The 47,400-nt window shown below is 65.7% G+C and carries 43 protein-coding genes, 2 pseudogenes and 1 riboswitch; of the genes and pseudogenes, 22 read left to right on the top strand and 23 right to left on the bottom strand.

Annotated features, from left to right (window positions below):
- Positions 1-77, bottom strand: a riboswitch (SAM riboswitch). This riboswitch is flagged as partial in the annotation.
- 451 nt (positions 78-528) lie between these two features.
- A complete protein-coding gene (locus A5777_RS10490) occupies positions 529-1,629 on the top strand; it encodes an isochorismate synthase (RefSeq protein WP_064862621.1) in 1,101 nt (366 codons plus the stop codon).
- 316 nt (positions 1,630-1,945) lie between these two features.
- Here the strand turns inward: A5777_RS10490 and A5777_RS10485 are convergent, their stop codons facing one another.
- On the bottom strand, positions 1,946-3,241 hold the full coding sequence (locus A5777_RS10485; protein ID WP_064862620.1) for an aspartate aminotransferase family protein: 1,296 nt from the start codon (positions 3,239-3,241) through the stop codon (positions 1,946-1,948).
- Between the two features lie 85 nt (positions 3,242-3,326).
- On the opposite strand from A5777_RS10485, the gene A5777_RS10480 reads away from it, so the two are divergent.
- Positions 3,327-4,265: a GntR family transcriptional regulator gene (locus tag A5777_RS10480; RefSeq protein ID WP_064862619.1), complete on the top strand. Its 939-nt coding sequence runs from the start codon at positions 3,327-3,329 to the stop codon at positions 4,263-4,265.
- Here the strand turns inward: A5777_RS10480 and A5777_RS10475 are convergent.
- The 3 genes from A5777_RS10475 to A5777_RS10465 form a co-directional block, all read right to left on the bottom strand.
- Positions 4,250-5,449 (bottom strand): O-succinylhomoserine sulfhydrylase, encoded by a 1,200-nt coding sequence (locus A5777_RS10475; RefSeq protein WP_064862625.1) that lies wholly within the window; start codon positions 5,447-5,449, stop codon positions 4,250-4,252. The two genes, A5777_RS10480 and A5777_RS10475, sit on opposite strands and share 16 nt — an antisense overlap.
- Positions 5,446-5,859 (bottom strand): rhodanese-like domain-containing protein, encoded by a 414-nt coding sequence (locus A5777_RS10470; RefSeq protein WP_064862618.1) that lies wholly within the window; start codon positions 5,857-5,859, stop codon positions 5,446-5,448. Before A5777_RS10470 ends, A5777_RS10475 begins: the two co-directional genes overlap by 4 nt.
- Before the next feature lie 133 nt (positions 5,860-5,992).
- Positions 5,993-6,859, bottom strand: coding sequence for a LysR family transcriptional regulator (locus A5777_RS10465; RefSeq protein WP_064862617.1), 867 nt, complete (start codon positions 6,857-6,859; stop codon positions 5,993-5,995).
- Between the two features lie 141 nt (positions 6,860-7,000).
- Between A5777_RS10465 and A5777_RS10460 the strand changes: the two genes are divergently transcribed.
- Entirely contained in the window at positions 7,001-7,915 is a 915-nt protein-coding gene (locus A5777_RS10460; RefSeq protein WP_064862616.1) for a hypothetical protein, read from the top strand.
- A gap of 63 nt (positions 7,916-7,978) precedes the next feature.
- Positions 7,979-8,845, top strand: coding sequence for a 3-hydroxyacyl-CoA dehydrogenase family protein (locus A5777_RS10455; protein ID WP_064862615.1), 867 nt, complete (start codon positions 7,979-7,981; stop codon positions 8,843-8,845).
- 23 nt (positions 8,846-8,868) lie between these two features.
- On the opposite strand, the gene A5777_RS10450 is transcribed toward A5777_RS10455, so the two are convergent.
- Positions 8,869-9,369: an Rv0361 family membrane protein gene (locus tag A5777_RS10450; RefSeq protein WP_064862614.1), complete on the bottom strand. Its 501-nt coding sequence runs from the start codon at positions 9,367-9,369 to the stop codon at positions 8,869-8,871.
- Positions 9,370-9,483: 114 nt separating this feature from the next.
- Here A5777_RS10450 and A5777_RS10445 point away from each other — a divergent pair, with 114 nt between their 5' ends.
- Together A5777_RS10445 and A5777_RS10440 are read left to right on the top strand one after the other, a co-directional pair.
- Entirely contained in the window at positions 9,484-10,524 is a 1,041-nt protein-coding gene (locus A5777_RS10445; protein WP_064862613.1) for an ABC transporter substrate-binding protein, read from the top strand.
- Between the two features lie 148 nt (positions 10,525-10,672).
- Positions 10,673-12,064 carry an FAD-dependent oxidoreductase gene (locus A5777_RS10440; RefSeq protein ID WP_064862612.1) on the top strand — a complete coding sequence of 464 codons (1,392 nt, stop codon included), beginning with the start codon at positions 10,673-10,675 and terminating at the stop codon, positions 12,062-12,064.
- A 180-nt stretch (positions 12,065-12,244) separates the two neighbouring features.
- Here the strand turns inward: A5777_RS10440 and A5777_RS10435 are convergent, their stop codons facing one another.
- On the bottom strand, positions 12,245-12,796 hold the full coding sequence (locus A5777_RS10435; RefSeq protein WP_064862611.1) for a hypothetical protein: 552 nt from the start codon (positions 12,794-12,796) through the stop codon (positions 12,245-12,247).
- 263 nt (positions 12,797-13,059) lie between these two features.
- Here A5777_RS10435 and A5777_RS10430 point away from each other — a divergent pair, with 263 nt between their 5' ends.
- The 3 genes from A5777_RS10430 to A5777_RS10420 are packed head-to-tail and all read left to right on the top strand — an operon-like array spanning position 13,060 to position 16,021.
- On the top strand, positions 13,060-14,094 hold the full coding sequence (locus A5777_RS10430; RefSeq protein WP_064862610.1) for a FecCD family ABC transporter permease: 1,035 nt from the start codon (positions 13,060-13,062) through the stop codon (positions 14,092-14,094).
- Positions 14,091-15,197 carry a FecCD family ABC transporter permease gene (locus A5777_RS10425; RefSeq protein ID WP_064862609.1) on the top strand — a complete coding sequence of 369 codons (1,107 nt, stop codon included), beginning with the start codon at positions 14,091-14,093 and terminating at the stop codon, positions 15,195-15,197. The genes A5777_RS10430 and A5777_RS10425 overlap by 4 nt, the downstream gene beginning before the upstream one ends.
- Positions 15,194-16,021, top strand: a complete 828-nt coding sequence (locus tag A5777_RS10420; RefSeq protein WP_064862608.1) for an ABC transporter ATP-binding protein — start codon at positions 15,194-15,196, stop codon at positions 16,019-16,021. Before A5777_RS10425 ends, A5777_RS10420 begins: the two co-directional genes overlap by 4 nt.
- A gap of 35 nt (positions 16,022-16,056) precedes the next feature.
- On the opposite strand, the gene purT is transcribed toward A5777_RS10420, so the two are convergent.
- Positions 16,057-17,745, bottom strand: a complete 1,689-nt coding sequence (gene purT / locus A5777_RS10415; protein WP_231895017.1) for a formate-dependent phosphoribosylglycinamide formyltransferase — start codon at positions 17,743-17,745, stop codon at positions 16,057-16,059.
- A gap of 112 nt (positions 17,746-17,857) precedes the next feature.
- Complete coding sequence (locus A5777_RS10410) at positions 17,858-18,202, bottom strand: UBP-type zinc finger domain-containing protein (protein ID WP_064862606.1); 345 nt, start codon at positions 18,200-18,202, stop codon at positions 17,858-17,860.
- Between the two features lie 88 nt (positions 18,203-18,290).
- Between A5777_RS10410 and A5777_RS10405 the strand changes: the two are divergent.
- Positions 18,291-19,882 (top strand): annotated as a pseudogene (locus tag A5777_RS10405) (Na+/H+ antiporter).
- A gap of 58 nt (positions 19,883-19,940) precedes the next feature.
- On the opposite strand, the gene A5777_RS10400 reads toward A5777_RS10405, so the two are convergent.
- Both A5777_RS10400 and A5777_RS10395 read right to left on the bottom strand, forming a co-directional pair.
- Positions 19,941-21,521, bottom strand: a complete 1,581-nt coding sequence (locus tag A5777_RS10400; protein WP_064862624.1) for an adenylate/guanylate cyclase domain-containing protein — start codon at positions 21,519-21,521, stop codon at positions 19,941-19,943.
- Positions 21,522-21,780: 259 nt separating this feature from the next.
- Positions 21,781-22,227, bottom strand: coding sequence for an Hsp20/alpha crystallin family protein (locus tag A5777_RS10395; protein WP_064862605.1), 447 nt, complete (start codon positions 22,225-22,227; stop codon positions 21,781-21,783).
- A gap of 180 nt (positions 22,228-22,407) precedes the next feature.
- Here A5777_RS10395 and A5777_RS24650 point away from each other — a divergent pair, with 180 nt between their 5' ends.
- Positions 22,408-22,605, top strand: coding sequence for a hypothetical protein (locus A5777_RS24650; protein ID WP_156529344.1), 198 nt, complete (start codon positions 22,408-22,410; stop codon positions 22,603-22,605).
- On the opposite strand, the gene A5777_RS10390 is transcribed toward A5777_RS24650, so the two are convergent.
- Positions 22,598-23,941 carry an NAD-dependent succinate-semialdehyde dehydrogenase gene (locus A5777_RS10390; protein WP_064862623.1) on the bottom strand — a complete coding sequence of 448 codons (1,344 nt, stop codon included), beginning with the start codon at positions 23,939-23,941 and terminating at the stop codon, positions 22,598-22,600. The genes A5777_RS24650 and A5777_RS10390 overlap by 8 nt on opposite strands.
- Positions 23,942-24,323: 382 nt before the next feature.
- The gene (locus A5777_RS10385) at positions 24,324-25,610 is read right to left on the bottom strand and encodes an adenylosuccinate synthase (RefSeq protein ID WP_064862604.1); all 1,287 of its coding nucleotides are present in this window, start codon (positions 25,608-25,610) and stop codon (positions 24,324-24,326) included.
- A 170-nt stretch (positions 25,611-25,780) separates the two neighbouring features.
- Between A5777_RS10385 and A5777_RS10380 the strand changes: the two genes are divergently transcribed.
- A complete protein-coding gene (locus A5777_RS10380) occupies positions 25,781-26,404 on the top strand; it encodes a hypothetical protein (RefSeq protein WP_064862603.1) in 624 nt (207 codons plus the stop codon).
- Positions 26,405-26,414: 10 nt separating this feature from the next.
- Complete coding sequence (locus A5777_RS10375) at positions 26,415-27,278, top strand: site-2 protease family protein (RefSeq protein WP_064862602.1); 864 nt, start codon at positions 26,415-26,417, stop codon at positions 27,276-27,278.
- A 34-nt stretch (positions 27,279-27,312) separates the two neighbouring features.
- Here A5777_RS10375 and A5777_RS10370 read toward each other — a convergent pair whose 3' ends face one another.
- Together A5777_RS10370 and A5777_RS10365 are read right to left on the bottom strand one after the other, a co-directional pair.
- Positions 27,313-28,113, bottom strand: a complete 801-nt coding sequence (locus A5777_RS10370; RefSeq protein WP_064862601.1) for a polysaccharide deacetylase family protein — start codon at positions 28,111-28,113, stop codon at positions 27,313-27,315.
- 75 nt (positions 28,114-28,188) lie between these two features.
- A complete protein-coding gene (locus A5777_RS10365; RefSeq protein WP_064862600.1) occupies positions 28,189-29,106 on the bottom strand; it encodes a cation diffusion facilitator family transporter in 918 nt (305 codons plus the stop codon).
- 99 nt (positions 29,107-29,205) lie between these two features.
- Here A5777_RS10365 and A5777_RS10360 point away from each other — a divergent pair, with 99 nt between their 5' ends.
- Positions 29,206-29,412 carry a hypothetical protein gene (locus A5777_RS10360; RefSeq protein WP_197502348.1) on the top strand — a complete coding sequence of 69 codons (207 nt, stop codon included), beginning with the start codon at positions 29,206-29,208 and terminating at the stop codon, positions 29,410-29,412.
- A 3-nt stretch (positions 29,413-29,415) separates the two neighbouring features.
- On the opposite strand, the gene A5777_RS10355 is transcribed toward A5777_RS10360, so the two are convergent.
- Together A5777_RS10355 and A5777_RS10350 are read right to left on the bottom strand one after the other, a co-directional pair.
- Positions 29,416-30,531: an FUSC family protein gene (locus A5777_RS10355; RefSeq protein WP_064862599.1), complete on the bottom strand. Its 1,116-nt coding sequence runs from the start codon at positions 30,529-30,531 to the stop codon at positions 29,416-29,418.
- Positions 30,528-30,995, bottom strand: a complete 468-nt coding sequence (locus tag A5777_RS10350) for a DUF3151 domain-containing protein (protein WP_064862598.1) — start codon at positions 30,993-30,995, stop codon at positions 30,528-30,530. Before A5777_RS10350 ends, A5777_RS10355 begins: the two co-directional genes overlap by 4 nt.
- Before the next feature lie 253 nt (positions 30,996-31,248).
- Here A5777_RS10350 and A5777_RS10345 point away from each other — a divergent pair, with 253 nt between their 5' ends.
- The gene (locus A5777_RS10345; protein WP_064862597.1) at positions 31,249-33,615 is read left to right on the top strand and encodes an Rv0361 family membrane protein; all 2,367 of its coding nucleotides are present in this window, start codon (positions 31,249-31,251) and stop codon (positions 33,613-33,615) included.
- Positions 33,612-33,989: a hypothetical protein gene (locus A5777_RS10340; RefSeq protein ID WP_064862596.1), complete on the top strand. Its 378-nt coding sequence runs from the start codon at positions 33,612-33,614 to the stop codon at positions 33,987-33,989. Before A5777_RS10345 ends, A5777_RS10340 begins: the two co-directional genes overlap by 4 nt.
- A 139-nt stretch (positions 33,990-34,128) precedes the next feature.
- Here A5777_RS10340 and fbaA read toward each other — a convergent pair whose 3' ends face one another.
- On the bottom strand, positions 34,129-35,163 hold the full coding sequence (gene fbaA, locus A5777_RS10335) for a class II fructose-bisphosphate aldolase (RefSeq protein WP_064862595.1): 1,035 nt from the start codon (positions 35,161-35,163) through the stop codon (positions 34,129-34,131).
- 175 nt (positions 35,164-35,338) lie between these two features.
- Between fbaA and A5777_RS10330 the strand changes: the two genes are divergently transcribed.
- Positions 35,339-36,055 carry a VTT domain-containing protein gene (locus A5777_RS10330; protein WP_039856338.1) on the top strand — a complete coding sequence of 239 codons (717 nt, stop codon included), beginning with the start codon at positions 35,339-35,341 and terminating at the stop codon, positions 36,053-36,055.
- Between the two features lie 137 nt (positions 36,056-36,192).
- On the top strand, positions 36,193-36,930 hold the full coding sequence (locus A5777_RS10325; RefSeq protein WP_005207606.1) for a DedA family protein: 738 nt from the start codon (positions 36,193-36,195) through the stop codon (positions 36,928-36,930).
- 9 nt (positions 36,931-36,939) lie between these two features.
- Here A5777_RS10325 and A5777_RS10320 read toward each other — a convergent pair whose 3' ends face one another.
- The 5 genes from A5777_RS10320 to A5777_RS10300 all read right to left on the bottom strand — a co-directional run bounded on the left by A5777_RS10320 (position 36,940) and on the right by A5777_RS10300 (position 40,906).
- On the bottom strand, positions 36,940-37,647 hold the full coding sequence (locus A5777_RS10320; protein WP_005207607.1) for a TrmH family RNA methyltransferase: 708 nt from the start codon (positions 37,645-37,647) through the stop codon (positions 36,940-36,942).
- A 4-nt stretch (positions 37,648-37,651) separates the two neighbouring features.
- On the bottom strand, positions 37,652-38,230 hold the full coding sequence (gene pyrE, locus A5777_RS10315) for an orotate phosphoribosyltransferase (protein ID WP_005207608.1): 579 nt from the start codon (positions 38,228-38,230) through the stop codon (positions 37,652-37,654).
- A gap of 80 nt (positions 38,231-38,310) precedes the next feature.
- Positions 38,311-39,258: a hypothetical protein gene (locus tag A5777_RS10310; RefSeq protein WP_005207609.1), complete on the bottom strand. Its 948-nt coding sequence runs from the start codon at positions 39,256-39,258 to the stop codon at positions 38,311-38,313.
- A gap of 206 nt (positions 39,259-39,464) precedes the next feature.
- Positions 39,465-39,776 carry a hypothetical protein gene (locus tag A5777_RS10305; RefSeq protein ID WP_064862594.1) on the bottom strand — a complete coding sequence of 104 codons (312 nt, stop codon included), beginning with the start codon at positions 39,774-39,776 and terminating at the stop codon, positions 39,465-39,467.
- A 107-nt stretch (positions 39,777-39,883) separates the two neighbouring features.
- Positions 39,884-40,906, bottom strand: a complete 1,023-nt coding sequence (locus A5777_RS10300) for a D-2-hydroxyacid dehydrogenase (protein WP_039855751.1) — start codon at positions 40,904-40,906, stop codon at positions 39,884-39,886.
- A gap of 80 nt (positions 40,907-40,986) precedes the next feature.
- Here A5777_RS10300 and A5777_RS10295 point away from each other — a divergent pair, with 80 nt between their 5' ends.
- The 4 genes from A5777_RS10295 (at position 40,987) to A5777_RS24130 (ending at position 47,042) form a co-directional block, all read left to right on the top strand.
- Positions 40,987-42,291, top strand: coding sequence for an aspartate aminotransferase family protein (locus tag A5777_RS10295; protein WP_005206305.1), 1,305 nt, complete (start codon positions 40,987-40,989; stop codon positions 42,289-42,291).
- A gap of 9 nt (positions 42,292-42,300) precedes the next feature.
- A complete protein-coding gene (locus A5777_RS10290) occupies positions 42,301-45,297 on the top strand; it encodes an FAD-binding and (Fe-S)-binding domain-containing protein (RefSeq protein ID WP_064862593.1) in 2,997 nt (998 codons plus the stop codon).
- Positions 45,294-46,742 carry an NAD-dependent succinate-semialdehyde dehydrogenase gene (locus tag A5777_RS10285; RefSeq protein ID WP_064862592.1) on the top strand — a complete coding sequence of 483 codons (1,449 nt, stop codon included), beginning with the start codon at positions 45,294-45,296 and terminating at the stop codon, positions 46,740-46,742. The genes A5777_RS10290 and A5777_RS10285 overlap by 4 nt, the downstream gene beginning before the upstream one ends.
- A gap of 69 nt (positions 46,743-46,811) precedes the next feature.
- Positions 46,812-47,042 (top strand): aminopeptidase P family N-terminal domain-containing protein, encoded by a 231-nt coding sequence (locus tag A5777_RS24130; RefSeq protein WP_442903033.1) that lies wholly within the window; start codon positions 46,812-46,814, stop codon positions 47,040-47,042.
- Here the strand turns inward: A5777_RS24130 and A5777_RS10280 are convergent.
- Positions 46,969-47,400, bottom strand: a pseudogene (locus tag A5777_RS10280) (aminopeptidase P family N-terminal domain-containing protein); the annotation flags it as partial. The gene A5777_RS24130 and the pseudogene A5777_RS10280 overlap by 74 nt on opposite strands.

The following is a 47,400-nucleotide window of genomic DNA, read 5'->3' as shown; positions in this document are numbered from 1 at the left end:
GTCGTCACCCGGAGCACCCCACCGCGGAGGAGGGTTGCCGACCAGCTAGCCGGGGCTTGTCGCTGGCACTCATGACCTGTTCCCAGGATCACCGACACGACGCGCAGCTGTCAACTTTCGCTCAGCGTGCACGAAAAGGACATGTCCGAGCACAGTGAGAGGGGCCGATACGCTCCGGCTAGGGAACCCAACATGCCCCACGACGAGAGGTTGTATCTGACGCGGTCGACCTATGTGTCGAGGCCGCGGGTCCGGAGGTGGCTGATTGTGTTGTTCGTCGGATTGTCCATCGCGATCGTTGTACTGCTCTTCTTTCCGCTCGGCAGCCACCCCGACGCGCACTGCGCTCCGGCGCTTTTCGGCCAGGACACCCATCTTTGGGGAGCAAGCACGTCGGGCATCGACCAGACGTGCGAGCATCGGCGCATTCAGAGCCTGGCATGGGCCGTGTTGCTGACACCATTTCTGTGCATCAGCCTTGTCGGTCTGTGCACAGTTGCGCTTCCACGCAACCGGTAACGTGAATCCATGCCAGCTTCGGAGGTCTTCGTCCTGTCCAGGCCGCACGGAACTGTTCGAGCCACCGGCGCATCCGCGGGATTCACCGACGCCACCGAGGCCGCCGAGGCGTTGCGTTCCGGGCGCATCGGGGCCGTCACCGGGGCGATCGGGTTCACCTCGGCCGACGACGCCGCGCTACTGGTTCCCGAGACCATCACGCACAGCGGTTCTACGATCGTGGGGCAAGCACCCGAACCCGCTCACGCTGAGCATGTCACGCTGATTCCCGACGCCGCGACGCATCGGGACCGGGTCGCACGTGCCATCGACGAGATCGACTCGGGGGCGTTGTCGAAGGTTGTGCTCGCCCGCGCCGTCGAGTTCGACGTCGAACCGCCCGTCGACCCGGATCGACTTCTCGAAGCACTGGCGTACGGAAACGCCGAGCACTCTGCGTTTCTGGTCGACCTCAGCGTCGACGAGCACACCGATCCGCGCGCGCGATGGCTCGTCGGCGCCAGCCCAGAAGTGTTGCTGCGCAAGCAAGGTCTGGAGGTGACGTGTCGGCCGTATGCCGGATCGGCGGCGCGGTCAGCAGACCCCGACGTCGATCACGCCGCTGGGCGCGCACTGCTGGCTTCGACGAAGGACCGGGCCGAGCACGCATTCGTCGTCGACCATCTTCGCGATGCGCTCGAGCCGATCTGTCGCGAACTCGACGTGTCCGATCAGCCGTCGCTGGTCTCGACCGGCGAGATGTGGCATCTGGCGACACCGATACGCGGTGTGCTGACCGATCCGACGATCACCGCCCTCGACCTGGCGCTGCTACTGAGTCCGACCCCAGCGGTGTGCGGAACACCGGGAGACGTTGCAGCACAATTCATCTCGGCCCATGAAGAGCGTCGTGGATTCTACGCGGGCGCCGTCGGATGGTCGGGCGCCGCCGGCGACGGCGAGTGGATGGTGACGATCCGTTCACTCGAACTGTCCGACGACCGCCGTCACGTCCGCACCTGGGCCGGCGGCGGCATCGTCGCCGGGTCAGAGCCGCAGGCAGAGCTCGACGAGACGTCGGCGAAGCTCGCGACCGTCCTGCGCGCGCTGGGCGTCGACGGGCTCGGTTGACGCCGGGGCCGCGGGCTTCGCCCGGCCGCCCGCGCAGAAAGTAGGGGAAGGATCGTTTCCCCTGGTTCCTGAGCCCTCCCCCGGTTACAACGCGGGGAAAGGCACGCAAGCCGAGGAAGAATCCCTTCCCCTACATCCTGCAAGGCCCCGGCGCCGAAACTAGCGGAAAGATCGTTTCCCCCAGTTCCTGAGCCCTCCCCCGGTTACAACGCGGGGAAAGGCACACAAGCCGAGGAAGAATCCTTTCCCCTAGATTCTGCGCGGCGGGGCCCAACGGGTCAGTCCGACAGCCCGGCGGCCCGGCGGCCGCGCTCCCTCAGATCGACGCCGCGAGCGAGTCGGTCAGGATGTCGAGCCCCTGGTGCAGTTCGTCGCCGCTGATCGTCAGCGGCGGGGCGATGCGGAAGATGCCGCCCATGCCGGGGAGCTGGACGATGTTCATGTGCAGTCCGCGCTCGAGGCAGGCGGCAGTCACCCTGGCGCCCAGCGCATCCGCGGGTGTGCGCGACGCCTTGTCGGTCACGAGTTCGACGCCCTGCAGCAGCCCGCGGCCGCGAACGTCGCCGACCACCTCGACGTCGTCGCGCAGCCCGATCAGTCTCTCGCGCAACTGATCTCCGAGTTTGGCGGCACGCTCGACGAGTCCCTCTCGTTCGATGACGTCGAGCACCGTGAGGGCGACGGTCGCGGCGAGCGGGTCGGATGCATGCGTGGTGTAGAAGAGGAATCCCCGCTCGGCACAACGGTCTTCGATCTCCGCGCTCGTCACGACGGCGGCGACGGGTAGGCCTGCGCCGAGAGTCTTCGACAGCGTGAGAATGTCGGGGGCCACTCCGTCACGCTCGAATGCGTACATCGTGCCGGTGCGGCCGAGTCCGGTCTGTGCCTCGTCGAGGATCAACAACATGCCTCGGTCGTCACACATCTGCCGCAACCGCGGGAGGTAGCCTTCGGGCAGTTCGATGATGCCACCCGACGACAGAATCGGCTCGACGATGCACGCGGCGAGCGAACCGTTCGACTGCGTGTCGACGGCCGCGAACCCGTACTCGAGTTCGGCTTCCCAGTCGTAGGACCCGTCGGCGTTGCGGAACGGCGAGCGGTACGCGTTCGGAGTCGGAAGCGTGGAGTTGCCCGGCAGCGTGGGGCCGTAGCCGCGTCGGCCCGCCGAGAAGGTGGCAGCCGCTGCGCCAGAGGTCATTCCGTGCCACGACCGGTCGAACGAGACGATCTCGTACCGGCCGGTGGCGAGCTTGGCCATCTTGATCGCCGCCTCGTTGGACTCGGCTCCCGTGGTCAACAGCACTGTGCGCGTAAGGTTCTCGGGCAGCGTCATCGAAAGCCGTGAAGCAAAGTCGACGACGGGCCTGCTGAGCATGCCACTGAACAAATGGTCAAGCGTGGCAACCGAATTCGACACCGCCTCGACGATCGCGGGATGCGAATGACCTAGCACGGCACTCATCTGACCCGACGTGAAGTCGAGGATGCCGTTGCCGTCGGAGTCGTAGACGTACGACCCCGAGGCGCGTTCGATGATGCGCGGCGTGAACGCGGGAATGTAGCGGGTCAGGTGTCGTTGGGCGGCATCCCAGAAGGCGTCGTCTGTCATGGTCGTCCTCAAGATCGGTCGTACGGATCATCCAACTATGGCATAGTCAGTTAGGACATTCATCTTTTCAGGAGCACACAACCCGATGGGACCTCAGCCGCCGATCAGCGTCAGCGAACACTCTGACATGCCCATTTACCGGCAGATCGTCACGCAGTTGACCTTCATGATCGAGATGGGGCAGCTCGGCGTCGGCGACCGCCTACCCGGTTCCCGCATGCTCGCCGACAACCTCGGCATCAACCGGAACACTGTCGCCAGGGCCTACGGCGACCTGCGCGCGGCCGGACTGGTCGAATCGCGGGGACGCGGCGGGATGGTCGTGCTCGCCGCGACGTCGACGCGGTCTCGGTCCGAAGCACGCGACACAGCTCGCGAGACACTGCAACGCGCGGTCGATGAGTGCCTCCAGCTCGGACTCTCCCCAACCGAAATTGGCGACCTCGCACTGAATCTCGCAGTCACGCAAGCCGATTCACCTCGCGTGTACTTCGTCGAGTGCAACGACGACCGCGCCGACTACTTCGCTGACGAACTCACCGAGAAGCTCGGCGTTCGGGTCATCCCGCTCGTACTCGATCGCTTCGACCCCGATGCCGTCCCAGCAGACCTGGTACTCACCACGTTCTTCCACCTCGCGCAGGTCCGCGGGTTGATGGGTGATGGTGCCGAGGTGGTGGCGATCGTCGTCGCACCACACATCCGCACGCTCATGCAGATCGCCGACGTTCCGCCCGAACAGAAGGTCGGACTCTGGTACAACACCGCCGAACAGGCTGCGAGCGTGAGGGATTCACTGTCAGCCGCGGGCATCACAGACGTCACGATGCTCGACGGAACGTCCGACGACGAACTCGACGGACTCGACGTCGTCGTGATCCCCAGCGAGACAGCAGAACTCACCGACAGATTGGCTCAGCGGGTACGCGTCATCGAGTTCGGCAACGTCCTCGACGACGCGTCGGTGCGCATGGTTCGAGAGGTGTTGCGCGACCTACGGTCGGCTAGTCAGCCGAGCGCCTGATCCAGATCGCCGAGCAGGTCGTCGACGCCCTCGAGCCCCACCGAGAGCCGCACCACCGCATCGCTGAGTCCGATCGCCGCCCGACCGTCCGGGCCCATCGCGCGATGCGTCGTCGTTGCGGGGTGGGTGATGAGCGACTTGGAGTCGCCGAGATTGTTCGAGATGTCGATGACCTGCAACGCGTTGAGCACCTCGAACGCACGTTTCTTGCCGTCGACGCCGTCGCGGTCGTTGAGTTCGAACGTCACGACGGTGCCGCCGCCCGACATCTGCTTGGTCGCGAGATCGTATTGCGGATGCGACGTGATGAACGGGTACTTGGTCCACCGCACACGAGGGTCGGCCTCGAGGAACTCGGCGATGCGCAACGCCGACGCCACCGACGCGTCGACGCGCAGGCGCATGGTCTCGAGTCCCTTGAGTAGTGTCCACGCGTTGAACGGACTCAACGCGGGACCGGTGTGACGCATCAGAGTTTGTACCGGACCATCGATGAATTCCTTGGTGCCCAACACCGCACCACCCATCACGCGGCCCTGGCCGTCGATGTGCTTGGTACCCGAGTAGACGATCACGTCGGCGCCGAGGTCGAACCCGCGTTGCAGCAGCGGTGTGGCGAAGACGTTGTCCAACACCACTTTTGCGCCCGCAGCGTGAGCAAGCTCAGATACCTTGGCGACGTCGACGAGCGTCTGCATCGGATTCGACGGCGTCTCGAAGAACACCGCGTCCGCGGGTGTCGACAGCGCCTGCTCCCACTGGTCGAGGTCCTCGCCGTCGACGAAAACCGTTTCGACGCCCCAGCGCGGCAGGATCTCGTTGCACACCACGAAGCACGAACCGAACAGGCTGCGCGCCGCGACGAGCCGATCGCCCGCCTTCAGCAGCGCGCCGAGCGCCACGAACACTGCGGCCATACCGCTCGCCGTCGCGAAGCATGCCTCGGCACCGTCGAGCAGGCGTAGGCGCTCCTCGAACATGGCTGTGGTCGGATTTCCGTAGCGGGAGTAGACAAATCGCTCGTCCTCACCGGTGAATGCGCGCTCAGCCGCTTCCGCGGAGTCGTAGACGTAGCCACTGGTCAGGTAGAGCGCCTCGGAGGTCTCGAAGAAGCCAGAGCGAGCCAAGCCACCGCGCACGGCCAAGGTGTCGAAGGAGACGCCTTCTGGCAGATCGTGACTCACGACTGCCTCCACGGAAGATTCGACGCACGCCACCCGACGGCTCCGCGGTGGTCGTTCTCGTCGAGCCCACCTTCGAATCCGTCGAGGATGTTGTACGCCTTGGCGATTCCCGCTGCGGTCGCGGCCTCGGCGGCTCCGATCGAGCGATGACCCGAGCGGCACAGGAAGATCACTTCGTTGTCGTCACGAATACCCGCATCGCGCAGTTCCGCGATGAATGCCTGGTTGGGCGACCCGTCGGGGAAGGTGTTCCACTCGACGAAGACGGTCTTCTTCTCGATGACCTCGAGGTCGGGGACACCGACGAAGGCCCACTCCGCTGTAGTGCGGCAGTCGACCAGAACCGTGTTGGGGTCGGTCTCCAGCCTCTCCCAGGCCTGCTGGGGAGTCAGATCGCCTGCATAGGTCATGCCCTGCACACCTTCCGCTGTCCTTTGTCGCCTGTCCCGAACGCACTGCTTGCCGGGAGTTTCGTCGCCTAGCAATGTACTCGCGCGCCGGTCGTGGCGTGATTTCGACCCGAACCCGCCACGACCCCGCCACTCAAGCGTCCACCGCGAGCGCCGCAACGACGGCGTCGAGATCATGGCCGTCGGCACGCCTGATTGCCCAAGTGTTCATGGGCATCGCGAGATCGGAGATGGGAAGAAGCGTGAACTCGGTGCGATCGATCGCGCGCATCGACTCCGTTTCCTCTGGAACCAAGGTGAATCGGTCACCGCCGCGGAGCATCAACGCCATGCCGGTGATGGTCGAGTAGCGGTGCGCCGCGTCGACGAGCACACCGAGATCGCGCAGCAGCCGCGAGTACGGCCCGTACCGCAAATCCCAGTGTCTCGGCCCGGACACCAGCGTCATCCCCCGCAGGTCAGCCGTCGTGATCGCGTCGGCCCCCGTGAATCTCGACGCGTCGACGACGGCCACCACTCTCGACGTCGCGAGCAGCGTGCCCACGAGGTCGGGATGGTGTTCGGGAAGATGCGAGATCGCGAGATCGATCTCGCCGCCGAGAAGTTGCTCCGGCATCTCCAGCGACGGCATCTGGGAGATGATCACCCGATGGGTCTCCTCCACCTGATCGGCGACCGCCGAGATACGTCGACGCTGTTCGTGTGTGAGCTCATCCGGCACGGCAAGCCGCAGGTCCGTGTGGTGGGTCGCGCGCACGGCGGACGGTAGCGAGTCGAGATCTGCGACGACCCGCTCGGCAAGCGGAATCAGCGCCCTTCCTGCATCGGTGAGCGCGGTGTGATGCGTCGACCTGTCGAAGAGGCGGACGCCGAGCTCGGACTCCAGCGCCCTGATCCGTTTGCTCAGCGGGGGCGCGGACATGTGGAGTGACTCCGCAGCCCTGGTGAAGTTGAGCTCGCGTGCCACGGCGAGGAAGTAACGGAGGTGCATGACATCCATGGAAATATCCAACACTCCAGATCGCGCTTGGTATTTCCATTCAGGCAACACCGGAGCGTCTGAACTGGTCGTTCCCTTCCGCCCACAACGCTCCTAGCGTGGAGATAACGAGCTCTGTTCGCCGGCGAATCGGGAGGCATCATGTTCGAGCATCTGTACGTTCTCAATGGCCGCAAGCACTCCATCCTGCGGGTCGACGCGGCCGACGGCACCGTCGAGTCCGTGACCGATCAGACGGGCTACCTGCCGGACGGGATCGTGACCACGCCCGACCGCATCTACTGGACGACGATGGGCAAGCCCACCCGCGCCGCGGTGACGGTCGGGACCTCCCCTGACGATGAATGGGATTTCAGCGCTCCGAACGGATCGGTGCGCACCTGCGCCCTCGACGGTACCGGACAGACCCAGCTGGTTCCCGACGGCACCATCACCACCGGCAAGCAGCTCACCGCCGACTTCGACGCCGCCCTTCTCTACTTCTGCGACCGCGAGGGTACGACGGTCTATCGCGTTGCCACCGACGGCACCGGCCTCACCCCGCTGGTCCACAACACCCGAGACGACACCTGGACACAGGAATGCGTCGGAGTCGCGGCGGACCCGGTCGGCGGGTTCCTCTACTGGACGCAGAAGGGCCCGAGCAAGGGTGGGCGCGGGAAGATCTTGCGCGCGGGCCTCGACCTCCCGGAGGGCGAAACCGCCTCCACCCGAACGGATATCGAAGTGCTGTGGCACGACCTGCCGGAACCGATCGACCTCCATCTCGACCTCGACACCAACACCGTCTTCTGGACCGATCGCGGAGCAGCGCCCGATGGCAACACGCTCAATCGGGCGGCGATACCCGACAAGGGTCACGCGGGTGCCACCCCGGAGATTCTCGCCTACGGCTTCGACGAGGCGATCGGCCTGGCCGTCGACACCGACGCCGGGTTGGTCTACGTCAGCGATCTCGGTGGCTCGATCCGGTCTGTCGAGATCGGTCGCGACCACGCCGTACGCGAGATCGTCCATCTGCCCGACTCGTCGTTCACTGGCATCGCCGGGCTCTGAAGTACGGGCTCAGCAGGAGCCTGATATCCACTCCCACAACATCTCTCGAAAGAAGAACACGCGATGAGCAACTACGCGAAATCACTCGACGACGTCGACGCACGGCCGGTGGCCGTCGTCGGAGCCGGCACACTCGGGCGTCGAATCGCCCTCATGTTCTCCACTCGAGGCGGCGAGGTGCGGATCTTCGACCAGAGCGCCGACCAACGTGAGGCGGCCACTCAGTACGTCGATGACACCATCGACGAAACGCTGAAGATCATCGGCAAAGGCGTTGCGGGAAAGGTGATCCCGGCATCAACCCTCGCCGATGCGGTTGCAGGCGCATGGCTGGTCGTTGAGGCCGTGCCCGAGCGCCTCGACATCAAGATCCCGCTGTGGGGCGAGATCGACGCAGCCGCAGCTGACGACGCGATTTTCGCGACCAACTCGTCGTCGTACGCATCGTCGACGATGATCGAGAACGTGCGGAACCCAGAACGCATGTGCAACATGCACTTCTACATGCCGCCGATGTCGAACGCGGTCGACCTCATGTCCGACGGCGAGACCGCCCGCGACGTCCTCGACTCTCTCCTCACCCTGCTACCCGAATTCGGCATCCACCCGTTCGAAGCACACAGGGAGAGCACGGGATTCATCTTCAATCGCATCTGGGCGGCCATCAAGCGCGAGTCACTGGAAGTCGTCGCCGAGGGCGTGTCGACGCCCCACGACATCGACGAGATGTTCAAGATCAACTGGCACATGCCAACCGGCCCGTTCGCCATGATGGACAGCGTGGGACTCGACGTCGTGCTCGACATCGAAAACCATTACGCCGCAGAGAATCCGAACCTGCCGACCGGTCCGCGCGAACTGCTCGAGCGCTACGTCGACGACGGCAAGCTCGGCCGCAAGACCGGCGAGGGGTTCTACACCTACAAGTGACTTCTTTATCTACAAGTGAATTGTCAGCTCTTGCAGAGCTTCCACGTGCCGTCGTCCTTCACCACGACAACGCTAGTGGTCTGCTTCTCGTCGGGCGTCTTGTCGAAGTGCCAGTGCACGCGGGCCGTCGCGCGGTCGCCGTTGACCGTCACGTCGGTGATCTCCGGAATCACGATGCGGCCCTTCGACTCGACCGAGGTCCGGTTCTGACTCACGAACTCCTGCTCGGAGATGAATGAGCTCGACGACGTGTCGGCGGCACACGTCGACTGCTTGAACTTGCCGTAGTCGACGTTGTTGCGTGCGGTGTAGTTGTCGTTGATCGCGAACTGAACCTGACCGGAATCGCTTGCGCGTTCCTCCGCCGGGCGCAGCATGTTGGACAACACGACGGCGAGAATCGCCACCACCACGATGACCAGCGCGATCCAGAAGGGCCACGCGTCTTTCCAGGTGCGTGGGCGCTGGTCGTCGGCATCGAGGTCGCTATCAGGGTTTTTGCTGTCGGATGCACCGCTGGCCATGTCGGGCAGTGTAGTTGTCGTCGAATCAGGCCCGCGCTACCCCCGATCCGGACATCTGCGGCATCCCATCTCGTAAGGTGACCCTAAGAGCGCCACCTAGGAGAGGACCACCCCGTGCCCCATTCACGACACGTCCGCCCACTGCTCGCCGTGTTCGCGACCATCGCGGCGTCGACCCTGGTTTTCGTCGGCTGCTCGGCCCCCGACGAGAACGACGACGCTGCCGGGTCGTCGGCACCGGCAGCCGAACCCGGCGCGCTGCCGGTCACCATCGAGCACAAATACGGTTCGACGACCATCTCCACCCAGCCCACTCGCGTCGCCGCGATGGGGGTCGGCGATGGGGACACGCTGCTGGCCCTCGGGATCACGCCGACGACGATCGCGCCCTTCGCCGATCCCACACAGCGCAGCGCCCCGTGGAATGCCGAACTCCTCGGCGACGCCAGGCCGGAGGTCCTGCCCAACGTGTCGGCGGAGTTCGGTGCGCAGATCGCCAAAGCACTTTCGACCAACCCGCAGTTGGTGACAGCGGTCGGTGCGGCACCCACCCGCGAGCAGTACGACACCCTGAGCAAAGCCGTGCCGACCATCGTGCGGCCCGCGCAATACCAGGACTGGCAGGTGCCGTGGGACGTCCAGACCACCGAGATCGGCAAGTCCGTCGGACTTCCCGACGCGGCGTCGAAGAAGATCGCCGAGTCGAAGAAGCACGTCGCCGACCTGGTTGCCCAACATCCAGAACTCAAGGGCAAGACGGGAGTCGTGGTCACCGGGTCGACCGACGGTGGTGTCTCCATTTACGGGCCGGGCGACGGGCGTGCGCAGATGCTCGCCGACTACGGACTCAGCTTCCCCGAGGCACTCACACCGACCATCACCAGCGGCTTCTACGGTTCGATCTCGGCTGAGCGGCTCGACATGCTCGACGCAGCAGACGTGGTGGTCACCGTGGACTGGTCGGGCGCGACCGCCAAGCTCAAGGCCGATCCGACGTGGAACCGCCAGGCGTTCGTGACGCAGGGCCGAACCGTCTATCTCGATCAGCAGGTCGGAAGCGCGATGTCGGTGCCGACGGTTCTGACGGTCCCGTGGGTCGCCAACAAGGCGGTTGCGCCCATCGCCGAAGCGGCAAGTAAGCGCCCGACGAGTTAGCGAGACTACTGAGGTAACCCTCACAGATGATTTTGGTTAGCGGTGCCCAGCGCCTACCGTAGAGGGGATAAGCGTCGACGCTCCACCGCACTCCAGCGACATACCTGGCGCGTCGACAAACCCCTGAGCACGAGGTAGACGACACTCTATGACTGATCAGAGCCGCCCGCTGCGGGTCGCCATCGTCGGAGCTGGCCCGGCCGGCATCTACGCCGCCGATGCCTTGATGAAGTCCGACACCGCCAAAGATCGCGGTGTCAGCATCGATCTCTACGAGCGGATGCCCGCTCCGTTCGGCTTGATCCGGTACGGCGTCGCCCCCGACCACCCGCGTATCAAGGGCATCATCACCGCACTGCACAAGGTCCTCGACAAGCCGCAGGTCCGCCTGCTCGGCAACATCGACTACGGCACCGACATCACGCTCGACGAGCTCAAGTCGCACTACGACGCCGTGGTCTTCTCGACTGGCGCCACCGACGACCGCGCACTCGACATCCCCGGCATCGACCTCGACCGCAGCTACGGCGCGGCACAGTTCGTCGCCTGGTACGACGGACACCCCGACTTCCCGCGCGAGTGGCCGCTCGAGCAGGAGAAGGTCGCCGTCATCGGCGTCGGCAACGTCGCACTCGACGTCGCGCGCGTGCTGGCAAAGACCGGCGACGAACTGCTCCCCACCGAGATCCCGGCCAACGTCTACGAGGGCCTCAAGTCCAACAAGGCCGTCGAGGTCCATGTGTTCGGACGCCGCGGTCCGGCACAGGCGAAGTTCACGCCGCTCGAGCTCAAGGAGCTCGACCACTCGCCCAACATCGAGGTCGTCGTCAGCCCCGAGGACATCGAGTACGACGAGGGCTCGGCCGTCGCCCGTCGCGGTTCCAAGATCACCGACCAGGTCGCGACGATCATCGAGAACTACGCGATGCGTGAGCCCAAGGAAGGCGCGATCCACAAGCTCTTCCTGCACTTCTTCGAGAGCCCGATCGAGATCCTCGGCGAGAACGGCGAGGTCGTCGGCCTGCGCACCGAGCGCACCCAGCTCGACGGCACCGGCAACGTCAAGCCGACCGGCAAGCACACCGACTGGGACGTCACCGCGGTCTACCGCGCCGTCGGCTACCTGTCGGACAACCTGCCCCACATCCCGTTCGACTCGCAGGCCGGCGTCATCCCCAATGAGGCAGGACGCATCTACGACGACGGCTCCCACCTCACCGGTCTGTACGCAACCGGGTGGATCAAGCGTGGCCCGGTCGGCCTCATCGGTCACACCAAGGGCGACGCCAACGAGACCGTCGAGTGCATCATCGAAGACATGGGTAACGGCGCACTGCTCGACCCCGCCAACCCGTCGGAAGACGCGATCATCGAGCTGCTCGAGTCCAAGAACATCCCGTTCACCACGTGGGACGGCTGGTACCGCCTCGACGAGCACGAGCGCGCCCTCGGCGCCGCTGAGGGCCGCGAGCGCGTGAAGGTCGTCGAGCGCGAGGACATGATCGCCGCATCGGAACCGCACAAGGTTCAAAAGGCCTGACTCCGTCAGGGGTTCAGAAGGCCTGACTCCGTCAGGGGGTCCAGAAGGCCTGACTCCGTCAGGGGGGTTCAGAAGGCCTGACGCAGAGCGCACCTGACACACAGCACAAAGAACGCCGACCGGATTCCGGTCGGCGTTCTTTGTGTGAGAGGGAACCGATCGCGAGGCGATCGGGGTGTATCAGTTCTGTGCGGCCTTGACTGCGGCGGCAGGAGGAGCCTGGTTGCCGACGTTGGTGTTCGACGGCGCGACCTTCTGCGTGTTCGGGACCTGCTTCTGGTCGCCCTCGAACTGCTTGAGGTTCCACCAGAACCCGGCGTTGTTGAAGATGTTCTCCACCTGAGCGCTGATGGTGTAGCCGGAGATCGACGACGGGAAGCATCCACGCCAGGTGGTCTCGGACGCCATGTAGAACTCGCCCGCCCTGAGGACGCCGGGACGCTTCTTGTCGACGGTGGCCAGCTTCGTCGGTCCGCCGAACTCGGTGACGTTCACATTGGTCATGGTCGATCCGCCGATGTTCTTCACGCCCATCCAGCGGTGCATGCGCCAGCCGGGAAGGTTGTCCCAGGTGGGTCCCCAACCCTTGAAGTAGCAGTTGACTCCACCGAAGAGCGCGAGATCGCCGGGACCGGCAGCAGCGTGGGCGGGCGTCGCAGCAGCGACAGAGCCGGCGGCGATACCGCTGGCGGCGGCAAGCGCGGCGATGGTGCGCTTCACAGACTTCTTCATGTCTTATGACCTTCCTGATTCACGTGTTTCGTCGTGCGTGTACCGACCTGCGAGCTGTCGGCGCACCGGGATGCGACTGTGGACGTTCACCCCGACGGTTCGTCCCGTCTGAACATCCTTATCGGAAACTCACAGGAACTTGTTACCGGCGCTGAACATCTTGCCCGTTCGGTAATCACTCCGTGACATCGCCCCCAAACTCACTGTGCGACTCCGACCTGGACCCGAAACCGGACATCACCACTCAGGTAAGGTTGCCCTTCGTGCGTCGAATATCCGGCTTGTTGGTGATCGTTGCGGTCCTGACCGCGGCGGTCATCGCGTCGGTGATCATCGGCACGCGCAACGTCCCACCTGCGCAAACCTGGGATGCATTCACCTCAGGTGTCAGTCAGATCTGGAACTCGATCATCCACCTGCGCGCGCCATCGGTCAGCAAGCCCGACGACGTCGCGGGCATCGTCTGGGATCTGCGGATCCCGCGAACCGTGCTCGGGCTGCTCTGCGGACTGGCGATCGGCGCAGCAGGCGCGATCACCCAGGGACACACCCGTAACCCCATCGCCGATCCCGGCATGCTCGGCGTCAACGCGGGCGCCGCGTGCGCGGTGGTGTGTGGGGTCTACGTGCTCGGGATCTCCTCGCCGATGGCGTTCATGGGGTTCGGCCTGCTCGGCGCGATCGTCGCGTCGTGCGCGGTCTTCGGCGTCTCGGCACTCACCGGTACCGGCCCGGTCACGCTGATCCTCGCGGGCACCGGACTCTCGGCGATGCTCACGGCGATCACGTCGGCCGTGGTCCTCTCCGATACGGCGTCGCTCGACGCCTGGCGGTTCTGGAGTGTCGGCTCGACGTCCGGGCGCGGCATCGACATCTTCTGGGCGGCACTGCCCTTCGTCATCGCCGGGTTGGTCCTCGCCCTGGCGAGCGGATTCTTCCTCAACATCCTGAGCCTCGGCGACGAGATGACGACGGCGCTCGGCTCACGCGTCCTCGTGATCCGAGCGGTCGGTATCGCAGCGATCACACTGTTAGTCGGGGCAGCGACCGCCGCCTGTGGGCCCATCGTCTTCCTCGGGCTCGTCGTACCGCACATCGCCCGCGCGTTCACGGGGCCCGACTACCGCTGGATCATTCCCTACTCGGCGCTCATCGGAGCGACACTCATGCTGGTCTGCGACGTCATCGGACGAGTCATCGCCCGCCCAGGCGAAGTCCAGGTCGGCGTCGTCCTCGCGATGGTCGGGGCACCGTTCCTTATTGCCATGGTCCGCCGACAGAAGCTGACGAACGTATGACGACCAAGACCACACCCCAGACCACGGCCACACCGACGCTCGAACGCCGACGTCTCGTCGTCCACATCGGTCCGTCGTCGTGGGTGGTTCGTCCACGCATGGTCGCGGTGACACTTACCGGACTCGCACTGATGCTGCTGCTGTTCCTGTTGAGTGTCGGCGTCAGTGACTATCCACTGACGCCGCTCGACGTCGCGCGCATCCTGCTCGGTGGCGGCACGCGCATCGAGAACGTCGTCGTGCTCTCGGATTCCCTTCCCCGCGCTCTGGTCTCGGTCTTGGTCGGTTTCGCGCTGGGCACAGCAGGGGCCCTGAGCCAGTTGATTGCGCGCAATCCCCTTGCCACGCCTGACATTCTCGGCATCACGGCCGGGTCGAGCGCTGCCGCTGTGGCCGCCATCGCCTTCGCAAACGGTTGGGGCGCATGGCTTGCCGACATCGGAGTCCCCGCTGCCGCCCTCATCGGCGGTGTCGTGACAGCGATCGTCATGTACATCCTCGCGTGGCCGGGACGCAAGGCCAACCACGGGATCAACCCGCTCCGACTCGTGCTGATCGGCGTCGGCGTGACCTGGCTGCTGCAGGCCCTGACGTCCTTCCTCCTCACCCGCGCCGACATCAAAGACGTTGCCCGCGCACAGGTCTGGCTCGTCGGGTCGGTGTCGCAATCCACCTGGTCAAGCGTGTGGCCCGTCGCGATCGCCGTCGTTGTCGGCATCGTCGTGATCGCGATGATGTCCCGCCAGATCGACGCGCTGTCGCTCGGTGCGGACATGGCGCGCGGGCTCGGGGTTCGCACCACCGCGGTGTCGACCACGGTACTGCTCGTCGCCGTCGGACTGACCGCGATAGCGGTATCGGCAGCGGGCCCCATCGCATTCATCGCCCTACTCGCACCTCAAATCGGGATGCGTCTGGCCAGGACACCGGTTCCCACACCCCTGCTGGCCGGCGTGATCGGAGCGATCCTGGTGCTCGCTGGTGATCTGTTGTGCCGCACAGTACTTCCCAGCGGACTTCCGGTCGGCATCGTCACCGCGGCGGTGGGCGGACCGTTCCTCATCTATCTCATGGTCTCGATGTCACGGAAGGCGACCGTATGAGCAGACTCGTCGGCCAAGGACTCAGCGTCGGCTACGACGATCGCGTCGTCATCGAGGGGCTCGACGTCGAGATCCCCGATGCCGCGGTCACGACGATCATCGGCCCCAACGGATGCGGCAAGTCGACGCTGTTGCGTGCCATGTCTCGCCTGCTGCAGCCGCGCGAGGGCGTCGTGTTTCTCGACGGTGCCGACATCAACCACACCAAGCCCAAAGAGGTCGCACGCAAGCTCGGGATACTCCCGCAGAATCCCGTGGCGCCCGAGGGACTCACCGTTGCAGATCTGGTCGGCCGCGGACGGTTCCCCCACCAGAAGTGGTACCAGCAGGCATCTCCCGACGACGAGGCCGCGGTGGCGTCGGCGTTGGAGATGACCGGGACGACGGACCTGGCCGATCGACACATCGACGCGTTGTCCGGCGGTCAGCGCCAGCGCGTCTGGATCGCGATGACGCTCGCGCAGGGTACCGATCTTCTCCTACTCGACGAACCGACGACCTACCTCGACCTCGCGCACTCCGTCGAGGTACTCGACCTCGTGTACTCGCTGCGCACCGAACACGACAAAACCGTGGTGATGGTACTGCACGATCTGAATCTCGCTGCCCGCTACAGTGATTCGCTGTTCGTGATGACGGCCGGAACGATCGTTGCGCAGGGCACCCCCAACGAGGTCATCACCGAAGAACTACTCGACGACGCATTCGGGCTGAACGCGCGGGTCATCACCGACCCCGTGTACGGCGACCCACTGATCATTCCGATCGGAACCCGCAGTGCGCGAACCGAAGTCGGCTCGTCGGCCGGGGAACTCTCGAGCTGAACTGTCGAGCTGAGAGTTCGAACTGAACGTTCGAGCTAGTTCGACGACCGACCGGGCGTCACCGGGCGACCGTTCGGCGCGGCGGAGTGCGGCGCGGGTTGGCGCACCGGACGAGGCGCGGGCTGCTGCGGTCGCTGTCCGGCCACGGGCGGACGCTGCGCCGCCGCCGCGGACCGCTGTTCCGGCGCGGGCGGACGTTGGTCTGCCGCGGGACGTTGCTGCGCTGCCGCGGGACGTTGCTGCGCTGCCGCGGGACGTTGCTGCGCTGCCGGAGGGCGTGGCCCTGCTGCCTGCGGGCGCTGCTGTGCCGACGGCGGACGCTGCGCGGCGGGCTGAGGACGGTGCCCCACAGGCGGTTTCGGCGGCGCGGGCGGGCCCGGAGCACGAAGCGGAACGACGACGCCGCGTCGAGCAGGCCTGCCGGGAACGGGCGTGACGATCGACGCGGCCCTAACGGCACGTTCACGGGCAGTGGCGACGTCGTCGGCGGTTGCGGTGACCACACCCATCCTGCGTCGGCGGAAACTCTCGGGTTTGCCGAACAGTCGAATGTCGGTCTCGGGCAACGCAAGAGCCTGCGCGACGTACTCGAACCCGATGCCCTTCTCGTCGAGCTGGCCGTAGATGACGGCCGATGCACCCGGCGACGCGAGCGTCACGTCGACCGGCAGGCCCAAGATCGCCCTGGCATGCATCTCGAACTCCGAGAGTCGCTGCGTCGCCATGGTGACGAGTCCGGTGTCGTGCGGGCGCGGAGAGACCTCGGAGAAGTACACGTCGTCGCCCTTGACGAACAGTTCAACGCCGAAAATGCCACGGCCACCGAGGTTTCCGTCGCCCATCGCCGTTGCGATACGTGCGGCGATCGACGTCGCGGCACCCAGCGCGAAGGCACTCATCTCGTGCGGCTGCCAGCTCTCGACGTAGTCGCCGTTGACCTGACGATGCCCGATCGGCGCACAGAAGTGCGTCACCAGTCGGCCGGTCGCGGGGTCGATCGCCCGCACCGTGAGCAGGGTGATCTCGTAGTCGAACTCGATGAAACCCTCGACGATGACACGCTCACCGGCAACTCGTCCGCCGGTCGTCGCGGTCTCCCACGCCTTGTCGATGTCCTCCGGACCGCGAACCACGGTCTGTCCTTTGCCCGACGACGACATCACTGGTTTCACCACGCACGGGTACCCGACCTGTTCGGCGGCAATCGTCAACTCGTCGTGCGAACCGGCGAACAGATACGGCGACGTCGGCAGGCCCAGTTCTTCGTCGGCGAGGCGTCGAATTCCCTCGCGGTTCATCGTCGCCATCACCGCGGAAGCGGTGGGGATGACCTCTGCGAGTCCACGGCGCTCGATGGTCGCCAAGGCGTCGGTGGCGATCGCTTCGATCTCGGGGACGACGTATGCGGGCGAGTACTTCTCGACGAGGCCGATCAGCGCATCGCCGTCGGTCATGTCGATCACCTCGGCGTGATGCGCGACCTGCTGGCCGGGCGCACCCACGTAACGATCGACAGCGATCACCTCGACGCCCAATCGCTGGAAGGCGATGATCAGCTCTTTACCGAGTTCTCCGGCGCCGAGCACCATCACTCTCGTGGCAGTCGGCGACAGTGGCGTGCCGATGATGTCGGGCGGCCCCACGGTCGGCTGCGCGGGCGACACGTCAGGTGTCGCCGCGCCAGTGGCGTGGTCGTCCGCGCTACTCCCGTTGATCGAGGTCATAGGAGCAATCTTACGTGCCGGATTTGCGCCGACGCGCCCCATCTCCCCGGTACTCATTCACTCGAACTCATCCCTGCGCACCCGACTGCCGCCTCAACACATCAGCCCGTGGTCAACCCATGACCTCGTGGATGTAGCACCAGCGCCAGACCTCGCCCGGTTCGGCCGACCGCATGACGGGGTGGCCGACGTCGTGGAAATGGGCGGTCGCGTGCTTACGCGGGCTCGAATCACAGCAACCGACGTGGCCGCACGCGAGGCAGATCCGCAGATGTGCCCAGTGCTGCTCGCCGAGTTGCATGCAGTCTTCGCAGACGCTGATGTCGCCGTGCGCCGGACCTGGGTCGGCTGCCGCGTCGACTCCGATCTCCGCGAGTTCCGGACATCTGGCCTCGACGCCCGCTGATTCGCCACGGGGGTCACCGGCACGGGTACGTGATCGACCGAACAAACGCATGCCACCTATTATCCCCGACGCCATCGCCGGGGATACCCGGCGACTTGATGATCGCGTCAAAGTCTCGAACTCGGGCTAGGTTTGCGCAGTGAGCGCTTCCCTTCTGCTGGTCGCGGTGCTGTCGGTGGTGATCGCGGCGCTGTCACGGCACTACAACCTCTCGTCGCCGCTGGTGCTGGTCCTGGTCGGATTGGCGATCGGATGGATACCCGGTCTACCCACCGCAGAGCTCGACCCCGAGTTCGTGTTGTTCGTCATCCTTCCGCCCCTTCTCTACTCGGCTGCGCAGGACAGCTCGTACCAGGAGATCCGCGCCAATCGCCGCGCCATCGGCCTGCTGGCCATCGGGCTTCCGCTGTTCACCGCGGTGGCCGTCGGCCTTGTCGCCTATCTGTCGGTTCCCCATCTCCCGTTGGCGGCGGCACTGGTACTCGGCGCCATCGTCGCGCCGCCCGATGCGGTCTCTGCTCAGGCGATCGGGCGCAGGGTCGGGCTACCACGCCAGATCATGACCCTCCTCGGCGGCGAGAGCCTCCTCAACGACGCAACGGCGCTCACCGCGTTACGGGTGGCGCTTGCCGCTGCAGTCGGTGCGACGACGTCGGTGTGGGATGGCATCGAAACGTTCCTGCTGGCGGCGATCGGGGGACTCGTCATCGGCCTGTTGATCGGCTATCTGGTGTTCAAGATCCGCGACTGGCTGACCGACCCCACGATCGAGACGGCCATCGGACTCATGGTGCCGTTCGGGACCTATTACGTCGCCGAGGAACTGCACACGTCCGGGGTGATAGCGGTTGTCGTGGCGGGCCTGTTTCTCGGACAACGCGCCGTCCGCGTCGGCTACGCCACGCGCATCCAGGATGCGTCCGTCCGCAAATCGATCGATGCGCTGCTCGAGGCGTTCGTCTTCCTACTGATCGGGCTGCAGCTACCCGACCTGATCCGTGGCCTGGCAGGACAATCGTGGCTGCACATCGCCTTCGACGCCGTGATGGTTCTGCTCGCGACGATCTTGGTGCGCTTCGTGTGGGTCTACCTTGCCACCTACGGGGCCCGGTTGCTACCGAGTGTCCGACGACGAGAACCCCCGCCCAAGCCGTCGTGGTTGTTCGTCGTCGGATGGTCGGGTATGCGCGGTGTGGTCTCGTTGGCGGGGCATTCTCGATCCCCCTGACCACTGAGTCGGGTGAACCGTTCCCGGCACGCGCGGAAATCCTGTTCCTCACGTTTGTTGTGGTCGTCGGCACGCTCTTGATCCAGGGAGTCAGCCTGCCATGGGTCATCCGGCGTCTCGGCGTCAGCAGCGACGAGGAGGCGGCTGCCGACCGCCTCGCCTACGCAGCAGCACAGGATCGGGCATCACGCGAGGCGCAGAGCTACCTCGACACGTTGGCGCGCGACATCGACGAACATGATCCGCGACACCTGCAGGTCGCGATGTTGCGCAAATGGCTGACCACCCAACGCAATACGGCGTGGGAAGAACTCGGCCGAGGGCCTGAGGACATCGGCGAGTCCCCGACAGCCGCGGGAAACCGCATGCGTACCAAGCTGCTTGAAATCCAACGAAAGGTGTTCATCGACGAACGCGACGCCGGCCGCATCGACGACGAGGTGCTGCGCGCAGCACTGCGACGGCTCGACTTCGCCGAAGGGGTCACCGACCGCGAGGGATGAGGCGTCGAGGAACTCGGTCGCTCCCATCCGGGGGCCTTCCGCCGACCGCGGGGAACGATCAGTCGACTTCCGTCGGGGCGGAGGGTTCGTCCTCGGGGATCGCCGCGTACACGCGGGTCTCCTCGGTGCGCCCACGCAGCGAGGTGGTCTCCTGTTCCTCCCAGTGAGCGGCCTCCTCGGCATTGGCTACGTCGACGGCCCGCCCCGAAGCCAGCGGGCGGCGCGGATCCCGCTTGGCGAGTTCGGAAAGTCTGGCGCTCTCGTTGACCGGATCACCGATGATCGTGTACTCGAACCGTTCGATCGCGCCGACGTTGCCCGCGACGACCGGTCCGAACCCGACACCGATGCCCGCCGAGAGTTCGGGAACCCGACGCGCGAGTTCGCGTGCGATCTCGCGGGCGGTAGCCAGCGCGGCACCCGCGGCGTCGTCGAGATCGATCGGCGCACCGAAGATGGCGAGCACGGCATCGCCCTCGAATTTGTTGACCAGGCCCCGGTGCCGCTCCACCTGCTTGACGATCACGGCGAAAAACCTGTTGAGGATCTCGACGACCTCGGTCGGTGAGCGCTCGGCGGCAAGCGTCGTCGAACCGATGACGTCGACGAACAGTGCGGCAACGGTGCGTTCTGTGCCGCCGAGTGCGGGGTCGGAACTCAGTGCGGCTTCGGCGACCTCACGACCGACATGTCGTCCGAAGAGATCGCGCATGCGCTCACGCTCACGGAGTCCGCCGACCATCGAGTTGAAGCCCACCTGAAGGTCGCCGAGCTCGGTGCCGTCGTACACAACCAGGTCGACCTCGTCGCGGACATCTCCCGCCTGCACCCTGTTCATGCCGTTACGCACGCTGCGCAGTGGCCCGGTCACACTCAGGCTGGTCAACACCGTGAGTAGCAGGCCGGTGGCCAGGGATATGACAGCGAGCACGAACACCCCGACGAACAGGTCGAGTTTGCTCGTGTCCTCGCGGAATGCGCCGAACGAGACCACGAGCAGGATTCCGACGATGGGCGTCGCAGAACCGACGATCCACGCCACCACCGACCGTGACAACACACCCGATCGCTTGCGTCGGCGGTACCCGGCACTGATGAGATCCGCCGAGACCGGGCGGAGCGCGAGTTCGATCAACAGGTAGGAGACACCGACGACGACTGTGCCCGACAACCCGATGACGAAGAACATCTTCGGGATGAGCATCGGACTCTGGACGCCGTACATGATGGTGAACATCACCACGGCCCCGAGCCACAGCATCGCCTGTAGCCCCAACAGTCGGATGGGCACCCGCTGGGTGCGCTTGGCGTCACCCTTGGTCGGCTGCTCGCGTCTGATTGCCCACCGTAGATCTCGCGTGACGGTAAACGTGCCCCAACCGATACCTACGACGAATGCCAGGGAGACATACAGCGGCACGACTATGTAGTTGACCCACCACAGCTCGGGGAGGAAAGTCGACGGTTCCGGAATGCCGACGGTCGACAGGGCGATGGCGGCGATCGCACCCACGAGATTGGTGACGACGATCGTCGCGGTCAGCACCGTCTGGACACGAACCCGTCGTTTGATTCGGCCTTCGGCGGCCGACCCCAGCAGGATCGACCCGTAATCGCGCTCGGATCGACCCCGGATCATCCACATACTGTGTCACAGTCGCGTTCCGCAGCGACAGCGGCCACAGCGACATGTATCGGCGGAACGTGCGACAGACGGACGGCGGGACGGTCGCACCGTTCCAGAACTCGTTGACGGCTCGACCGGTCCCGCCGCGCGATGGACAGATTCCTCAATCGACTCGCAGTGATATACCACCCCCTTCGTTCAATGTCCGAAACTTTTCGTCAAAGAACTTGTGCAGCAGCATCTTCCACAGGCATCAGCCCACGGGCAGTGCTCAGCCGCTCGCATTCGCGGTGATGGCCTGCTGACGGCCGGTGGATTCGACGACGATCTTGCGTGGTTTCGCCTCCTCGGCGAGAGGGATCGTCACCGACAGCACACCGTTGTCGTAGTTGGCTACGATCTTCGTGACGTCGATACCTTCACCGAGGGACACCTGCCTTCGGTACGTCCCCGAAAAACGTTCGCTCGCAAGCCATTGCACACCATCGTCAGACGGCGCACTCCGTTGAGCGGTCAGCGTGAGCACCCCGTGGTCGACGTCGATGTCGATCGAGCCGGGGTCAGCCCCGGGTAGGTCGGCGACGAGCATGTAGTGGTCGTCGACCTTGTACAGATCCAGCGGCATGAACCGGGGCGCTCGAACCGACCCCACGGAGGAGCCTGTCATGAGCCCACGAGCAAGCGCGTCAACATCGCCGAACGGATCAAAACGAAGCACAGCAACTCACCTCCTGAATTCAGGCTGCCCGCCACCCGATTCGACGAGCAGCACATGCTGTACGCAATCAAAAATAGCACTGCGACCAACATTCGTCTAGCACTCATTCGATAGGAGTGCTAGAACATTTCTCATCACCCGCGGGATGTACTCCCTACACCAGAAGACAAGGAGGACAACATGACTGGAGAAACGACGGCTAGCCGCGACTGGCCGGGAAACACCCCAACTGATCACGCTGGGAATCATCACGTCGACGTCGTCTGGCCCGAACCATCCCCACTCGAGAAATGGTGGGTGTCGGTGATGAAACAATCCGACCGCAAGGCGTCGTCGAACAATGAGGGGAAACGACGCCTCGCGACCGGATTCAGCTGATCCTGATCATCTTTTTGTTGACGAACTCGTCGATGCCGAAGCGCCCAAGTTCGCGGCCGAAGCCCGATCGTTTCACGCCGCCGAACGGCAGTTCGGCCCCTTCCGCGCCGACCGCGTTGACGAAGACCATGCCTGCCTCGATCTTGTCGGCGACGCGCAGCGCCTGGTCGGGATCCGTGGTGAAGACGTACGAGCCGAGACCGAACGGGGTGTCGTTGGCGAGTTCGACGGCGGCATCCTCACCCGACACCTTGTAGACGGTCGCGATCGGGCCGAACAGCTCCTGCTTGGCGACGATCGAGTCGGGGTCGACGCCGGTCAGCACGCCGGGCGGGAAGTAGGCACCCTTTCGTTCTCCTGCCGATTCGAGGCTCGCACCGGTGGCAACCACCGAGTTCACCTGCTCCTCGAGACGCTCAGCTGCAGCAACCGACGAGAGCGGAGCCAGCCCCTCTCCGGCGGCCTTGACCTTCTCGGTGAACTTGACGATGAAGTCGTCGTAGACGCTCTCGTCGACGATGAAACGCTTCGCGGCGTTGCACGCCTGTCCGGTGTTCTCGAATCGTCCGTCGATCGCGGCCGACACGGTTGCGTCGAGGTCGTCGGTGGACAGCAGGATGAACGGATCCGACCCGCCGAGTTCGAGGACGACCTTCTTCAGGTTGCGACCCGCGACCTCCGCGACCGCAGCCCCCGCACGTTCGGAACCGGTCAGCGAGACACCCTGCACACGCGGGTCGGCGATCGCCTCGGCGATCTGCTCATTGGTGGCGTAGACGTTCACGTACGCGCCGACCGGGTACCCGGCGTCGAGGAAGATTTGTTGCAGAGCCGCCGCCGACTCAGGGCACTGCGGGGCGTGTTTGAGCACAATCGTGTTGCCCAGCACCAGGTTTGGGCCGGCGAAACGCGCGACCTGATAGTAGGGGTAGTTCCACGGCATGATGCCGAGCAGCACACCGACAGCGCTGCGACGGATGAACGCCGACCCCTCGCCCTCAAGCAGCGCGATCGGCTCGTCTGCGAGGAACTTCTCGGCATTGTCGGCGTAGTACTCGTAGATCGCGGCGCTGAACTCGACCTCGCCGACGGACTGGTCGTACGGCTTGCCCATCTCGCGCACGATGATCTTGGCCAGCTCGTCCTTGCGCTCGGTGTGCAGTTCGCCGACGCGCCGGATCAATGCGGCCCGCTCGGCGACCGTCGAGTTCTTCGACCACGTCGCGAACGCATCCGACGCCGCAGTGATCGCCGCCTCGACCTGCTCGTCAGTGGCGGTCGGGTACTCCTTGACGACGTCGCCGGTCGCGGGGTCGACGACTTGGTACAAGCTCATTGCGATTCTCCTCGTCTGCACGCACGGCCGCTCGGCCGACTTCATCTACGAATGTAGTAGTCGAGGAGGTCGCGCGCTGAGTGAATCGACAATTCTGGGGCGCTTACGTTGCGGAATCCGCAACATTCTCGCTCAAGCAGTTCACTTTTCGGCGAACCTCGCGCGGTTGATGACGGATTCCGCACAGACCGGCTCTTCTGCTTGCCCGCGCTCGTCAGACGATGGCCCGACGGACCCTGCCCAACCCACGGCCGCCGACGCTGACGCGACTCAGACGATGGCCCGGCGTACTACACCCGACCGCCGGCCGCCGACGCCAACGCGACTCAGACGATGGCCCTGCGAACCACACCCGACCGCCGACCGCCGACGCCAACGCGACTCAGACGATGGCCCTGCGAACAACCGTCTGGTCGCGGCCGGGGCCGACGCCGATGCACGAGATGTGCGCACCCGAGAGCTCCTCGAGCCGCAACACGTAATCCTGGGCGGTCTTCGGCAGGTCGTCGAACGTCTTGCACTGTGAGATGTCTTCCCACCAGCCGGGCATGTACTCGTAGACCGGTTTGGCGTGATGGAAGCCGGTCTGGGTCATCGGCATCTCGTCGACGCGTTCGCCGTCGACTTCGTACGCGACACAGATCGGGACGCGCTCGAGGCTGGAGAGCACGTCGAGCTTGGTCAGGAAGTAGTCGGTGATGCCGTTGATGCGCGTTGCGTAGCGGGCGATCACGGCGTCGAACCACCCGCAACGTCGGGCACGGCCGGTGGTCACGCCGACCTCGCCCCCGGTCTTCGCGAGGTACTCACCCCACTCGTCGAACAGTTCCGTGGGGAACGGACCCGAGCCGACGCGGGTGGTGTAGGCCTTCAAAATGCCGAGCACCGTGGTGATCTTGTTCGGTCCGATACCCGACCCGACAGCGGCGCCGCCAGCCGTCGGATTCGACGACGTCACGTAGGGATACGTGCCGTGGTCGACGTCGAGCAGCGTGCCCTGCGAACCCTCGAGCAGCACCGTCTCGCCACGTTCGAGCGCCTGGTTCAGCAGGAGCTGCGTGTTGGCGATGCGATGCTTGAAGCCCTCGGCCTGGGTGAGGACCTCGTCGACGACCTGCGCGGGTTCGAGTGCGCGACGGTTGTAGATCTTGACCAGGATCTGGTTCTTGAGTTCGAGCGCGGCCTCGACCTTCTGCGCGAAGATCTTCTCGTCGAGCACGTCGGCCGCACGCACGCCGACCCGCGCGATCTTGTCTTGGTAGCAGGGCCCGATACCGCGGCCGGTCGTGCCGATCTTCTTGTTGCCGAGAAACCGCTCGGTGACCTTGTCGATCGCCACGTGATAGGGCATCAGCAGGTGGGCATCGGCCGAGATCATCAGGCCGGTGGTGTCGACGTCGCGGTCCTCGAGGCCGCTCAGCTCGGTGAGCAGCACCCCGGGGTCGACGACGACACCGTTGCCGATGACGTTGTTGACGCCCGGCGTGAGGATGCCCGAGGGGATCAGGTGCAGGGCGAACGTCTCACCATTCGGGAGAACGACGGTGTGACCCGCGTTGTTGCCGCCCTGGTATCGGACAACCCACTGCAGCTTCTCGCCGAGTAGATCGGTCGCCTTGCCCTTGCCCTCGTCGCCCCACTGGGCGCCGATAAGCACGATCGCTGCCATGTCCCCTACTCCTTAGCCGCGCGCATGCGGAACGCGCCGTAACGGACCTACCCTACTTGCTGACCGGGCAGAACCCTTGGCCGACGCCCCGACATCGACGTTGCGGCCCGACTACGCTCGTCGGCGTGTCCCATGCAGTTATCTCGTCTGAAGCCGTTTTTTCGGGGACGGTGATCGTCGACGACGCCCGGCAGTCGCCACCGACCCGCAAGGCGGTACGGCGAGTGGTCGAGAGCGCGCTTTCCGACGCACCGAGCCGGCTGATCGTCGAGCCCGGCGACTGCGCACACCCCGACGTCCTGCTCGCCGAGGTGGTGGCGATCCTGATGATCTCCGAACGACTCGACGTCGAGGTCGCCTACACGCCGCGCGGCGCCACCCCGGCAACCCGGCGATACGGCCTACCGCACGGACAAGCGGCCATCGACCTCGCCCGTGACGGCGATGCTCACGACCTACCACTGATCCGCGACGACGCCGCCACCGTCCTCGTCGGCAGCGCACGTCACCTCGGCGCCGAGGGCGCAAAGCTGCACGGCGAGAGCTACGTCGACGACGCCCGACTGTTCACCGGTTCGGTACGCGGCGTGCGGATCGAACCGACCCGTGAGGCACCGGGCGTACGCGCGCGCGTCGAACGTCCGCTCCGGCAGGGCGCCTGGCACGTCGGGCGCGCGGCGCAGACCGGCGGGAGCAACCTCGTCGTCGAGCGTGAAGGTGTCCTGACCGAGCGGACTGTGAAGCGGTCGACGTTCTACCGCCATCATATCGACTGGAAGCTGGCCCACCCATGACGGTGCACTCATGACAGAGAATGCGTGGGCCGCAGATCGGCCGAAGCATCCCGGTCCTGGCGAGATCGCCCGCGCGATACGACCGGGCTGGTTGTTCTTCGCGTTCATCGCCATCGCCGTGCTCGGTGGGTGGATGTGCGCGGTCTCGGCCCCCGGCCGCAACGCGACGTCGATCGGCGGCACCCTGCTGCTGGTCCTCGCCGGCTGGGTCATCTCACTGTGTCTGCACGAATTCGGCCACGCCGTCACAGCGTTCCGGTTCGGCGATCGCAATGCCGAACTGCGCGGCTACCTCACGCTCAATCCGATGCGCTACACGCATCCGGGGCTGTCACTCGGCCTACCGCTGTTGATCATTCTGCTCGGCGGTATCGGATTCCCTGGCGGCGCTGTATATCTCGACGAGCGCGGCATGACCAACCGCCAGAAGACGCTGGTCTCACTCGCCGGGCCCGCGATGAACATCCTGCTCGCGGCGATCCTGTTGTTCGTCATCCGCATCGCCGCACCCGACGCCTACATTCCGCTGCACTCGGGTCTGATGTCGGGGATGATTCTCGCCGTCGACGGCATCAATCTGTGGGCGGCACTGGCGATGCTCGCCTTCTTGCAGATCACCGCGGCCGTGCTCAACCTGATCCCGATGCCTGGTTTCGACGGCTACAACGCCATCGAGCCGTACCTGTCGCAGCATGCACGCGCGAACGCCGCCAAGATCGCACCCTACGGATTCCTGATCGTGTTCGCGCTACTGTTCATTCCCCAACTGAACACCGCCTTCTTCGACCTCATCCGCTGGCTGTTCGAATTGTCCGGCGTGCCATCGAATCTCGCGATCCAGGGCTGGGACGTATTCATGTTCTGGCGGACGTGATCTACCAGCAGCCCAGTCGGGGCCGCTCCGCAATTCACGCCCTGCGCGTGACGAAGTAGTCGTCGAGCGTGACCATGTTGAGCCGGCGCTCGCGGATGATCTCCACCAGCGTCGGATATACGTGGGTCACCGGCGGATGATTGGCGTGGCCGATGATCACGGTCTGCGGATGGAAGTACTGCCGCGCACACTGCACCAGATAGCGCTCGGTGATCAATCCCGAGTCCGAGAGCGACCCGAACCACAGCACGGGTGTCGTGTATCCGAGGTCGGTGGCCACGGCGTCGACCGTCTCGTTGTGGTAGCCGTACGGCGGGCGAAAGAACGGAGTGCCGTCGACGCCGAATGTGTTGCGCAGGAAATGCTTACACCGCGACAGCTCATCGGCGACGCCCTCGGTCGACAACGACGTCAGATCGGCGTGCGTCCACGTGTGATTGCCGAGTTGGATCTGACCGGATTCGACGAGCGGCCGCAGCTCGGCTTTGTGGTCGGTCCAGGAATCGAAGCCGCCCGTGACGAAGAAGGTGAACCGGGCGCCGGTGTCGCGCGCGAATCGGATGTACGCACCGACGACCTCGGAGCTCGCACCGTCGTCGACGGTCAGCGCGAGATGTCTTCCCGTACCGGGCAATCCGGTCAGCGTCCCCGCGGGAATCGGAACCTTGCGCGCGACGTCGGGTGGTGGCACCTGTGGAACCTGCGTCTGGGCAACCGGTTTCGGAGTCGGCGACATCGGGTTGGTCGACGGCAACGCCGTCGGCGCCGTCGCATCGACACGCGCTGTCGCGCATCCCCCGAGCGCAGTGACCAGCCCTGCAGCCAGGACGGTCATGAACCCCCGACGTCTCACGGCTGTGAAGATAGCCGACGAAAGTGGCCTACGGGCGACGGGATCGCGTGTGTCGCGTTACCAGCCCATATCGTCGCGGCAGCGCTTGCCCGCTTGGTCCGGATCGACCTGAATCGTGGCGTGGGTGAGGCCGTGACGGGCCAGCACGGCGCGCGCCTGCGGGAGCACCTCATCGTTGGGACAGTTGCTCGCCACATGCACTGTCGCGACGTCCATTCCGGTGGTCAGCGACCAGACGTGCAGGTCGTGGACGTCGTGCACCTCGGGGATCGCGGCGAGCTCGTGCTCGAGAGCGTCGACGTCGATGTGGTCGGGTGCCTGCTGGTTGAGAATGCGCAGGGCATCGCGGGCCAGACGCACCGCGCGGGGTACCACCCAGATCGCGATCAGAACGGCGACCACGATATCGGCGTAGCCCCAACCGGTTGTCATCGTCACGATGCCCGCGATCAGCACGCCGACGCTCCCGACGGCGTCGGCCAACACCTCCATGTACGCGCCGCGCACCGCGATCGACTCTTTGGAGTCCGCACGCAGCAGCAGCATCATCGCGACGTTGACCGCCAGGCCGACCAACGCCACCACGATGAGCGTCAGCCCCGGTACTTCCGGATCAGAGCCCATGCGTCGAATCGCCTCGTACAACACGAAGACCGCAACACCGATCAGCAGCACCGCATTGGCCACAGCGGTGAAGACCTCGGCGCGATGCCACCCGAAGCTCCGCTCGGCCGTCGTCGATCCGTGCCGCGCGAGCAACAGTGCGACAAGACCCATCAACAGTGCGACCACGTCGGTCAACATGTGCCCGGCGTCGGCGATCAGGGCCAGCGAGTTGACGGCGATTCCGACGCTGAGCTCGACGACGAAATACGTTCCGATCATCGCCACGGCGACGACCATCGGCCAGATCCGCCGATTCGACGTCGCGGCGCCGGCGCCGTGCGAGTGCGTGTGTGTATGCGAGTGACCCATGGTCTCGCCAATATATGCATGTTCTCGCATATATGACAAGGGTTAGGGTCGCCTAAACCTTCGCGTCAAGGCTGTTTCAGACAAAGGAGAGCACCGCTCTTGCTTTCCGGACCAGTGCGTTGGATGTCGCCGAAAGCGCGGCGCCGCCTTCGCCTGGTCCCGCGCATCGCGCTCGGCGTCTGTCTCATCATCGTCGTCGCGGCCGCGACGAGCACACTGATCGGTGTCGTCGGCGCGATCGGCTGCGTCGCGGTGTCGGTACCGATCTTCGCTCTGGGGCAGCGCGCGATCGACGGCAAGGCCTGACGCTCAGCGCAGCGTCGCCTGCGCGGAGGAGCGTCGAAGCCCACACACCATCAGCAGGTCGATCAGCAGCGAACGTATCTCTGCCAGCAGCGCAGTCTCACTCATGTCACTCTCGGCGACGAGCTCCGCGCGAGCCTTGCGTGCGATCGTGCGCAGTACCCGCGCGGCGTCGGCAGGGTCGGGCGATTCGCCGGGGTCGGCGAGCATCATTCGACGCAGCGTCTCGAACGCGTCGCCGAGGTCGTCGATGATCTCGATCAGTTCGGGGCGGAGCTTTTCGCCGCGCTGCGTCATCCCAAGCGCGCGCCGTGCGACGATCCGGAAGTTGCGCACCCCGTTGTCGATGGGGTCCGCTGTCGCGGCGATTCGCTGCAGTCGTATTCGCTGCCGCCAGTAGAGGGGCGAGATGGTGCTGATCTCTTTACCGCCACGCATGTCCGAGCGCATCGTGTTGATCGCAGCCTGGGTTCCGCGCGCACTCTCGAGCGCCGAGAACACCACGTCGGGGTCGCCCACACGCAGTCCCGCGGCGAGGGTCTTCGCGGCGTCGCGCATCGTCGCCAGAATCCCGGCCGCATCGCGCCGCCCACGCGCCGCCGGGTTCGTAGGAAGTAGCGCGCCGACGATGATGCCGACAAGTCCGCCGATCAGCGCGTCGAACGCGCGGTAGTAGCCGCCCGCCTGACCAGGCGGCAGGAGCGTCGCGACCAGCACCGCAGACGACGCCGCCTGCATCGGGATCAGCGGACCGTCGTCGAGGAACACCGCCGTCGCCATCGCGAGTGCGACGACGACCATGATCTGCCAGGTCCCCGAGCCGATCCGCGAGATCAGCAGATCGCCGATCAGGATTCCGATGGAGACACCGACGACCAGTTCGACAGCGCGACGCCACCGCTGCCCGAGTGACAGCCCCAGCGAGATGACAGCCGCGATCGGCGCAAAGAACGGACGTGAGTGATGCAGCAGGTCGAGAGCGATCCACCACGCCAGACCCGCCGCGATCGAGCACTGCACGATCGGTTGCAGAGAAAGGTACAGCCGCCGAATACGGGTGCGCAGGGGGCGCGGGAGCGCGTTGACCCTGGCGCTGACCCGCGCGCGCAGCGTTGCGGTCACACCAGGCCGAGTTGTTCTGCCGCGGCCGGGTCGCTTTCGTTCAGGAGGTCGAGGCAGCGCAGGTACTCGTCCCGCTCACCGACGACTCGAGCAGCTCTGGCCAATGCGCCGACGCAGCGCAGGAAGCCCTGGTTGCCCTCATGCGACCACGGGACGGGTCCGAATCCCTTCCACCCGTTGCGGCGCAGTTGGTCGAGTCCGCGGTGGTACCCGGTGCGCGCGTAGGCATAGGCGGCGATCACGGCGTCGACGTCAGGCGTTTGTTCACCGGCGGGCTCACCGTCGGCTCCGACACCACCCGCAGTCAACGCACCTTCCGCCAGATACGCCCAGGCGATCGACGCAGTGGGATGTGCGGCGGCTACAGCAGCGGGCGATGCGCCGTTGAGCAGATCCGATTCGGCCTCGTCGTCTCCCGGGAGGAGTGTCGGTTGCGGGCCCAGCAAGTCTCCAAAGGAAGTCACACCCCCTATTCAAGCATCGAGACGCGACACCGTGTCCGCTTCGGTCGGCCCGCCGAACCGGTCGGGGCACGGCCGCTCGACGCCCCCGCGACATCTGCCCGGCGGTAGTAGTCTTCGCAGATGCTCATCCCCTGCCCGGATGCCCGTGACAACGACGATTCGCTAGGGTGAATGGCGCACTTGGTCGCTGCACGACCACGACGCCGCGATGCGCGGCAGAATCCACTTGCTCGGGAAGGAATGGTGATCGACGATGCCTCAATCCGGTGATCGGAAATCGGCTGTCACCAAAGCCTTCTCGGTGATACGAAAGAAGGCCGCCGAACGTCTGGAGGGGACGTCGAGCCGGACCTACTCGTCGCCGACAAAGAACTCAGCACCGGCCGCGTCCACTGCGAGGACGTCGACGCCCAGCGAGACGGCGGGCAAGAAAGAATCGGCGGGCGCCGAGGCAACAACAGTCACGGATACACAAGCGGGGGAATCGGGATCATCTGTGGACAAGTCTCAGGTCGATGAGGTGGGCGCCGGCGGCGCACAGGGGACGGATTCACGCCCGAGCGGCCCGAAGCCCCGGGGAGGTCGAGGCATCGACTCCGCGACAAAGGTGATCTCGCGGGATCAGCTTCCCGATCCCAGCACGCTCGACGACCTCGACGACATCGATCCCCTCGCAGGCGGCACCGAGGCCGACGACGCCAAAACAGCCGAAGCAACTGACACCGACAGTTCCGACGCCACGAGTTCGGACGAGAAGGGTTCGGACGAGAAGCCAGCGGTCGTGAAGGTTGCCGGTACGGCGTCGCCGAGCGCCACCGACACCACGGTGATCAAGCGCGACGACCTGCCGGATACCAGCGACATGCCCGACCTCGACGACGTCGACATCACGGGCACCGACTCCACTGAGGAGTCCGCCGACAGCACCGAAGTGACCGGCGGCGCCGAAGAGACAGCCAGCGCAGAGGAAACAGAGAGCGTAGAAGAGACCGGCGGCGCCGAGAAGACACGAAGCGCAGAAGAGGCCGGTCAGGGCGACGCGGGGAAGATCGCGGCCGCGGGCGCGGTCGCAGCGGGAGTCGCAGGCGCGGCCGCCGTGGCGGCGCACGATACTGACGACACCGACGAGAAGGCAGCAGAAGAGACAGTCGGCGATGAGGCGGCTGACGACGAGGCGGCTGACGACGAGGCGGCCGGCGACAAGACAACCGACGACGCCACGGAGTTCCCTGCCGCTGACGAGTCGTCCGCCGCCGAGATCGAAGACGCCGACGACACCGCAGACGCCGTCGCTGCCGACCGCGCCGAGGCGGAGTCCGAAGCAAAGCTCGATGCCGCCGATCCCGAAGCCGTCGACGCCGCCGAGACCGAGCACGAGAAGGAAGACGCCGAAGCTCGCCTCGAAGCCTTCGAAGCGACCACGGACGCGGGCGACCTGAGCGTCGAAGAAGCCGCGACCGACGGAGACATCAGCAACTTCGAACCCATCGACGAAATCGACCAGAACGACGAATCCGGCGACGAAACACCGACGGCTGCAACTACTTCCGAGTCTGACGCCACTTCCGAGTCCGACGCTACTTCGGAGTCCGACGCCTCGGACGTCGACGACGAGACAGGCGCCGAAGACGAGGTCGAACCCGCCGACGTCGACGGCACATCGACCGAGTCCGATACCGAAGCCGACGCCGAGTCCGAGTCCGAGTCCGAAGACGACGCCGAGCACGACGCCGAGCACACCGACAGCGACGAGTCGGCCGACGCGGAAACCACAGAAGACGACGGCGCTTCTGTCGATGAAGAGCGCGTTGACGAAGAGCCCGTCGACGAGGAAATCACCGACGAGGAAATCACCGACGAAGAACCCGCTGACGGTGAAGACCACATCGACGGCGAGGCGCAGACCGTCGCGCTGAAGACACAGAAGCCCGACGCCCCGACAGACAGCGCCACTACAGACACGGCCGCCACTGACGACAAGGTGAACATCGGCAAGGGCGCCGCGGTTGCCGGTGGCGCGGCTGCCGCAGTCGGAGCGGCCGCAGCAGCAGGGTCCACAGCGAAGACTGCACAAACGTCGTCGGCTCGTCCCACGACGTCGACCGGTTGGTCGACCACACCGCACCAGCCACAGGTGATCCCCCCTGCCGGAACGTCGACGACGACCACTACGAAGAGCAAGGAAGGCTCCAGTCGTCGTCTGCTGCTGACGGTCGGCGCGCTCGTCGTCCTGGCTCTGGTCGTCGTGGGCGTTGTGTGGGGCGTTATCGCATCGCGCGCCGAGCCTGCAGCCGACCAGGCTGCCGACGCAGCGTCGAAGTTCTCCACCGCCCTCTACAACGGCGACCTCTCGACGCTGCGCTCGGTGACGTGCGGTCAGGAGAATCAGTTCTACACCAACATCTCCGACGCCGATTTCCAGAAGATCTACTCCGCGCAGAAGGCGCGCAACGAGTTGGTCCGCACCGGAGACATCAAGGCGTCGAAGGTGACCGACGACGGGGCAAAGGCGGTCGTCGAGGTGACGGCATACCAGACCAGCAAGCCGAACGAGCCGCAGACCGTCACCATCAATCTCCAGAAGGACGGCAGCGACTGGAAGGTCTGCACGCCGCGGTGACCGGTCGCAGGGCGCCAGGTCCCCTACGCGACGACATACCCGGCACAGGGTGGGTGCCGGGTGGGCATGCGCCGGTCCACCGTCCGACGACCCAGCCGTTGCGGGTTGCGCCCCGACCGGCGCGACGTTCCTATGTCCCGGCAGCCAACGCGCCGGGCGCCACACCGTTCGGCCATCCGAAGCAACTCGACGTCCCTGGACGACGCCCCGGGACCCGGAGCGTTCATTCACAGCGGGTCCGGGTGCAACGTCGTGCCGACCCCGCAGTGATCTGCGCGGCGATCGCCATGGCTGCGTTGGCCCTCACCGTCGCCATCGGGTTGATTCACCGTCGCCATCGGGTTGATCTGGTCGTGACCGCACTCAGCGCGTAGGCCCGCTATTGCGGTTGCCCAGAAGCTCGGATACCGCGCGTCTGGGCAACCGCAACTCGCGACTCACACACCGCGCGCCCCCTCCCGAAACGAGAGGAGGCGCGCGGTGGTCTGCGTGCGAAAGTTCAGGCGTGAAACGTCAGGCGCTGATCGACTTGCCGTTCGACTTCAGGTCGTCGCATGCCTCGACAACGCGCTCGGACATGCTGGTCTCGGCCTTCTTCGACCAGACGCGCGGGTCGTAGGCCTTCTTGTTGCCAACCTCGCCGTCGACCTTCAGCACGCCGTCGTAGTTGCTGAACATGTGCCCGGCGATCGGTCGGGTGTAGGCGTACTGGGTGTCGGTGTCGACGTTCATCTTGACGACGCCGTAGGTGAGCGCTTCCTCGATCTCGCTCTTGAGCGAGCCCGATCCACCGTGGAACACGAAGTCGAATGGCTTGGATCCCTCAGGCAGACCGAGCTTCTTGCTCGCGACGTCCTGGCCCAGCTTGAGCACGTCGGGACGCAGCTTCACGTTGCCCGGCTTGTAGACGCCGTGGACGTTGCCGAAGGTGGCGGCGAGCAGGTACTTGCCTTTCTCACCTGCGCCGAGCGCGTCGACGGTCTTCTCGAAGTCCTCGGCCGAGGTGTAGAGCTTGTCGTTGATCTCCGCCTCGACACCGTCTTCTTCACCACCGACGACGCCGATCTCGACCTCGAGGATGATCTTCGCCGCAGCCGCCTTGACGAGCAGTTCCTGCGCGATCTCGAGGTTCTCGTCGATCGGCACAGCGCTGCCGTCCCACATGTGCGACTGGAACAGCGGATTCTTGCCGGCGTCGACGCGCTCCTGAGAGATGGCGAGCAGCGGACGCACGTAGGTGTCGAGCTTGTCCTTGGGACAGTGGTCAGTGTGCAGCGCGATCGTCACGTCGTACTTGGCTGCCACCACGTGCGCGAACTCGGCGAGCGCAACCGCACCGGTCACCATGTCCTTGACGCCGAGGCCCGAGCCGAACTCCGCCCCACCGGTGGAGAACTGGATGATGCCGTCACTCCCGGCATCGGCAAAACCCTTGATGGCCGCGTTGATCGTCGACGACGAGGTGCAGTTGATCGCGGGAAATGCGTAGCCACCCTCCTTCGCCTTCGCGAACATCTCGGCGTACTGCTCTGGGGTTGCAATGGGCATGTCACGTCCTCCAACCGGGTGGGATCTCACACTTCGAGCTCTGTTGAGTCCCTCTCAGTATGGCAAGTGCCACTCCAGCGTGTGCAAGACGCTCTCACCTGGGGCGAAGCCTCCGGTTCGACGCCTGACAACACGCGAATGGGGTGTTTTGTCCGATTCCGCTACCCTCGGAGCCGTGACCGCCTCTGTTTTCGACGCCACAGCCCCTGCTCTCGCTGCAACGACCGACCTCGCCCTGCTCCCCGGCTTCCTCGATCCGGTCAACCTGCTGAACTCGTTCGGCACGTGGATTCTCGCCGGACTGCTGTTGGTGGTCTTCATCGAGTCAGGACTGCTCTTCCCGCTACTCCCGGGCGACTCACTGTTGTTCACCGCGGGGCTGATCGTGGCCGCGAAGTCGGCCGACATCGAGCCGTTCGCGCCACTCTGGGTGCTCCTGGTCACCATTCCGATCGCGGCGTTCCTCGGCGATCAGGTCGGCTATCTCATCGGCAACAGACTCGGATACTCCCTGTTCAAGCCGGACGCGCGCATCTTGAAGCAGTCCTACATCGTCGAGGCGCATGACTTCTTCGAGAAGCACGGACCCATCACCATCTTCCTGGCGCGCTTCGTGCCGATCGTGCGCACCTACGCACCACTGGTCGCCGGAGCTGCGAAGATGCGCTACTCGACGTTCCTCGCCTACAACGCGATCGGCGCCGTCGTCTGGGGTGCAGGCGTGACGCTCCTGGGCTACTTCCTCGGCCAGATCTCGTTCATTCGCGACAACGTCGACGTGATCTTCCTGCTGATCGTGTTCGTCTCGGTGCTCCCGATCATCTCCGAGGTCGTCAAGCGCTGGCGACGCTCCCGCCAACCCGTCGTCGAAGAGAAGGTCGACGCCGCGTAGCGCTATTTGCCGCCGCCGCGTAGCGCGCGCATTCGACGCCGCCGCGCAGCGCAAATCCGACACCGCAGGAGGCCCTTCGGCCCCCTGACAGCCACTCATTGGCTCTCGCACAGCTTCGCCAAGTAGCCTGGTGACCCGTGATCGACACCGCGCTTGCCCATACGACCACCGTGGTCGCTCTCCCCGGCATCCTCGACCCCATCAACGTGCTGAGCTGGTTCGGCGCCTGGGCGTTCTGGGGGCTGCTACTCGTCGTCTTCATCGAGTCGGGTGTGCTGTTCCCGGTCCTCCCCGGTGACTCGTTGCTGTTCGTCGCGGGCATGGTGGTCGCGGCAGGCGGTAAGGACGGCATCGACCAGTTCGCGTCGCTGTGGCAGCTGTTGGTCTTCGTGCCGATCGCCGCGATCCTCGGTGGTCAGGTGGGGTATTGGATCGGCCGGTTCATCGGGACCGAGATGTTCAAACCCGACGCCCGGTTCCTCAAGGAGCGCTACCTGATCGAGGCGCAGGAGTTCTTCGAGAAGCACGGCCCGATCACCATCTTCCTGGCCCGCTTCGTGCCCATCGTGCGCACCATCGCGCCGATCGTCGCCGGTGCCGCGCGCATGAGGTGGTCGGTGTTCGCGCTCTACAACGTGATCGGAGCCATCGTCTGGGGCGCCGGCATCGTTCTGCTCGGCTACTGGCTCGGCCGGTTCGAGGTGGTGCAGAAGCTCATCGAGCCGATCTTCATCCTGATCGTGATCCTGTCGATCGCTCCGATGCTCATCGAGTGGTATCGCCGACGTCGCGCCGCGAAAAAGGTTGCCACCGATGCTGTCGCGACCTCCGAGGCGACGGCTGCAGCCGATCCGCACTCCCCCGACAACGTCTGACGCCGAGCGTCACCACGCGTCGTCAAGGTCGGCGTGCTGCCGAATCCATGCGTGCATCGCGATCCCGGCGGCCACCCCCGCATTGATGCTTCGCGTCGATCCGAACTGCGCGATCGACACCGTCAGATCCGCCTGCGCTTGCGCGTCGTCACTGACGCCTGGCCCCTCCTGACCGAAGAGCAGTACGCATTCGCGTGGGAGATCGGCGGTTTCGAGCGGTACCGAGCCAGGAGTGTTGTCGACGGCGACCACTGCGAGACCGTTCTCGCGCGCCCAGGTCATCAGCTCCGACACTGAATCATGGTGCTGCAGATGCTGATAGCGGTCTGTCACCATTGCTCCGCGACGATTCCAGCGGCGTCGTCCGACGATGTGCACCGCCGACGCGGCAAACGCGTTCGCGGTCCGCACCACGGTCCCGATGTTGGCGTCGTGCGCGAAGTTCTCGATGGCCACATGAAACGGGTGTCGGCGTGCATCGATGTCGTCGACGATCGCCTCACGACGCCAATACCGGTATGCATCAACGACATTCCGGGTGTCGCCCTCGGCGAGCAACTCCGGGTCGTAGCGCGGATCGTCGGGTAACGGACCATCCCGTTCGACGTCCCACGGTCCCACTCCGACGGCGGGTCTCGCCTGCCATTCGGTGGGTCCGGGTACGTCCGATCCGTCGGGTGCACCAGTTCCCTCAGGCGACGTGCCGCCGGTCGACATCGCCTCAGGCAAGCCCGATGTCGGCGAGGCCGAGCAGAGATCGGTACGGCACACCGAGTTTCGTGATCACGTCGTCAGCTCCGGTAGCACGGTCGACGACGGTCGCGACACCCACCACGACCGCTCCGGCCTCACGCGCCGCCGCCACAGCGGTTGCAGGCGAATTACCCGTGGTGCTGGTGTCCTCGACGATCAGCACCGCTTTGCCTTCGATGTCGGGGCCCTCCACCTGACGCTGCATGCCGTGTGCCTTGGCGGCCTTGCGCACCACGAATGCGTCGATGGGACGTCCCGGGGCGTGCATGATCGCGGTCGCAACCGGGTCGGCACCCAAGGTCAGTCCGCCGACCGCCTGGTATCCCCAGTCGGCGGTGAGCTGCCGCATGAGCTTGCCGATCAACGGCGACGCCTCGTGATGCAGCGTGGCGCGTCGCAGGTCGACGTAGTAGTCGGCTTCACGTCCCGACGACAACGTCACCTTGCCGTGCACCACCGACAGTTCGGCGACGAGTCGCGCGAGCGCCGCGCGGGCCTCGCCGTCCACCTCGGGGGTCGCGGATGCGGAGGGCGTTGAGGAGGTCACAGTCGGCTCAGTCTTCCTGCTCGTGCGTCGCGGTCGGATGTCTCGATGGCTGCGTGTGTCCCGAAAGCTGCGTCAAACGCTCAGTCACGACGATGATGCCGATTGGGGCGCTCGTCCGTCTCGGACGGCTGTGCAGTGCGCGATCGCCGGACCGGCATCGGGGTCATGCCGCGACCGGTCGTCGGCGACGCAGCCCGCCTGGCCCCGGCCTCACCCTGCGGTGGCTGGGCTTGCGGCTGCTGACCCTGGGGTGGCTGATTCTGCGGTGGAGGTTGACGGCGCGGCGCGGGAGCTGCCGTCTCCTGCGCCTGAATGCGCGCCCGACGCTCCTTGTCGCGCATCGACTCGGTCTTCTCGTCGGCGAACTCTTCGCGCGTCGGCCCGTGCGGATCACGCGGGTCCGGCGGATCCTGCGGGTCCTGCACCGGCGGCAGCACACGCAGCAGGTCAGCGAAGCGTCGAACCACTTCGAGCCCCGTGTCGAGCTTGGTCGCATCATCGGTCAACGGCATGGAACCGAGCGCCCAGTTGCCTTCGTCCCACAGCACCTCGACGTACGACGGCGCGTTGTTGGCCAGCGCGACCATCCTCCGGTCACACACCCGTCGCGCGACGTCGAGGTCGTTGGAGAACATGACACGCGGCCCCATCGCACCGAGCAGTTCGACGTCGTCCTCCGCGGGCGCGAGCACATCCTCGTGGCGTAGGTCGACGATCACGTTCGACGGCGCATTGCGGCGGACCGCGATGACGGTCGCCGTGTCGTCGAGGTCGAAGACGACGGCCTCGGCGCCGCCATAAACTCCGTATGCGACATCCTGAACTCCGACACTGTCCGGAACGTTCATCGTCGCGCGGTGGAACACCTTGCGTAGCTTGGTATCTGAGGCACGGTAGGAGAAGTCGTGGGCATCACCCCACACGGCACGCTGGTGGCGGGTGCCGCTGGAACGCTTGCGGTCGAGCCACAGCAGCGCCGCCGCACCGGCCAGCGCCACGGCTGCGATCACGAAATAGACGATGGTCATCGCGCTACAGCCTACTTCAGGGCCGCACCGCTGATCGAGAATGCCTCACGCGCGCCCGCCGCCGATCGAGCAGCCCGCCCGCTGATCGAGCCCGAACGCTGATCGAGCTTGTCGAGATCACCCGCCGATCGAGCCCACCCCCGCTGATCGAGCTTGTCGAGATCACCCGCCGATCGAGCCCGGTCCGCTGATCGAGCCTGTCGAGATCACCCGCCGATCGAGCCCCAACCGCTGATCGAGCCTGTCGAGATCACCCGCCGATCGAGCCAACCCCCGCTGATCGAGCTTGTCGAGATCACCGACCCAGCCCACCAGCCCAGGCACACCGTGGTTTCGACACGGCAGCTCGCTGCGCTCGCGGCCTGCTCAACCAGCGGAAGACCCCCGCTGATCGAGCTTGTCGAGATCACCCGCCGATCGAGCCCCAACCGCTGATCGCGCCTGTCGAGATCACCCGGCCCCGAGCCAAACCCCCGCTGATCGAGCTTGTCGAGATCACCGACCCAGCCCACCAACACAGGCGCACCGTGGTTTCGACACGGCAGCTCGCTGCGCTCGCGGCCTGCTCAACCAGCAGAAGACCCCCGCCGATCGAGCCCACCACCGCTGATCGAGCTTGTCGAGATCACCTCCCCGAGGCCACGTACCCCCGCCGCTTGTCGACGACGTTCCGCAGCGCCGTCGACAACTCCTCGCCGCCCGCCTCGCACCCGGCCCCGACGTACCGCCGTAGATTGTCGAGCACCTGATCGGCGAGCTCGTCGCGCCACCCATAAACGTCGCCGCTCATATGCGCCGAGATCGCGACGTTGTCCAAGTCCCACAGTGGGCTGTCGTCGGGCAGCGGTTCGGTGACGAAGACATCGAGCGACGCCGCGCCGATCCCGCCGCTGCGCAGCGCGTCGGCCAGCGCCGCCTCGTCGACGAGCCTGCCCCTGCCGACGTTGACAAGGTGCGCGTCGGGGCGCATCGCCGACAGCACCGACGCGTCGATCATGCCCTCGGTCTGCGCGGTGAGCGGCGCCACGACGACGACGTTGTCGAATTCGCCGACGTAACTGCTCAATTCGTCGGTCGCGCGCACCTCGCCGAAGTCGGGGTCGTCGTGACGCGCCGTGCGCCCGGCGCCGGTCACGCGCATCCCGACGGCGCGCAGCAGCCGCGCAATCGCACGTCCGATACCCCCGGTCCCGATGACGAGCACCGACGACCCCGCGGTCCGCGTCGTCTCGCGCCACACCCATTCGTGCGCCGACTGCAGGCGCGCCGATTCATGTAAGCGCTTGTCCCGCGCCAGGATCGACGCCAGCACGAACTCCGCGATCGGTTGGTCGAAGACGCCGTGCGCGTTGGTCACCACGATGTCGGAGTCGGCGAGCTCGTCGAACAGCAGCGAATCGACACCCGCGGCACAGACGTGCACCCAGCGCAGCGATTGTGTTGCGGCGCCCCAGTTGTCGCGCAGCGCACGGGAGAAGAAGTCCCACACGACGAGAACATCGGCACCCGGCAGCACCTGCGGCAAGGTCTCGACGGTGCACTGCCGCACGTCGGCCAGCGCCTCGAGGTCGGCGAGGTTGTAGGGACCGGGCGCGTCGTCGGCGCCGAGGAGGACGAGTTGCGGCTTGGTGGACGTCACACCCGCCACCGTATCGGTGCACGCACCCACCAGACACCGCACCCTGTCTAATTGTTGACAATCCGACGATCTACGTCCACCGTGTACCCATGACCCTCGCCGCAACGCCTCAGACCGCGTCGCTGTCGCCGATCCTCAAGCAGGCGACGCCCGTCGTCGTCGATCACGCACTCGGCTCGTGGATTCACGGAACCGACGGCCACAGCTACCTCGACTTCACCACCGGCATCGGGGTCACCAGCACCGGCCACTGCCACCCGAGGGTCGTCGCCGCAGCTCAGGAGCAGTGCACCAAGATCATCCACGCGCAGTACACGACCGTGATGCATCAGCCGCTGCTCGATCTCACCGAGAAACTCGGCGCAGTCCTCCCCCTCGGCCTCGACTCCGTCTTCTACGCGAACTCCGGCTCGGAGGCCGTCGAGGCAGCGGTGCGCCTGGCCCGTATGGCAACCGCGAAGCCCAACATCATTGTCTTCCAAGGCGGATTCCACGGGCGTACCGTCGCGGCCGCCAGCCTCACCAGCGCCGGCACCCGATTCTCCGCGGGCTTCTCACCACTCATGGGCGGCGTGCACATGGCGCCGTTCCCCTACGCCTACCGCTACGGCTGGAATGACGACGCCGCAATCGATTTCGCGCTCAAAGAACTCGACTACCTGCTCGCCTCTCGGGTTGCGCCGAACGACACCGCCGCATTCCTCATCGAACCCGTACTCGGCGACGGTGGATACCTCCCGACGCCACCACGCTTCCTCGCAGGACTCCGCGAGCGCGCCGACCGCCACGGCATCCTGCTCATCATCGACGAGGTGCAGGCCGGATTCGGACGCACGGGTAAGTTCTGGGGACATCAGCACGCCGACGACCTCACTCCCGATATCCTCATCACCGCAAAGGGTCTCGCGTCGGGCTTCCCGATCTCCGCGATCGCCGCTCCGACGGAGTTGATGAGCCAGGCGTGGCCCGGCTCGCAGGGCGGAACGTACGGCGGCAATGCCGTTGCCGCCGCGGCGGCCATCGCGACGCTCGACGTCATCGACGACGAGGATCTCGTCGAGAACGCACGCATCCGCGGCGAACAGATGCTGTCCGGAATCCGTTCTGTCACAGCCGGTTACGACGCCGTCGGCGATGTGCGTGGTCTCGGACTCATGGTCGGTGTCGAATTCGTCTCCCGCGACGGCGACGTCGCAGTGCCCGACGCAGCAACGGCCCTCGCCGTCCAGCAGGCCACCACCCGGCACGGACTGCTCACCCTCACCTGCGGACCCGAGGCCAACGTGGTCCGCCTGATTCCCGCCCTCGTCGTCACCGAACACGAAATCGCCACCGGCATCGAACGATTCAGCGCCGCCCTGTCCGACGTCGCCGCCCGCAACGACGGTCCGTAGCCACACACAATGGCTCCACACCCACTACCCACTCCCACGACGCCAACGCCGCCGATCGTCACCGAGCTCACCAGGCTCGACATAGAGGTCGACGCGTCGTCGCGCCGGCGTGCCGAATACTCCTACGACGCATCCAATTATCGGGTTCGGCCAGTGGCAGTTGTCTTCCCCCGCGACGCAGCCGAGGTAGCTCGCATCGCGGCCTGCTGTCATCGCCTCGGCACACCCCTCACCGCACGCGGTGGCGGAACGTCAATGGCGGGCAACGCTATCGGCGACGGCGTCATCCTCGACTTCTCGCGCTACATGACGCGTATCCACCACATCGACGACGAGTCAGCGACCGCCCACGTCGACCCGGGCGTCGTCCTCACACACCTGGCTGCCGCCGCGCGCACAGCCACCGGCGGCCGCCTCACCTTCGCGCCCGACCCGTCGTCGGCGTCGCGCGCCACCATCGGCGGGGCAATCGGGAACGACGCGTGCGGAAATCACTCGGTGCGCCACGGCCGCACCACCGACCACGTCGAGGCACTCGATCTCGTCACCGCTGACGGATTACGGCTGACCGCAACGCGATCGGGCATCGAACCCACACTGCCGAATGATCCGGCAGCGACCACGCGAGCCGCCGAACTCACCCGCGAGCTCACCGACCTCACCACCCGCAACCTCGCGGCCTTTCGCACCCAACTCGAACAGATCCCCCGCCAGGTGTCGGGATACCATCTGGCACACCTGTTGCCGGAGAACGGATTCGACGTCGCGCGGGCACTCGTGGGCAGCGAGGGCACCTGCGCGATCGTCGTCGGCGCCACCGTCAGACTGGTCGCGGCCCCGACATCTCAGCTACTCGTCTGCGTCGGCTACCGCTCTGTGGCAGACGCTGCCCGCGACGTGCCCGACATTCTTCCCTTCGCACCGTCGGCCATCGAAGGCATCGACCGCGGCATCGTCGCCACCATGGCCGCCCGACGCGGGCCCGACACCGTAGCTGGCCTCCCCGACGGCGACTCCTGGCTCTTCATCGACCTCGACAACGAGAGCGCCGCAGCACAATCCGAACCCGACATCCCCGCAACCGCCAAGCGCCTGATCGAACACCTCCGCACGCGAGGGTGCATGGTCGACGCCGCGTTCGTCGACGACGAGACCCGACGTCGCGCACTGTGGCGCGTCCGGGAAGACGGCGCCGGACTGTCCGCGCGCCTCGTCGACCCGGAGAGCGACGCACCGACGACGCACGAGTCGTGGCCCGGCTGGGAAGACGCCGCCGTCGCACCGGAACGTCTCGCCGACTACCTGCAGGATTTCACGACCCTCCTCGACGAGTTCGACCTCACCGGCGTGCTGTACGGACACTTCGGTGCGGGCTGCATGCACGTGCGGATCACCTTCGACCTCCGCACCGAGCAGGGTCGCGAGGTGATGTCGCGGTTCTGCACCCGCGCCGCCGAACTGGTTGTTGCTCATGGTGGTTCACTGTCGGGTGAACACGGCGATGGTCGCGCCCGATCAGCACTCCTGCCGCTGATGTACTCCACAGAGATGCTGCGCGCCTTCGACGACTTCCGGCGAATCTGGGACCCCGTGGGAATTCTCAACCCCGGCAGCATCGTCGACCCTGCGCCCATCACCACCGACCTCGCACTCGCCGACGTTCCGAACCGACCGTGGCACTCCGCGGACCCGGACGAGCACTCACCCGAACACACCGGACTCGATCCGTTCATCCATGCCGTGCAGGGCTGCATCGGTGTCGGTCGCTGCCGCACTACCAGCGGCGGGGTGATGTGCCCCAGCTATCGCGCGACGCGCGACGAGAAGGACTCGACGCGCGGCCGGGCACGCGTTCTACAAGACATGGTGCGCACCGCGCCCAGCGTCGAATCCGGTTGGCAGTCTGCCGATGTCGCCGACGCACTCGACCTCTGTCTGTCATGCAAGGCATGTTCGAGCGACTGCCCCACCGGCGTCGACATGGCGTCACTGAAGTCGGAGTTCCTCTCGCATCACTATCGACGCCGGCTACGACCTCTCTCGCACTACTCACTCGGATGGATGCCCGCCTGGCTCCCCGTCGCGACCTCCGTTGCACCACTGCTGAATCGAGTTCTCCAAACTCCACTCGCCCGACGCCTCGCCGCTCGCGCGGGCGGCCTCGACGCTCGACGCTCCATGCCCCGCTTCACCACTCGCCGGGACAGGCGCGCGACACTGAGCGCACTCGGCCACCCCGCCGACGCCGACGTCGTGCTGATCGTCGACACCTTCACCAAGGCGTTCCGCCCGCACGTCGCAACCGCCGCGGCGCGCGTCCTGGCAGCCACCGGCGACACCGTCGCCACCCGCGACGACGTGTGCTGCGGACTGACCTGGATCTCAACCGGTCAGCTCGACCACGCTCGAAAGGTACTGACCCGCACCGCTGATCGACTCGACGACGGCACCGACCGCCCCCTCGTCCTCGCCGAACCCAGCTGCGCGGCCGCACTGCGCACGGACCTACCAGAACTGATCAACTCGCCCGCCGCACGCCGTGTCGCCGCAAGAGTGACGAGCTTCGCCGCCCACCTGCCCACACTCGTCGAGGCAGGGCTGCAGGTCCCAGACCTTCCCGAATCGGTCACGGTCCAAACCCACTGCCACGAGTACGCCGCCTTCGGCGCGCACGCCTCGACGGCCGCACTGAAGTCGCTCGGTGTCGAGGTCACCACGGCCGACGGATGCTGCGGCGTCGCAGGCAACTTCGGCTTCGAGAAGGGTCACTACGAGGTCAGCGTCGCGGTGGCCGAGAACGCCCTCGCACCCGCGCTCCGTGCCGCGCCGGAAACTCCGGTCATCACCGACGGGTTCAGCTGCGCGATGAGCGTCGACCACCTGACCGCCACCGACCCCCTCATCAACGCCCAAGGGCAGCACCTCGCCGAACTGCTCGCACAGGCGCTGCCCCTTGCACAAGAACTACCCCGCGCACAGCCATCACCAGAGGAAGGACTCCGATGACACTGCTCGTCGACACAGCCTGGACACCCACATCCTCGAAACGCCGCTTCGACGTAGAGAATCCGGCGACCGGCGAGGTCATCACGTCGGTCCCGGACGGCAACGCCGACGACGCGCTCGACGCCCTGGGTCGTGCCGCCGACGCCCAATCCGACTGGGCGGCAACCAGTCCCCGCTCACGTAGCGAGATCCTCTACCGCGCATACGAACTCATCACCGCGCGGGCCGATGAGTTCGCGACCCTGATGACCACCGAGATGGGCAAGCCGTACCCCGAGGCACGCGGCGAGGTTGCCTACGGCGCAGAGTTCTTCCGCTGGTTCGCCGAGGAAGCCGTACGCATCGGCGGCGACCACCTCCTCACCCCGGACGGCAGCAACCGCGTCGTCGTCCGTCATCGCCCCGTCGGCCCATGCATCCTGATCACGCCGTGGAACTTCCCATTGGCGATGGGAACACGCAAAATCGGCCCGGCGATCGCCGCGAGCTGCACCATGGTCTTCAAGCCCGCGGAGCTGACACCGTTGACCTCGCTGCTCCTCGCCGACGTGCTCCGCGAGGCCGGTCTGCCCGATGGCGTCCTGAACGTGGTCACCACAAGCGATCCGGGTGAGGTCGCCGGCGCGTGGATGTCGTCGGGCCTCGCCCGCAAGGTCAGCTTCACCGGCTCCACCGCGGTGGGAAAACTGTTGCTGCGCCAGGCCGCCGATACGGTGATGCGCACCTCGATGGAGCTCGGCGGCAACGCACCCTTCATCGTCTGCGACGACGCCGATCTCGACACCGCACTCGACGCCGTGATGGTCGCGAAGATGCGCAACATGGGGCAGGCATGCACTGCGGCCAACCGGATCTTCGTGCATCGTGACGTCATGGACGAGTTCGCAAGCGCCCTCACGCAACGCATGTCAACACTCACCGTCGGGAACGGACTGTCCGAGGGCACGCAGGTCGGCCCCCTCGTCGAACGCAAGGCCGTCGACAAGGTCGAAGAGCTCGTCGACGACGCGGTTCGACGCGGAGCGTCGCTTCGGTGCGGCGGCACCCGTCCCGATGGTCCCGGCCACTTCTACCCGCCGACGGTCCTCACCGACGTACACCCCGAGTCCGCTCTCATGAGCACCGAGATCTTCGGTCCCGTCGCGGCTCTGATCCCGTTCGACGGCTCCGGAATCGAGGCAGACGACACCGTGGTCGCAGCTGCAAACAGGACGCCCGCCGGCCTGGTCGGATACGTCTGCAGCCGCGACGCCGAGCGCCTCGACGCCATCTCGGCCGGCCTCGCGGTGGGTATGGTCGGGGTCAACACTGGTCTGGTCTCCAACCCCGCGGCCCCGTTCGGGGGGATCAAGGAGTCGGGCCTCGGCCGCGAGGGCGGACGTCTCGGCATCGAGGAGTTCCTCGACGTCACCTACACGTCCACCCCGATCCGACGGAGGCGATAGGTGTATCTCGGCGCCCAGCTCTTCACCGACAGAGAGTACCGGCAGCGGTTGACCCGCGTGCGTGAACTGATGGATCTGCAAGGACTTTCGGCGATCATCGTCACCGATCCCGCGAACATCTTCTACCTCATCGGGTACAACGCGTGGTCGTTCTACACCCCGCAGATGCTGTTCGTCCCCATCGACGGCGAGATGCTGTTCTTCGCTCGCGAGATGGACGCACATGGCGCACACCGACATCGATGGTCTCGATGGCTGCGCGCATCGCCTCCGAACACACCATGCCCGCCTGACGCATGAGCTGAACCTCGGCGTCGGATTTCACCGAACGCACCCAGTTGACGAGTTCGAAGTTGTCGACGAGCTTCCACTCGGGGATGGCGTTGTGCAGAGCGCGGTAGGCCTTGGGAGAGAAGAAGTGTGAGTCCATCTCGAGTCCGACGGAGCCGCCCTTCGATGCCGGTGCGACCTGGTGACGTTGGCGTAGCGCCCACGCGACCCAGTCGAACGGGTGCACGTGCGGGCGGTGCACGTAACTTTCGGGATAGCCGACGATCTGCTCGTCGGGTAGCCAGGTGGTGCGGTGTGCGCCATGTGCGTCCATCTCGCGAGCGAAGAACAGCATCTCGCCGTCGATGGGGACGAACAGCATCTGCGG

It is taken from the genome of Gordonia sp. 852002-10350_SCH5691597 (assembly GCF_001665715.1).
Classification (GTDB): domain Bacteria; phylum Actinomycetota; class Actinomycetes; order Mycobacteriales; family Mycobacteriaceae; genus Gordonia; species Gordonia sputi.
This window is presented reverse-complemented; position numbering and strand designations above follow the sequence as displayed.

Bases quoted from the DNA above. Each gene is read 5' to 3' on its own strand.
- A5777_RS10490 (WP_064862621.1), top strand. From the start codon at position 529: ATGCCAGCTTCGGAGGTCTTCGTCCTGTCCAGGCCGCACGGAACTGTT.
- A5777_RS10485 (WP_064862620.1), bottom strand. From the start codon at position 3,241: ATGACAGACGACGCCTTCTGGGATGCCGCCCAACGACACCTGACCCGC.
- A5777_RS10480 (WP_064862619.1), top strand. From the start codon at position 3,327: ATGGGACCTCAGCCGCCGATCAGCGTCAGCGAACACTCTGACATGCCC.
- A5777_RS10470 (WP_064862618.1), bottom strand. From the start codon at position 5,859: ATGACCTATGCAGGCGATCTGACTCCCCAGCAGGCCTGGGAGAGGCTG.
- A5777_RS10465 (WP_064862617.1), bottom strand. From the start codon at position 6,859: ATGGATGTCATGCACCTCCGTTACTTCCTCGCCGTGGCACGCGAGCTC.
- A5777_RS10460 (WP_064862616.1), top strand. From the start codon at position 7,001: ATGTTCGAGCATCTGTACGTTCTCAATGGCCGCAAGCACTCCATCCTG.
- A5777_RS10455 (WP_064862615.1), top strand. From the start codon at position 7,979: ATGAGCAACTACGCGAAATCACTCGACGACGTCGACGCACGGCCGGTG.
- A5777_RS10450 (WP_064862614.1), bottom strand. From the start codon at position 9,369: ATGGCCAGCGGTGCATCCGACAGCAAAAACCCTGATAGCGACCTCGAT.
- A5777_RS10440 (WP_064862612.1), top strand. From the start codon at position 10,673: ATGACTGATCAGAGCCGCCCGCTGCGGGTCGCCATCGTCGGAGCTGGC.
- A5777_RS10435 (WP_064862611.1), bottom strand. From the start codon at position 12,796: ATGAAGAAGTCTGTGAAGCGCACCATCGCCGCGCTTGCCGCCGCCAGC.
- A5777_RS10425 (WP_064862609.1), top strand. From the start codon at position 14,091: ATGACGACCAAGACCACACCCCAGACCACGGCCACACCGACGCTCGAA.
- A5777_RS10420 (WP_064862608.1), top strand. From the start codon at position 15,194: ATGAGCAGACTCGTCGGCCAAGGACTCAGCGTCGGCTACGACGATCGC.
- purT (WP_231895017.1), bottom strand. From the start codon at position 17,745: ATGACCTCGATCAACGGGAGTAGCGCGGACGACCACGCCACTGGCGCG.
- A5777_RS10410 (WP_064862606.1), bottom strand. From the start codon at position 18,202: ATGCGTTTGTTCGGTCGATCACGTACCCGTGCCGGTGACCCCCGTGGC.
- A5777_RS10400 (WP_064862624.1), bottom strand. From the start codon at position 21,521: ATGATCCGGGGTCGATCCGAGCGCGATTACGGGTCGATCCTGCTGGGG.
- A5777_RS24650 (WP_156529344.1), top strand. From the start codon at position 22,408: ATGACTGGAGAAACGACGGCTAGCCGCGACTGGCCGGGAAACACCCCA.
- A5777_RS10390 (WP_064862623.1), bottom strand. From the start codon at position 23,941: ATGAGCTTGTACCAAGTCGTCGACCCCGCGACCGGCGACGTCGTCAAG.
- A5777_RS10385 (WP_064862604.1), bottom strand. From the start codon at position 25,610: ATGGCAGCGATCGTGCTTATCGGCGCCCAGTGGGGCGACGAGGGCAAG.
- A5777_RS10375 (WP_064862602.1), top strand. From the start codon at position 26,415: ATGACAGAGAATGCGTGGGCCGCAGATCGGCCGAAGCATCCCGGTCCT.
- A5777_RS10370 (WP_064862601.1), bottom strand. From the start codon at position 28,113: ATGACCGTCCTGGCTGCAGGGCTGGTCACTGCGCTCGGGGGATGCGCG.
- A5777_RS10365 (WP_064862600.1), bottom strand. From the start codon at position 29,106: ATGGGTCACTCGCATACACACACGCACTCGCACGGCGCCGGCGCCGCG.
- A5777_RS10345 (WP_064862597.1), top strand. From the start codon at position 31,249: ATGCCTCAATCCGGTGATCGGAAATCGGCTGTCACCAAAGCCTTCTCG.
- fbaA (WP_064862595.1), bottom strand. From the start codon at position 35,163: ATGCCCATTGCAACCCCAGAGCAGTACGCCGAGATGTTCGCGAAGGCG.
- A5777_RS10320 (WP_005207607.1), bottom strand. From the start codon at position 37,647: ATGTCGACCGGCGGCACGTCGCCTGAGGGAACTGGTGCACCCGACGGA.
- A5777_RS10310 (WP_005207609.1), bottom strand. From the start codon at position 39,258: ATGACCATCGTCTATTTCGTGATCGCAGCCGTGGCGCTGGCCGGTGCG.
- A5777_RS10295 (WP_005206305.1), top strand. From the start codon at position 40,987: ATGACCCTCGCCGCAACGCCTCAGACCGCGTCGCTGTCGCCGATCCTC.
- A5777_RS10290 (WP_064862593.1), top strand. From the start codon at position 42,301: ATGGCTCCACACCCACTACCCACTCCCACGACGCCAACGCCGCCGATC.
- A5777_RS10285 (WP_064862592.1), top strand. From the start codon at position 45,294: ATGACACTGCTCGTCGACACAGCCTGGACACCCACATCCTCGAAACGC.
- A5777_RS24130 (WP_442903033.1), top strand. From the start codon at position 46,812: ATGGATCTGCAAGGACTTTCGGCGATCATCGTCACCGATCCCGCGAAC.